Source organism: Marinobacter similis, assembly GCF_000830985.1.
GTDB classification, from domain to species: Bacteria; Pseudomonadota; Gammaproteobacteria; order Pseudomonadales; family Oleiphilaceae; genus Marinobacter; species Marinobacter similis.
Map to the genome: position 1 here is coordinate 1,603,890 of NZ_CP007151.1, position 57,671 is coordinate 1,661,560.

Consider the following 57,671-nt stretch of genomic DNA (forward strand, 5'->3'; position numbering starts at 1 on the left):
GGATTGCCGGGGTCGTACATCACCGGTTGCCGGTTGCTGATGCGAATCAGCAGGTACAGGTGGCGGCCATCCGAGGCAGCCTGCCAGGTTAGGGCAGGCTGGCTGGTTTCCCCTTCGCCGCTGATTGGCGCTGAAACCGGACCTTTTTCATTTGCCGCACCTTCCTCGTAGCCGGGCCAGTCGTCCGGGTAGCCATCCAGATTCAGCGAGCGGTTCAGGGTGTCGACGTAAATGGCGGGTTCATCGGAGGTTACCGGCGATTGACCAATAAGCGCGTCGCCGGCAGTTTCAGCCAGCCGTTTGGCCTGTAGCCGAAGCTGCTCGCCGGCCTGCTGGCGCAGGGCGTCGTCCAGTTCCAGCACAAACTGCAGACCCGCCCATGGAATGAACAGCATGAGCAGGCTGGCAACGAGGAGTTGCCGTTTCAAGTTCAAGGCTCAGACCTCATGGGCGTTCCAGCGATAACCCATGCCATAGGCGGTCTGGATGCCGTTGAACCGGTCGTCCACCTGGATAAACTTGCGGCGAATTCGCTTGATGTGGGAGGTCACGGTGTTGTCGTCGAGCACGGTGCTGGCTGCTTCCATCAGCTGATCTCGGCTGCGGACATGGCCGGGATGCCGCACCAGCGAGTGCAGCATCCAGAACTCGGTTACGGTCAGGTCCAGGGGCTGGTCGTCCCAGGCCACGGTCATCCGGTCCAGGTTCAGGGTCAGGCGCCCCCGCTCCAGCACTTCATCCGGCTTCTGGAGGGCTTCAGCCCAGGCCTCGGCTCGCCGTAACAGCGCGGTCACCCGGGCCAGCAGATGCTCCATGCTCATGTCTTTGGTGACGTAATCGTCGGCGCCCAGGCGCAGGCCGTGCACCGAATCGATGTCACTGTCCCGGGCGGTCAGGAAAATAATGGGCAGGGTCTTGGAGTGTGCGCGAAGGTCCTGGCACAGGGCGAAGCCCCCTTCCGGTTCCTCGCCCAGGCCGACATCAATAATGGCGATATCGGGCAGTTCCTGGCGCAGCACCTGCCAGGCGGATGGCCGGTCGCCGAAGGCCGACACCTGGTAACCACGGCGCTCGAACGCGACCCGGTAATTGTCGCGAATGGCAGGTTCGTCTTCGATCAGAACAATGTGTTTCTTCATGGTCACGACAGTCTGGTTACGGTCTGATTAATAGGGGAACTGTTATTTAAACATCTGCAGGCATCGGTACAAGACTGTTAGCGATGGTTGCCACAATTGATCACTATTTGCGGCCGGAATGCCCGGTTCTGCCATCTCTTGAACCCTCGGGATTGCTGAAATGCTGACAACTCGACCAAGCATGCAGCGAAAAGGATCCCGACATGATGCTCTCTACCGGATTGCTCAAATTAACACCCACGCGAACCGACAGCCAGCGGCGCCGGGCCCGGCGCTTTGCCGAAGGCCGTCAGCCTGTGGCTGGCGGTCCTGCTGATGCTGTTTGTCCACCCGCTGTATGCCGAGGCGGATCAGCGCCAATCGGACAGTGCCGGGGTGCTGCATTTTGTCGATGCCGCCGGCCGGTGGCAGGAGCCGGCCATCGTTCTGGACAGCGAGTTCGATATTGAGGTCAGTGGCCTGCTGGCGGAAACCAGGCTGTCGCGGCGGTTTCGCAATACCAGCGAAGACTGGCGCGAGGGCGTGTTTGTGTTTCCGTTACCGGAGAAAGCCAGTGTCTATGGGCTGACCATGACAGTGGGTGAGCGCATCATTGTTGGCGAGGTGCAGCCCAAAGCCGAAGCCGTAAGACCTATGAGAAGGCCCGGTCGGCCGGGCAGAGTGCCGCCAACGTCGAACAGCAGCGGCCAAACCTTTTTACCGCCCGGGTAGCCAACATCCCCCCGGGCGAGACCATCCGTGTCGAGCTTCAATACCAGCAACCGGTAAGCTACCGGGCGGGACAGTTTGAGTTGCGAGTGCCCACCACCCTGATGCCGCGGTACATGCCCGGTGAGCCGCTGGCGGGACAGCCCCGGGAATGGCACGACGGCTGGGCGCTGCCCTCGACCCAGGTGCCGGATGCCGATGCCATCAGCCCGTTTACGGTTCAGGCGGATGAGGTTGCGGCTACCAGTCATCGGGCTGACATCCGGATGACCATTGATGCCGGATTGCCGCTGGCCCGGGTTATCAGTCCGTCCCATCCGTTGCAGACGCGCCTCGATGGTCAGACCGTTCAGGTGCAGTCTGAGCAGATACTGATGGACCGGGATTTCGTGATGCGCTGGCAGCCATTGGCCGGGCGGGAGCCGACGGCGGCGGTGTTCCATCAGCGCTGGCAGGACGAGGATTATCTGTTAACCATGGTGGTGCCGGGCGTCAACGAGGCCCAGGTGCTGCCCCGGGATCTGGTGTTCGTGATCGACACCTCCGGCTCCATGGCCGGGGAGTCCATTCGCCAGGCCCGGTCGGCACTCCAGCAGGGGCTCGCGACCCTGACCCCGGACGACCGCTTTAATGTCATCCGCTTCAACAACCAGACCCATGCTCTGTTCATGCAACCGGAGGCGGCCACGGGCAACAACCTGGCGCGGGCCCGACGCTACGTGGCCAATTTGCAGGCCGATGGCGGCACCGAGATGGCCCCGGCGCTGGAGCGAGCCCTAACCACATCGGCCAGTGCGGGCGAAAACGCCGGCGAGCGGGTGCGCCAGGTGGTGTTTATTACCGACGGTGCGGTGGGCAATGAGGCCGCCCTGTTTGCCCAGATTCGCCAGCAGCTTGGCAGTCAGCGCCTGTTTACCGTCGGCATTGGCTCGGCGCCCAACATGCACTTCATGCGTGAAGCGGCACGTTGGGGCCGCGGCCTGTACACCGCCATTCAGGACTCGGCTGATGTCAGTGGGCCCTTACAGCGACTCTTTGCGGCCATGGAAGCGCCGGTGTTGACCGATGTCCGGGTGCAGTGGCCTGAGCAAAACGGCAAGGCAGAAAGTTTCCCCGCCCGCACCGGCGATCTGTTCCGGGGTGAGCCCCTGGTACAAGTTGTTCGTGGCACCGCACCGGGGGGTGTGGTGAAGGTGTCCGGCCAGTTGCCCGGTGGACGGCGCTGGGCGCAATCGCTGGATTTGCAGCAAGCGGCGCCGGGACGTGGTTTGAACCGCCAGTGGGCCCGGCAGAAAATCGATCACCTGCTGGATAGCGCGCGTGTGGAAGGCAGCGAGCCAAACAAGGCGCGGGTGACCGAGTTGGCGGTGGAACACAGGCTGATGTCGCCCTACACCAGCTTTGTTGCGGTGGATGAGGTGCCGGCCCGGCCCAACGGGGTGCCGCCTGAAACCGAGCATCTACCCACCCTGTTGCCCGCGGGCAGTCAGGCCGGCATGTTGCGTTACCCCCAGACCGCAACCACGGCCCCGCTGTTTACCGCCTTGGGCCTGATTGGACTGATGTTTACCCTGGCCTTCGGGTTGTTGCAGCGGAGGGCCACGCCATGAGCCGTCTGTTGCTGTTGCTGCTGACCTCCTCAGCCACGTTGCTGGTGTTCGGCCTGTGGATTCCCCTCAAGGCAGTGGTTGCCCAGGAATTGCTGGAGCTGGCCTGGGCCGAGAGCCAGGCCCGGCAGGCCGAAACCCGGCCCTGGCCCTGGGCCGACACCTGGCCGGTGGCTCGGTTAACCGTGCCGGAACTGGGCGACTCGATGATTGTGCTGGCGGGTGGTCATGGTGAAAGTCTGGCATTTGGGCCGGGACAACTGCTGGGCGCGGAGGGCCATCGGGGCCCGGTAATCATCGCCGGTCACCGCGATACCCATTTTGATCAGCTACAGTATCTGGAGACTGGCAGCGAACTTCGGTTGCAGGACCGGGCAGGTGGCTGGCGCCATTACCGGGTTCAGGCCACGCGGATTGTCGACAGCCGATCGGAGCGGATTGATACCAGGGCACTGGCCGACGACGCTTGATCCTGGTGACCTGTTATCCGTTTGACGGCATGGACGCCCGTGGTCCCCTGCGGTATGTGGTGGAGGCCCGTGCGAGATGGCACCAAGCCGTAACCAACTGGAACCAATGGATACTGTTGCCGGAATTTGAGGTTAGCGTACACTTGTGCGCCAAAGTTTGGCGATAGAGTTGGATGTCATGGGAGCTTTAAGAAAATTTCTGGCCTGGGTCAGCGTACCGGTTATCTGCCTGTTCGCACTGGTGCTGTATCTGGCCCGGCCGTTTAACCCGGACAACAACCGGTTTTTGGGCACGGCAGTGGCCCGGGTCGGCCGTGCTTTTCTGGGTATGAAGCGCCCACTGGAGGGTTGGGAAAATGTGCCCACCGACCGTCCGACCGTGGTGCTTGCCAATCATCAACACAACGACGACCTGTTCGTGATGGGCGACCTGCTGCCACCACGCACGGTCACCGTTGGTAAATCGGCGCTGATGTGGATTCCGTTCTTTGGCCAGGTGTTCTGGCTTGGTGGCAATGTGATTCTCAATCGCGCCCGGTCCCACAAGGCCATTGCGGTGATGCAGGCCACCAGCGAAGCCATTGCCCGCGACCGTAAGAGCCTGTGGGTTTTTCCCGAAGGCACCCGCAGTCAGGGCCGCGGCCTGCAAAAATTCAAGAAAGGCGCCTTCCACGCCGCCGTTGGCTCCGGCGCGCCCATCACTCTCGTGTGTGCCCGCCAGTATCAGGATAAGACCCTGGGTTGGAGTGGTCAGCGTGAGCCGGTGCCAGTTCGTATCCTGCCGCCCATAGAGACGGCCGGGATGACCACCGCAGACATCCCCGAGCTGATGGCCCGATGCCATAAGTTGATGGCCGAGACTATCGCCGATCTTTAGCCATTCTGTAATTGTCCCCCACTGACCTGTGGAAGTTCTTGAAGCGCCTGGGGAAACAGGGCAGGCTTTGCGGGTCTGAAAAATTGTTGAACGAACTTCACGGAGAGGCAAACCATGAATCTGATTCTGTTTTTGATAATCGGCGGTGTTGCTGGCTGGCTGGCCGGGCTGATCATGAAAGGCCGTGGTTTTGGAGTGCTGGCCAATGTCGGTATTGGTATCGTCGGCTCCGTGATCGGCGGCTTCGTGTTCCGTCTGCTCGGTCTGGCGGCTCAGGGCGCGGTTGGCGAGCTGGTAACGGCAACGGTGGGGGCAGTACTGTTGCTGGCGATTGTTAGCCAGATCAAGAAGGGCTGACCATGATCGTACCCGTAACTGGAGTTTTTGCCGCAGTCATTGGCATTCTTTTGCTGGTGCTGTCGGTTCAGGTGGTGAAATTCCGCCTCAAGTTCAAGAAGGGTATTGGCGTAACCGACGACCGCGATTTTCAGGCGGCGGTCCGGGCCCACGGAAACCTGGTGGAATACGCACCCATTGCTCTGATCATGCTGGGTATTGCCGAGCTGAACGGCGTTGCCACTGGCCTGGTCTACTGGACCGGCATGGTATTGGTGGTTGGCCGTATCCTGCATGCCTGGGGCATGTTGAATGGCCGGGGCGGCACCCACTGGGCGCGCTTTCTGGGCATTATCATGACCTGGTTGGCCATTCTGTTTACGGCCGTGCTGCTGTTGTGGAACGTCTGGAAGGTTTATGGCTGAGTTGCTCAGACCGGCATCAAAAAAAGGGGGCTTGCGAGCCCCCTTTTTTTGCGCCGATTTTAGCCCTGTAATGCTTGGGCCATGTCCTGGGTCAGATATTCCAGCTCCACCCGGCGATTGGCCGCGTGGTCTTCCAGGGTTGCCAGTGGCCGGGTTGAGCCCCAGCCGGTCAGTAGAATCTGGCTCTCGGCTACCCCTTCCTGCATCAGTAGCCGGGCTACGGCGTTGGCCCGAAGTCGAGACAGAAACTGGTTATAATCTTCAGCGCCGAAATTGTCGGAGTGACCGTGAATGCGCACCCGGACACCCGGGTATTGCCGCAGATAGGTGGCATGCTGCTGCAGAATGGCGACATCAGTGCCGTCCAGCGCGTGCTTGTTGAAGCCGTAATGAAACTTCATCCGGTGCGGACGCCTGGCATCGGAGGCGAGGGCAGCGGCTGTGAAACCGGACGCCACGGCGGCTTGGCGATCAGCTCTGGGTTATCCAAAACGAGTACGGTCATTGGCAATTTCCTTGATTCCAGTATCCGGTTGTTCTTGTTAGTCCGGCTCACTATTCGTTGGCGCGGGACTAACGGCAATTGGCGAAAGGTCGATAAGCGTTTGCACGGCAACCCTGATAGCCCGATTAAATGGCATTTCTGTGACCCTTGCATGACAGGGCACCATGTAATCTATGGCATCGGTCATCGTTGCTGGTGTGCATTCGTGACGCCTTACCGCTTAAAAGACATTACAACGCGAAAAGAAGGCCTTACTGTGGTAAAAAACAGGTTTTCAGGGACAGATTGTGATGAATTGTGACCGCCCATGCTGATAATCCCCGCCGAGAACACCGTTAACTGGAAGCGACCGCCCTGGATCACCCTTGGCCTGATGCTGACGTGCCTGCTGGTCTTCCTGTTTTATCAGGGTGGCGACAGCCGGAAAATAGAGCAGGCGGTGGGTCAGTACCTGAATTCCGACCTGCGATCGCTTGAGGCCCCGGCCTATGAGGATTACCTCCAGCGCCAGATCCGCTTCGAGGGCGCCGAGGACAGGATCCATGAGCTGCAGCAATTCCAGGAGCTACGGGAGGCCGACGAGCCCTTCTGGCTGGCGGTGAGCCTGCTGATGGACCGCGATTTCTACCGCTACCTGCAGAACAACCAGCAAGTGATCTGGGCGCCGGCCGACAGGGCTCGCTGGGCCGAGCAGCGGCGTTCCATCGAAGAAAACTTCATCCAGAAACTCAGTTCCTTCCAGCTTGGCCTGGTGCCGGCGGAATTGTCTCTCTACAACTTGATTACCTACCAGTTCCTGCACGGCGGCTGGGGTCACATCATCGGCAACCTGGTGTTTCTGTTCCTGCTGGGTTTCACCGTGGAAAAAGCCCTCGGGGCCGGTCGTTTCCTGGTGGCTTACCTGATCTGTGGTGCCCTGTCCGGTCTGGTGTTCACCGCGTTTTCGGCTGGCAGCTACATGCCCCTGGTCGGCGCGTCTGGCTCCATCTCTGGTCTGATGGGGATGTACGTGGCCATCTATGGCCTGCAGAAAATCCGGTTTTTCTACTTTCTCGGGGTGTATTTCAATTATTTCCGGGCCCCGGCTCTGGCCATGCTGCCGGTCTGGCTGGGCAAGGAGATCTACGATTACTGGTTTGCCGGTGCTACCGGTATTGCTACATGGCGCACGCGGGCGGTCTGGTCGCCGGCGCGGGCCTGGTGTGGATGCTTGGTCGCAGCTGGCTGCAGGTGCGAGAAGAGTTTTTCGAGCCCGAGGAAGACGAGCAGGATGCCCGTTTTACCTCTGGCTACGCCCAGGCCATGGCCAGTTTGGGGCGCATGGAGTTTGAGTTGGCCCGCCATCAGTTCGAAGCCTTGCGGGAGCACTACCCGGACCGGCCCATTCTGCTTGAGCACCTGTATCAGCTGGCCAAGTTACGCCCGGATTTGCCCGAGTACCGGGACCGGACCCGGGAGCTGATGAACGACGCCCTGGCCCGGCGTCAGCCGGAGCAGGTGATCGAGATCTGGAAGGAATTCCTGGGCAAGGGCGAGAGTCACCAGCCCTGGATGCTGAAGACCACAACCGGGTGCTGTTCACCAGCCTGAAGCAGCATGATATGAAGGCCGCCGAAAAAGCGTTTGAACGGCTGCGCGGCACCGGTGATCAGCTGCTTGCGTCAGAGGCCTGCCGGTTGCTGGTGGAGGAATTCGAGAAGCTTCAGATGGAGCCGAAGGCACGGCACTACCGGCAGTTGTTGAGCGCGAACTGAATGATTGCTGGGTAGTCGGGCGGGCTGCTTCCGAAACCGTGCGGAGCCATGGATGGCGGAGCCGAGCGTACATGGACGTATTCACAGCGTGTTTTGGAAGCAGTCCGCCCGGCTAACCTACTCCTGAATTGCGAAGTTCGCCTTCGGCCCTTTAAGCGGCTCCCGCTTCTCGGCCTGCTCCAGGTAGGTGCCAATCTGCTTGTGCAGCGGATCGTTGCCGCAGCGTTTCTGGATGAACGTCAGGAACGCCGTCGCTTTTTCCCACTGATTCAGACCATTCGCCAGAGACTGGGCGACCAGCAGGTAGGCCTGCGCCAACTGATCGCTGTCCGGGAAGCGTTTGTGAAAGTCCTGGAGCAAGCGCAGCGCGGGTTTGTATTGGCCGCGGTGGTACAGTGCTCGGGCGCAGCGTACCGCCAGTTCAGGGTCGTCGAGCCGGAACTGGGGTTCGGCGGTTTGCAGGGTGTCCAGCAATGCCGCCATGCTGTCGCCGTCGTTGTGATCGGCCAGCCAGGCCAGCAATCGGGGGTGATAGCGGTAGAGCTCCGAGACGTTGTTGCGGGCGGTCAGCAACTGATGCAGCTGGCCGAGGCGCTGGCTGTTATCCCGGTCCCGTTTCAGAGCCTCTTTCAGCATCGATTGAACCCGATCGTAATTGCCGTCTTTCAGATTCATGTCGATGTCCGCGTCGAAGCGGGTGCTGCGGTCACGGTGCTGGCTGTCCTGCTGTTCCGCGCCGTCCTGCAGGTCTGAGGCAAAGCCCAGCTCCTCCTGATACTGGAACAGGAGGTAACCGAGCATGTGGAACAGGATCAGGGTGAAGGTACTGTTCAGGAAGCCGGCCAGTGGCTGGGACACCCAGAACGGGAAATGATTAACGGCGAAATCCTGGGCTGCCCCCGAGGCCAGAGTCAGCAGGATCAGGTAACCGTAAAGCAGGAAATAGGGGCTGCCGATCCGGGATATCAGCATGGCCAGGTTCATCGGGTTGACCGCAGCACCCACCGAGCGCTCCATGGCCAGCACCATGATGCTGGCTGGCAGCGCCAGCACCACGAACGCCAGCGCCAGCATCATCAATAGCGGCCCGCCCAGCATGCCGGCAGAGGCTACCAGGCCGCCCATCAACAGGAACACCAAAAACTGTAGCAGTACGATGCTGAAGCCACTACCGCTGAACGCCACGGAAACAGGCGGCGGTTTGAGGTGGCCCTCGGCGGTGTGGTTAATCACCGCATAGGTGTACTTGAACAGGGCCAGGGCCAGCAACACCCAGATCACGATGCCTATGAGATTGGCGGGGGCGACAATCGGAACCAGGGTGCAGATGGCAATCACCACCAGCGGATCGCTGTGGAACGGGTACCGGAAAAATGCGCCGATGCGGTTCCAGAAGGGCACCACCTCGGTGGCGGCGCCCAGGTAGCGCATGGCCTTGCTGCATTGGGGGCAGAGTGCCCGGCGCTGGCGGGTGTCGGCATCGGGCATACAACGAGTGCAGTAATGCATCTGGCACTCAGAGCAGTGCCACTTGGCAGGGTCGCCGGGGTGGTAATGGCAGTCGTGTTTCACAGCGGGTTTTGTTCCTGGTCCGTCAGAAAAAGCGTCGGTCAATCATGACAGAACTGATCGGCAATCGCAGCAATCCCGTGACACGGTAGACTGATGCTAGTCGCCATCGTATCGACCTTGGTAGGCACTCAATCCGGAGGATTTTTGAACCAGTATCATCACCCCAGCCAGACCGCGGATCAGGACGCCGGCCAGCGCAAATACCAGTGGCGCGATGTCTTTCAGCTGGCGCTGAAGCACAAGCCGCGCCTGGTCAAGGCTAATGGCCTGGCGATCATGCGACACTTATGAGTGTGCCGGTGCCCCTGCTGTTGCCGGTGCTGGTGGATGAGGTGTTGCTTGAGGAGAGCGGGCCGGTGCTGCCGGTGATGGACCAGGTCTTGCCGGAGGCCTGGCAGCAGCCGTTGGTGTATATCGGGGTGATGGTGCTGGTGGCCTTTGGCCTGAGGCTGGCGGCGTTATCGTTTAATGTTCTGCAATCCCGGGAATTTTCCAAGGTCTCCAAGGACGTGGTTTTCCGGATCCGGTCGCGACTGCTCGGTCGTCTGCAGCGGGTGGCCATGTCCGAGTACGAGACCCGGGGCGCGGGCGGCATTAGCAGTCACTTCATCACCGACCTGGACACCATCGACCAGTTCCTGGGCACCACCATCAGCCGTTTTCTGGTGGCCAGTCTGACCGTGACCGGCACCGCCATGGTATTGCTGTGGGTGCACTGGCAATTGGCCCTGCTGATTCTGCTGTTTAACCCTCTGGTGATTTTTTCCACCATCCTGATCGGAAAGCGGGTCAAGGATCTGAAACGCCGGGAAAATGAGGCCTACGAGGAATTTCAGGGCGATCTCACCGAAACCCTCGATGCCATTCATCAGCTCCGGGCCGCCAACCGTGAAAAACACTACCTGCGCCACTTGATTGATCGGGCACGGACGGTCCGGGATCACGCCATCCAGTTTGAATGGCGCAGCGATGCCGCCACCCGGGCCAGCTTTGCGTTGTTCCAGTTCGGCGTCGACGTGTTTCGCGGCGCAGCATGGTCACGGTGCTGTTTAGCGATCTGAGCATCGGCATGATGTTCGCTATTTTTGGCTATCTCTGGTTCATGCTGACCCCGGTGCAGGAAATGCTCAACATGCAGTACGCCTGGTTTGCTGCCAATGCCGCCCTGGGCCGGATCAACCGGTTGCTGGAGCTGAAGGAGGAGCCCCGTTATCCGGCCCTGGAAAACCCCTTCCGGGAACGGCATACCGTCAGCCTGACCCTCAGGGATGTGCACTTCAGTTACGACGACGAGGCGGTGCTACGCGGCATCAACCTGCACCTGAAGCCTGGTGAAAAAGTCGCCGTGGTCGGCACCAGTGGCGGTGGCAAGTCGACCCTGGTGCAGGTCATCCTGGGCATGTACACACCCCAGCGCGGGGAGATCCTGATTGATGACGTACCGGTGCAGAGAATCGGGTTGCCGTGCCTGCGGGAACACGTGGCTACGGTGCTGCAGCATCCGGCCTTGTTCAATGACACCGTGCGCCAGAATCTAACCCTGGGCCGGGAAAAATCCGATACCGAGCTCTGGCAGGCGTTGCAGATTGCCCAGCTGGATAAAACCGTGATGGACATGCCCCAGCAGCTCAACACCATGGTTGGGCGCCAGGGTGTGCGGTTGTCCGGGGGGCAGCGCCAGCGCCTGGCCATCGCCCGAATGATTCTGTCGGATCCTTCGGTGGTTATTCTCGACGAAGCAACCTCGGCGCTGGATGCCGAGACTGAGTACCAGCTGCACCGGGATCTGGAAGCCTTCCTGAGCCAGCGCACTACCCTGATCATTGCGCACCGGCTCAGCGCCGTAAAACAGGCGGACCGGGCCTATGTCTTTGAGGACGGACGGATTATCGAAGAAGGCCATCACGATGAGCTGATCCGGCAAGATGGACTTTATGCGCAGCTGTACGGTGAGCGGCAATTGTAGGTATCTTGGAGCAATGCAAAGACATTGCTCTAACGGCACTACTGCAAGGGCACTATTCAGAAGGGCACTATTCAGCGGGCGAATGTCGAACATTCAGGAGTCCGCGGTTGAACTCTGTTTAATCGGTGCAATAGTTATCGCATCAGTCGGAATACGACGCAAAGGAGGCAGACCATGTCGAACGATAGCCTGAACACCTTGTCCAGCCTGGAAGCGGGAGGCAAGACCTACCACTATTACAGCCTGCCGAAGGCGGCCGAGACCCTAGGGGATCTCAACCGCCTGCCATTCTCACTGAAAGTTCTGTTGGAGAACCTGCTCCGCAACGAGGATGGCACCACGGTCGATCGTAGCCACATTGATGCCATGGTGCAGTGGCTGAAGGACCGGGGCTCCGACACCGAAATACAATTCCGTCCGGCCCGGGTGCTGATGCAGGACTTCACCGGCGTGCCCGGCGTGGTGGATCTGGCTGCCATGCGCGAAGCGGTCAAGAAGGCGGGCAAAGATCCCGCGATGATCAACCCGCTATCGCCGGTGGACCTGGTGATCGACCACTCGGTGATGGTGGACAAGTTTGGCGACGCCTCGTCATTCAAGGACAACGTGGCCATCGAGATGGAGCGTAACCAGGAACGTTACGAGTTCCTGCGCTGGGGACAGCAGGCGTTCGACAATTTCCGGGTGGTCCCGCCGGGCACCGGGATCTGTCACCAGGTCAATCTGGAGTATCTGGGTAAGACTGTGTGGTCAAAAGACCAGGACGGCAAAACCTTTGCCTACCCGGACACCCTGGTCGGTACCGACTCCCACACCACCATGATCAACGGCCTGGGCATCCTCGGGTGGGGTGTTGGTGGTATCGAGGCGGAAGCGGCCATGCTTGGTCAGCCGGTATCGATGCTGATTCCGGAAGTGGTGGGCTTCAAGGTCAGTGGCAAGCTGCGTGAAGGCATCACCGCCACCGACCTGGTGCTGACTGTTACCGAAATGCTGCGCAAGAAAGGCGTGGTTGGTAAGTTCGTCGAGTTTTATGGCGACGGCCTGAAAGACATGCCCGTGGCCGATCGGGCCACCATCGCCAACATGGCGCCGGAGTACGGTGCTACCTGCGGCTTCTTCCCGGTGGACGACCAGACCCTGACCTACCTGCGCCTGACCGGACGCGAGGACGACCAGATTGCGCTGGTGGAAGCCTACGCCAAGGCCCAGGGCCTGTGGCGCGAACCGGGCCATGAGCCGGTATACACCGATACCCTGGAACTGGACATGGGCGAAGTTGAGGCAAGTCTGGCCGGGCCCAAGCGGCCTCAGGACCGGGTCGCCCTGAAAAATATGAAAGCCTCGTTCGAACTGCTGATGGAAACCGCTGAGGGCCCTGCAGAAGTTCGGGAGGGTAAGCTTGAGTCCGAAGGTGGTCAGACCGCCGTGGGCGTCGACGACAGCTACCGGCATGCCTCCAGTCAGCCCCTGGAGCTGGACGGTGAGCAATGCCGTCTTGATCCGGGCGCCGTGGTGATCGCCGCTATTACTTCCTGTACCAACACCTCCAACCCGAGTGTCATGATGGCCGCTGGCCTGATTGCTCGCAAAGCGGTGGAAAAGGGCCTGAAAACCAAGCCCTGGGTGAAGACCTCCCTGGCCCCGGGTTCGAAGGTAGTCACCGACTACCTGAAAGTGGCTGAACTGGACGACGACCTCGACAAGCTCGGCTTCAACCTGGTGGGTTATGGCTGTACCACCTGCATCGGTAACTCCGGACCACTGCCAGACCCGGTAGAAAAAGCCATTAACGATGGCAATCTCACGGTCGCGTCAGTGTTGTCGGGTAACCGTAACTTCGAAGGTCGGGTTCATCCCCAGGTGAAAACCAACTGGCTGGCGTCGCCGCCCCTGGTGGTGGCTTATGCTTTGGCCGGTAACGTCCGCCTGGATCTGAGCAAGGATCCGTTGGGGAACGACACCGAAGGCAATCCGGTATACCTGAAGGATCTGTGGCCGAGCCAGCAGGAAATCGCCGAGGCGGTAGAGAAAGTGAAAACCGGCATGTTCCGCAAGGAATACGCCGAAGTCTTTGACGGCGATGCAATCTGGAAAGCCATCAAGGTGCCCGAGAGCAAGGTGTATGAGTGGTCTGACAAATCCACCTACATCCAGCACCCGCCGTTCTTTGAAGGTCTGGGCGAGCAGCCGGACGCCATCGAGGATATCAAGGACGCCAACATCCTGGCGCTGCTAGGCGATTCGGTGACTACCGATCACATCTCCCCGGCAGGCTCGTTCAAGCCCGACACGCCGGCGGGCAAGTACCTGCAGGAGCATGGTGTGGCACCCAAGGACTTCAACTCCTATGGCTCCCGCCGGGGCAACCACGAGGTCATGATGCGGGGCACCTTTGCTAACGTGCGCATCCGCAACGAGATGCTGGATGGCGTTGAGGGCGGTTTCACCCGCCACGTGCCTAGCGGTGACGAAATGCCGATCTACGATGCGGCCATGAAGTACCAGGAAACCGACACGCCACTGGTCGTCATTGCCGGCAAGGAATACGGCACCGGCTCAAGCCGGGACTGGGCCGCCAAAGGCACGCGCCTGCTGGGTGTTAAAGCGGTGGTGGCGGAATCCTACGAGCGGATTCACCGGTCCAACCTGATTGGTATGGGGGTCATGCCGCTGCAGTTCCCTGAGGGCACGGATCGCAAGAGCCTGAAGCTCACCGGGGAAGAGACCATCAGCATTGAGGGCTTGTCGGGTGACATCCAGCCCGGCCAGACTCTGACCATGACGGTGACCTACAAGGACGGCTCAACGACAAGCTGTGACCTGAAGTCGCGTATCGATACTGCCAACGAGGCGGTGTACTTCAAGCATGGCGGCATCCTGCACTACGTGGTGCGTGAGATGCTCAAGTCAGCTTAAGCCCGCAGCCCGGCAGGTGAGGCCTGCCGGGCTCTTTTAGCTCAATAGCCCTACCCGGTACTCAATCCAGCGCCTGCTCGACGGCGCGATGAGCAATGGGAAGTTCCAGCCAGAACACCGCGCCTTCGCCTGGCGTCGAGGCGTAATCCACAGTGCCTTTCATGTTCAGCATCAGCTCGCGGGTAATGGCCAGGCCCAGTCCGGTGCCTCCGTTTGCCCGCCGATCCGAGGCATCCGCCTGGGAGAATTTCTGGAAAATCCGCTCCCGGAATTCCGGAGCAATGCCCTCGCCATGATCGCGAATGCATAGCCTGACGCAGCCTTCGTGAGATTCCGTGAAGATATCGACTCGGGAATTCTTCGTGGAGAACTTTATGGCGTTGGACAAGAGGTTGGTGACCGCCTGATGGAAGCGATGCTGATCCACCTGCACCTGAACATCCGCCATGTGGCCGATGTTGATCCTGACATCGCGATCCCGGGCATAGGGCTCAATGTTTTCCACGCATTCCCGGATTAATTGGGGCAGGGGGTATTCGTCGAGCACGAAGGGCATCTTGCCGGCGGCCAGCTTTTCAATATCCAGCAGGTCATTGATCAACAGGGCCAGCTGGCGACTGTTGCGATAGGCGATGTTCGCCAGTTTGGAGGCCTTCTCCGGCAGCTGGCCTACAGCGTTGTTGGCAAGCAAACCCAGAGAGCCGGAAATGGAGGTCAGGGGGGTGCGCAGTTCGTGACTCACCGTGGAGACAAACTCGTTTTTCAGGCGGTCCGCTTGTTTCTGCTCCGAGATGTCCTCGGTAATCATCCAGACAACCGACTCGCTGTTGAGCGTCTCCAGCCGCAGACCCTGAAGCATCATGGGTTTTAGAGTCTGGTCGGGCCCCGGCAAGTACCCTTCCACACCACTGAAACTGACGTCGTTTTCCAGGCGCCGCTGAATGCCCAGGCCTCCTGGTATCGGCTGACCGTGCTGATCGAATCCGCGTTCGAAATATTGCAGCGAACTCGCCAGATTGCCAAAGCTTTGGTCGAACGCCCGGTTCGATCGCAGTAATGCCTTGCGATGCCTGCTGTAGAGTGCAATGCCGATGGGCGCCTGTTCGAACAGACCCAGAACCGGCGCTGCATTTCCCGGTCTTTCAGCATCAGGCTGGTAAGCCAGAAGGTGATCCCAGTTACCAGTAACACCATGGCGAAGAGCAGGCTCCGGGTCAGCAGGGCCGATTCCGGGTGGTCGGGCCACCCTTGTGCCGGCTCGGCGAACAGGGTCCAGCGGGTGCCGGGCATGTTCATGGTGGCGGCAACAGGGTCTTGCCAATCGGTCTTGGCATTGCCCAGGAATATGTCGGCCTGGTTTTTTGGGTTATCCGATCTGGACAAGACAAACCTCATGCCGTCCTTCATCGGCAAGATGCCGGCGGCCTGATAGATTCGCTCCAGATCCAGTATCACGGAAATAACGCCCCAGAAATCGCCGGAATCCCGTTCAAAAATGGGGATGCGCCCGGCCAGGCCCTGGCCGCCCTGAACCAGATCGATGGGTCCGGAATAAACGGCCTGTCGGATCTCGAATAATTGCTCAATTTGCGCAGGGGGCAGGCTTCCGTTGCTCAGGTCCAAACCCAGGGCCGCCTCGTTGCCTTCCAGAGGATAAATGTGGCGGATGACAAAATCAGGCGCCAGACCAATGTTCCGGAGTTGCGGCGCTAACTGAAAAATAACCGAGGCCAGATCCCGGAATCGCTCATCTTTAATGTCGGGCTCGACAGCAACGTTGGCTGCCAGGCCCCAGACCGTCTGAATGTTCTGGATGATAGTGCTTTGCAGATTCAGGCTGACTTCATCCAGTTCGTTTTGCCACTGCTGCCTGACATCGGTTCGGTGGTTAGACGTCCCTGCCGCATCCAGCAGCAAAGACACCGCGACCATTAATATCAGAATGGCCAGCCGGGATGCCCAGATCAGAGTAAGGAATCGCGAGTCGCGATTAGTCGCCTTCATAATTCGCATCCGACCGGGTGTCACTGGCTGAGGCTTGCAGCCAGAACGTGGCACCGTCGCCCTCAATGGATTCGAAGCCGACTGAACCGCCCATCTGAGTCATGATCTCACGGGTGATGGCCAGGCCCAGGCCGGTGCCGCCACGGCCCCGGGTATCGGAGCTGTCGGCCTGGGCGAACTTCTGGAAAATCCGGGATCGGAAATTTGCTGGAATGCCTGGACCATTATCCGAAACCTGAATGCGGAAATTCTGACCATCGAAGAGAGTCTCAACCACCACCTCGGAATGTTCGGGCGAGAATTTGATGGCATTGGACAACAGGTTCGCCAGGGCCTGATCGAGCCGGTTGCGGTCAACCAGGATGCGCTGTTGTGGATGATGATCCCTGAACCGGATGGAAACGCCTCGATCCACCGCGTAGGTGTGCAACCGTTCAATACAGTCCTTGATTACGGGGCTGACGGTCTCTGATTGCATCCGGATCGACATCCGCCCGGAAATCAGTTTTTCCATATCGAGCAGATCGTCGATCAGACGTTTCAGTTGGTCGCTGTTGCGGGCAGCAATAGAAACCATGCGCTCGGCCTTTTCCGGCAGCTGGCCCAGTGCGCCTCCGGCCACCAGCCCGAGGGACCCGGCAATGGAGGTCAGCGGCGTGCGCAATTCATGGCTTACAGTGGAGATGAATTCGTTCTTCATCCGCTCGACCTTCTTGCGCTCCGAGATATCCTCAATCAGCGACCAGACCAGCGCCCGGCCAGAGGCGTTGGTAATGCGCATGCCCTGAATCACAGCCGGATACACTGAGCCATTGCGGCGCACAATCTCCTGTTCGAAAGGGCCGAAACGCCCGGTGTTTTCAAGTTCGATCATGGCCCGATCACGGACCATTTCGATCCCCCCCGCGACCAAGTCACTCAGGTTGAGCGCCATCAGGTCTTCCCGTTTGTAGCCTGTGGGCGTAAGTAAGGCCTGATTAACGTCGAGGAACGCTGTGGAGTGGTAGTCGTTCAGGGCGATACCGATGGGCGACAGCTCAAACAGGCGGCGCAGCTGGTCCTCGCTTTCCTGGAGCGCGAGCTGGATCTTCTTCTTTTCGTCGATGTCGGTAATGTAGCCGTGCCACATGGTGCTGTTGTCAGCCAGGTTCTCAGGCGTTGCCCGGCCTTCGATCCAGCGCCAATGGTCGCCGTTCCGGACTCTGTACTGCTGATGCCAGACCTCCAGGTTACGGGCCGAGTTGGTAATGCTGTCGCGAACCGATGGAAAGTCTTCGGGGTGAACCTGGCCGAAACAGGGGGTGGCGTCCTCGGCTACGTCTTCACTGGAAACGCCGAAAATGTCGCGAATCCCGGGGCTGGCGAACGGGATGGCTGATGAACCATCGGGCCAGAGTCGGTACTGGTACAGCATTCCGGGGGTCTGTTTTACCAGTTTGGTCAGCATCTGTACGCTCATCTGGCGCTCAATCACGCCGGCAATCCAGCGGGCCAGCAAGGTCACGAAGGTAACTTCGGTGTCGGAAAAGCCTGGAAGCGTGGGGTTGGGGACGAGAAGTTCAGGGTGCCAAACAGTTTGTTCTGCAAATAGATGGGGGCGGCGACGTAACTCTCCAGACCAAACTGGTTGTAGCAGCGATGACTTCGGTATGGGGACCGGGCCATGTGCTCAATAGACAGGCTCTCGTCGCAATCGACGGTGATGGAGCAGTAAGTGTCGCCCAGGGCAAAGCTTTGCCCCGCGCTGAGTCCGGCATCCTCTGGGGCATCGAACCATCGAACGGTATACACAGTGCCGGTGATTTCGCTGACAATGGCCAGTGGCAGGTCCAGGTAATCTGCGCCTAGTTTGAGCGCCTTGCGGATACGGGTGTCATCGTCGGTCTCGGGGTCCAGAGCGAGGTCGTTCAGGATGCTCAGTGCGGTGTTTTGCTGCTGCATCTTTTCAAGGTTCGCCATTTCCGCGGAGATATCGGCATGGGTTCCGTACATGCGCAGCGGTTGACCCTCGGAGGTCCATTCGAAGACCTGGCCACGGTCGTGTACCCATACCCAGTGGCCGTCTTTGTGGCGCATGCGGCACCGGTAGTCGTATTCATCCATTGCGCCGTCAAACAGGGCAGTGAGCAAGCGCTCTGATTCCGCCAGATCTTCCGGGTGCGCCAGATTTCGCCAGGTCTGTATGCTGACGGGTTCCAGTTCCTCAAGGCGATAACCGCAGATCTCGGCCCAGCGTTTGTTAAAGACCGTTTCCCCGGTTTGAACGTTCCATTCCCAAGTGCCAACCTTGGTGCCGTCGATTACTGCTCGCGCCCGGCGCTCGCTTCGCTTGAGGTCGATATAAAATTCCGAGGCTGCCTGAATATTGATTTCGCGCTCGATGCAGTCTGCCAACTCTCTTAGCAAGGCTTGATCCTCGCCGTCGAACCGGCGCGGTTTCCGATCAATCAGGCACATGGTGCCGAGTCGATATCCTTCGCTGTTGTGCAGGGGCGCGCCGGCGTAAAAGCGAATAAAGGGGGCGTCCCTTACCAGCGGGTTGTCGTTGAAGCGGTCGTCTTGGAGTGTGTCTTCGATGATGAACAGGTCGGAATGAAGGATGGCGTGACCACAGAATGAAATATCCCGGGGGGTTTCCGGGACGGCCAGCCCCTGGCAAGACTTGAACCACTGCCGGTTCCTATCGATCAGGCTGACCAGGGCAATGGGTACATCGAACATCTTGCAGGCCATACGGGTGAAGCGATCGAAGCGTTCCTCCGGATTTGAATCCAGCAATCCCGATTGGTCGAGGGCGAACTGGCGCTCCAGTTCATTCGACGGTATTTCCGGTGCTTTCATGGTCGACTCAGGCCTTATTTCCGACAGACGGCAGCTCAACCCAGAAATGGGCGCTTGATCATAGTAGTAGCCCAAGCGTCCATTCATAAGGGCAGCAAGCTCGCGGCAAATTGCCAGTCCGAGCCCGGTTCCGGCGGTCGTTTTTGTATTTCCTGTATCCGCTTGCGAAAAACGATCAAACAGGTGCTCGACAAAGGTTTCTGGCACACCGTCACCATGGTCTTGAACGACAATTCGTGTAGAGCCTGCCGTTCCTGGCTCGACGAAAATCCTGACGTTTCCATTGGCCGGTGAGAACTTAATAGCATTGCTGACGAAATTGTCGAGTATTTGCCGTAATCGATGTGGATCGGTGATCACTTTCTGTCGGAGGTTGCCCTGTGCGGTCAGTACAACCTTGTTCTCATCGGCCATGGTTTGGTTGTCCAAAACCGTTGACTCGATAATCGGCTGCAGTAGCTCTGGCGCTAATGTGACCGACATCTGTCCTGCAGACAGTTTGCCGAAGTCCAGCAGGTCTGAGATCAAAAGTTGCAATCGCTGGCCGTTACGCAACGCGAGACTGTTCATGGCCTGGGCTCGCGCTGGCAGATTACCGGTGGCGCCTGAATCAATCAGACGAAGCGCACCATTGATGGAGGTCAGTGGCGTGCGCAGCTCATGACTGACGTTAGAGACGAACTGATCCTTCATTGTGCTGATGGCATCCCGTTCATCCATAAGGTGATTAAAGGCGATGGCCAGATTGCGAACCTCACTGGCCCCGCCCGGGTCCAGTCGATCTGTCTTGGATGGCGTCTGGACCATGCTGTTTATTTTCCGAGTCATTTGGTCCAGAGGACTGAGAGTAGAACGAGTCAAGAAATAACTGACGAGGGAAATCACCAGTGCGATGCCGAGACTGATCAAGACAAAATGGCTAAATGACTCCTTGGCCGGCGCGGTTGCCCATTTATAGGGTACCGCTCGAACAAATTGCCAGCCCAGGCGTTGCAGGTGCTGGTGGCGTATATGAGCTCCTGTCCTTCGGGGCCAACAGCGTGCCCCGACGTGATGCCCGAAAGCGCAGCATCGATCAGATCGTTCTCGCCAGGGGCGGGCAAGGGGGTAATGCCATTTTTGGCAATAACGCCGCCCTCGATATACAGGAAGTTTTCACTGTCGATGATCGTGAAGGTCGCCTCGTCGTTGGCGATTTCCTCCAACATGTCGACCGGGACAATGCTGGTTCTGCCCAAATTGATGGTGCCGCCCAGTAAGCCTAATAAATCTCCTTCGTCGGACTCTATCGGTGCCAGAAGCGAAAGCAGTGGAACACCGGTCGTCCGACCAATAACAGGCCGGCTGATAACCGGCTTTCGGCTTTCTATGGCCCGACGGAAATGCTTTCGGTCGGCGTAGTTGGTACCAATCCGCCCGGGCGTGTACAAATTTTCGAAGATGGCGGTGGCATTGCTATCGAAAACCAGTATTCCGTCGGGTAACAGGGATCTGAGGAGTTCTTGTCGTTCCAGTTGGGTGGCCATTTCATTCTGGCTGACCAGTTGATTGCCGTCGCTGAGCAGGCTCGCAGATTCGGCCAATACATCCAGTTTCAACTGCAACCGTTGATTGACTTCGCTGGCTATGCGACGGGTCTCATAAAGCTGTTGCTCGGTCAGAATGTCCTCGAAATCTTCTACCAGGGCGCCATAGGCCACGAACAGCACAGAACCAACGGTCGCGATGGTTCCCAGCAGAATGATCAGGGCGAGGCGTGTTCCGAGCGAAAGTGACGGCAAATCAAATTCCTTGTGGCACTTTGGGGTAATTGTTGCTTTGATGTCTATAGTAGTCTGTCGTGAGTAATAGATGGAGTAGATTACATTGAAGAGCCATGTCTGAAGAGAGTCTCTCTGAAGTAGCACGGAAGCTGGAACTTCTCAAGTTGCGTTTCAAGGACAAAGCGACAAAGGATATTGGTCTGTTGCAACAGGCGATAGATCAGTTTCGGGTCGGACGTTTTGGGCCCAATGATGTCGCTGCTGCCTATCATTCCCTGCACAGACTGGCGGGGTCGGCGGGTAGTTTTGGCTATTTGGCCCTGGGTGAGGAAGCCCGAGCACTGGAGGTCATGCTGAAGCCGCTGGCAGAAGCCAGTAATGAGGTTGCACCGGAGCAAGTTCAGAGTGTAATTGATGAGGCGTTCGCCTGGCGAGTGGCGCACCTGATTGATTTTTTGTCGCTGGATCAGGCCGTTGGTCAGAGAGCCGCAGCGGCATCTCTGCCGGTCAATGGGGAGATGGCAACAGAGTCGTGTGTTCTGATCGTACATTCGGACCCGGACAGAGCCCAGGAGCTGGTTCAGGGCCTCGAGCTGCATGGTTTTGCCCCGCTCGCTCTGCCAACTCTCCAGAAAGCCGCAGAATACGGCTTGTCAGACGTTACTGCCCTGATCGCACAAGATACGCAGATTCTCCGTGATGGTTGGCAACTGGAGAGCATTTCCGACACGCCACCGGTTATTAGCCTGGGCGCTGGCGATTCGTTCGATGAGCGCTACGCTCTGGCCGAGTGCGGGGTGGATGGTTTCCTCGGTGAGCCCGTCGATATTCCGGTACTTGCCGATTATATGGAACGGCTGATTACGGAGCGTGAAGAGAGCGGTTCTGGTCGAGTCATGATCGTGGATGACGACCCTGAACTGTTGGAGCACTACGGCCTGGTGCTGGAAGCAGGCGGGCTTGAAGTCTGGCGGGTGAATGATCCTGCCGATATCCTGACTGCGCTCTCGGAATTCCGGCCAGACATCGTCCTTATGGATGTGCAGATGGGCAAGTACCGTGGCCCCAATCTCGCTCAGATGCTGCGTTTTGAACCCGGTTGGCTGGGTTTGCCGATTATTTACCTATCTTCAGAAGACGATCGGGAGTTCCAGGTCGAAGCCATGGCCAAGGGCGGCGATGACTTCCTCACCAAGCCAGTCTCTGATGACTTTCTGTTGCGGGCTGTCACTGTGCGCTGTTACCGGGCCCGGCAGCTGGACAAGCTGGCGTCGCGCGACAGTCTGACTGGTCTGCTCAAGCATTCACTGGCCAAATCTGAAATCCAGAACGAACATGCCCGCTGCCGGCGCCGGGGTGAACAGGCCGTGGTTGCCATGCTGGATCTGGATCATTTCAAACAGGTGAACGACCGCTTTGGCCATCGAGCCGGCGATTTGGTGATCAAGGGACTGGCCAACCTGCTGCGACACCAGCTTCGTAAATCGGATGTGATCGGTCGCTATGGCGGTGAAGAATTTGTGGTCGCGCTCCCGGACTGCTCGGTCGAGAATGCCCAAAGGATCATGCAGTCAGTGTGCAAGCATATGGCCGGGATAGAATTTCACAGCGACGATCAAGAGTTCACGGTCACGTTGAGCGTTGGCATGGTGCCGTTACAGGATTTCCTCACCAGTGACGATGCCATCGATGCTGCCGACCAGGCGCTTTACCAGCAAAAGCAGGCGGGGCGCAACGGTGTTTGGGTTGGTGGAGACAAATCAGAACGGGTGAGGACACTTGGCTAACGCATGGATGCATTGATTGTAGACGATGACGATTTAATGGCGGACCTGCTGGAGACGGTAGTGGCCGGCCTTCATTCCGCCGTCACGGTGTTTAAGGCGGCAGGTTTTCATGAGGCCCTAACCCTGTGGCAAAAACGGAAGCCAGATCTGCTGATTGTCGATTGGGACCTTCCAGACGGTTCCGGGTTGGATTTCTTGCGCCAGGTCCGTGCCAGCGACAAGGATGTTGCCATCGTTATGATAACCGGTCGTGCCGATCGGGAGTCAATTCTGAAAGCAGCGCATTACCGTATTAACGGCTACATCAGCAAGCCGTTCCAGGTAGACGTATTGCATCAACGGTTGCTAGAGATGATTGGCAAGTTACTTCCCGAGGAGTTGGCCCCGGCTGCTTCGTTGGAGGTCCTTCTGTCGGAGGGTGTGAAGACAGTCATCCAGCTGCCAGTAAGCGCTGACGTTGCCAGCATGCTGGAGTTGGTGGGGCGCAGCGACGATATATCGGCGGCCCAGCTCTCCGAGCGCTGGCAGAGTGATCCCTCCTTATGCTCGCGCCTGCTGGACGTTGCTAACCGCTCGTCATACCGACGCACTGGACAGCCGGTGGTCACCCTGCGGGACGCGATAGCCTCCATTGGCGTGCCCATGGCGCTGAATCAGGGGCTGGCGTTGGCTCTGGATGTCAACGCCGCTCTGTCTTCTGAGGCACTGGTTTCCTGCGCCTCAGAAGCCCAGAAGCAGGCGAAGGCCGTGGCCCATGAGGCCCAGCGTGTCGCGCTATCACTGGGAAAACGGTCGTCACAGTTTTTCACGGCCGGGCTGTTGAGCCGCATCGGTGAACTTGCGGTACTCAAAGTCATGGACCAGTTCCAGCGGCAGGGTGGCGAGTTGAGTGATGAGCAGGTGTCGCAGGCGCTTAGGGACTGGGCTCAGCCTTATGGTAATAAGTTGAAAATACAGTGGTTTATCCCTGTTGAATTGAGGAATCTCATTGGTGCAGTGCATTACCTGCCGCGGGAAAATGTCACTCAGGAACGGTTGATAATGAGAGCCGGCGCGCTGATTGCGGGAGGCGCTGCGCCGGAGGCGGAACTGGGGAAGGTCTTACGACAGCTAGGATTGGAAGGTTGGCAGCAGCAATCCAGTGAACACGAGCAGAAGGATGAGGATGATGGGAATGACGGAGACGGAAACCACGCTTGAGCGCATCATGCTGGTGGAAGACGAAGAAGATATTCGGGCCGTAGCAGAGCTTGCGCTGGAAGCTGTGGGTGGATTCACCCTGACTACCTGCGCGTCGGGCCAGAAGGCGCTGGAAACCCTGGCCGATTTCAAGCCTCAACTGATTGTGTTGGATGTGATGATGCCGGGTATGGATGGGCCAACCACCCTGAAAGCCATCCGCGAGCATCCCGCATTTGTCGATACGCCAGCCATCTTTATGACCGCGAAGGTGCAGCCAGAAGAGGTCAATGGCTATCTGTCACAAGGCGCCGTCGCAGTGATTCCCAAACCGTTTGATCCCATGGCACTGTCAGACAAGATTCGAGACATCTGGAGCAATCTTGAGCCTGAACAGCGTTCAGCATAGGCTTCTGAACCGGTCTGCTCTGGTGTCCCGGCTGTCCATTCGGGTAACCTGTAGGATTGATCCAGCTGGCAATCTTGAGGCTCCGAATAATGACGTCAGAATCTTCCAGAGATGAACTGAAAGCAAAACTGAATCTGGAAACTTCCCGCATTCACTGGCACGACTTGCAAACCTACTTTGCCCGAGGCCATGTGGTCCGGGTTGCTCCGGACCTCGATCTGCTGGAGGTTGCCACGGAGCTAACCGCCGATAACAAGACCCGGTTCGAGCAGTGGATGGCAGACGGCAAGGTGGGTGAAGTTCCACTAGACCTGGCCCAATCCTGGTATGACAACAACACAGAACTCTGGGCCGTGGTCATCGCGCCTGGGTACTGGTACAGGATCGATCCGATCATGCCTTGCATTGACGCCTCGGATTCGCTGTGAAGCTGCATTATTTCCATGGCCGTGAGCCCATCCGGGTGCTTGTTATGGTGCGTCAGCAGCAGCGCCTCGAGCTGTTTATCAAACCCTTGGGCGAACAGGCCTGGGGTTTGGTGGTTCTGGCCGGACCCGACCAGGGGCGGCCGGAACGCCAGCAGTGCCAGGGGCCCTGGAAGACTCTGGCGCAAGCCGAGTCGGCACTGCGAAGAACGGCTGGCGCCCTGATGGGTAATGGCTACGAAGCTCGTCCCTCCGATTACGTAGTCTGGTCGGTAACCGCTCAGCGGCTGTCACGGACCATACAAACCGATCAGAGAATCCGGGTGACCACCGAATCAGTGGACCCAGACCAGTTCGAACCTCTCGTCTAAAAACGCACTCCCTTAATGCCTTCTCGAGGATTTTATGCTGACCGGCGCATTGTTAATTCTTGCCCCGTTGTTTCTGGGCTTTGCTTTGCCATTAAAGAATCGCCAGGCGATGACGGTGATCCATTACTCGGTGGAGGCACTGGTGTATTTCATTCTGGGCTTGCTTGGTCTTGGCCTGGGTCAGATGGAAGGCCTGGCGGACCAGCTGAGCGGTATGGCCGTGCAAGTACTGGTGCTGGTGGCCGCCCTGTTCGTGGCCAACATGGCTGGGTTGTGGCTGTTTCATCGCTGGCAGCCCATGGCGCCGGCTGAGGGCGAGGCCGTTGGCAACCCGAGTTACCGGCGGCTGTTCCTGGCGGGTCTGAAGCCTATGCTGGCGGTCCTGACGGGCCTGCTGGCGGGTTATTACCTGCTGCCGCCCCTGCCTATGGCCGAATCCATAGCCACGGGCGCATTGATGTTGCTGCTGTTTTTAATCGGCCTTCAGCTCCGGAATGCAGGATTGTCCTTGCGCAAATTGCTGATGAACCGGCAGGGATTGGGTATTGCACTGGCACTGACGCTCAGCTCATTGCTTGCCGGGGTTCTGCTGATCCCGATACTGGCATTGCCCTGGCACGATGTGCTGGCGCTGGCGTCCGGATTTGGCTGGTACTCGTTGTCGGGTATCGTCATCGGTGACGCCTTGGGGCCGGCCTGGGGTGGTGTCGCCTTCCTGAACGATGTCATCCGCGAGATCATCGCCCTGGCCATCATTCCCCTGCTGATCAGTGCCCGGCCGGCCATGGCGATCGGCTATGGCGGCGCTACCGCCATGGATTTCACGCTGCCAGTCATTCGTAGCAGCGGTGGCTTGGCATGCGTGCCTGTGGCGATTGCCTCTGGCTTCTTGCTGTCGTTCCTGTCACCGGTATTGATGGGGGTGTTTCTATCCCTCGGCTAACACCGCCGGGGTGGCGCTTGCCGATGCTTCGGTCGTGGGGAACCAGTTCAGGGCTTTGTACCATTGATCGGATAACCGTCGCACCGCACTGAGATCATCCAATGACCGTTCGCCGTTTTCGATGGGTAAGGACTGCTGGACAACTAATCTGAGCATGGAAGATTTCAGGCGATGGTAAGCATGTTCCGCCTCGGCGAATTGCTCCGGTGTAGCAACATCCGCTGAAATCAGCTGGCGAAGCTCGGTCAGATAGTCCGTTAGTTCCTGTCTAAGTGTTGCCCCTTCAGGCAAATCGACGGCTGCCCTTATGCGCAGGAGTGCTGGGGCTGAATAGATGGCTTCTGTTAGATAACGGCAGGTCACGAAACCACGGGCAAGCGCTTCGACAGTGCTGGCCTGCATTCTCTCGGAACGCAGCCTGGAAATGTAATCGGTGATTGCAGTGGTTAGATTCAGCGCAGCCTCGGACTTTGGCTGGATCTGGTGGACCTTCAAAGCTTCCCGGTCAATGCAGACCCTCAGTAGTCCGCGGGTGAGATCGATCAGGCGTTTCATTTCCTGGTCGACCGCGGCTATGGCCAGTTCCGGTGTTTTTACCAGTGTCTTGTCCAGATAACGGGGTTCGGCGTTGTCTTCTTCCTGGCCCCGAAACATGCGGCTCAGCAGGTGGGCAAATCGGGGAACGAACGGCAACATGATCATTGCGCCGAGCACATTGAACAGGGTGTGAAACAGCGCCAAGGATATTGCCGGGTGGGCGCCCAGCTCAAACCAGTTGGCCAGGGTGGCTACCAGCCACAACATTAAGGGTAATATCGCCAGGGCAATGAGGCCGGTGACCAGGTTAAAGATGACATGCCCGAGCGCCAACCTTCTGGCATTGGCCGTTGCGCCCAGCACCGCAAGGGCCGCGGTGGAGGTGGTGCCCAGATTGGCTCCGATGACGGCGGCAGCGGCGTTATCCAGAGTTAACAGGTTGCTGGCGGCGGCACTGAGAATGATGGCGAGGGCTGCGCTGGAGGACTGGGTCAGCATTGTCGCCAGCAAGCCGAAGAGGACATAAAGCGGTAATCCATAAGCTTGCCCCACTATCCCTTCACCGTTGAATTCGTCCGTCAGCCCGCCGAGCGAGTCTTTCAGCAGTGATAGCGCGAGGAAAAACAGGGCGAAACCAGCTAGCGCATCGCCTAAAGACTTACTGCGATGGCCTGGACCAAGCAGCTTGAGCGCCATCCGGTGGCGAGCAAGGGCATGGCGAAAGCCTCAATCTTTATGCCGAAACCAACCAGACTGACCAGCCAGCCGGTCATCGTAGTGCCGACGTTGGCACCAAAGACGACCCCCAGTGATTGGCTGATGTTCAGCAGGCCTGCATTGACAAAGCCGATGGTGGCAACGGTCACGGCACTGGAAGATTGCACAATGCCGGTGATGAGTACGCCGGTACCAAATCCTTTCAGTGGCGTCTTGGTCCAGACCCCAAGAATGTGGCGCAGTTGATGTCCCGCCGAATTTTTCAGTCCGTCGGTCATCATTCCCATGGCTAATAGAAACAAGGCCAAACCGCCGAGAATCTGGAAGAGAGTGTTAATCACTGGGATTCCGCCGCAGAGGTTTTATGACAGCTTAGCAGGCTGGTGTCAGGGGGCGTGACTGTGGGGAATGGCGGTGAGCAGGAGTGGAGTGCGCTTAGACCATGAATTTGCGGACGTCGATCCGGTAATCGGCCGGGTCGACTGCACGCAAAATACGGTCCTGAGTGCCGGGTTTGGCCAAATCCAGGGTCTCGACCGGAATCGCCATGCGAAACTTGGTGTGGTACATCACCCGGACGACCGGCAGGCGCTGGTCTTTCTCGTTGGCTTCCACTACAGCGGCCAGGCGGCCACTTTCGAGCAGAACCAGGCTGCCCACCGGATAAAGGCCGATGCAGCGAATGAACTGTTTGACCATGGTGGGGTCCAGGTGGTCGCCGCTCCACTCTACCAGTTTCTTCAGGCCCTGGGTGGGTGTGAGTCCCTTGTGGTAGACCCGGTCCGCGGTGATGGCGTCGTAGACGTCGGTGATGGCAACCATGCGTCCGTATTCGGAGATCTCATCGCCTTTCAGCCCCTCCGGATAGCCGGAGCCGTCCAGGCGTTCATGGTGCTGGGCAGCGGTGATTACGCTCAGTTCCCCGATGCCTTCGGTGCTGGCCAGGATATCCCGAGAGTGTCGGGCGTGCAGTTTCATGACTTCGAATTCCTCGGCGCTCAAACGCCCCGGCTTGTGCAGGATTTCATCCGGGGTCATTATTTTTCCGAGGTCGTGCAGCAAGGCACCCACGATTGTCTGGTGCAAAATGTCGGCGGGTAGGGATCGATAATTGCCGAACAGCGACATCAGCACACTAAGGTTGACCGAGTGTTCGAGCAGGTAGTTGTCTTTTTCCCGAATCCGGCCCAGGCAACCGAGCGCATTGGCGTTGCGCAGAACCGAGTTCTGAAGCTCGTCTGCAAGCTGATGAATAGGCGCGACTTCAACGGCGCCGCCAATCTTCACGTTATTCAGGAAACTGCCCACCAGTCCCTGAGCCTGGTTGTGGATGCGTTGCGCCACCACCAGCTCTTCTTCCATGGGAACGTGTGCTCTCAGACCTTGTGTTTGCTCGCCGGCCTGCTGCAAGGCGGCTTCGTTGCGGCGGTCTACTTCAGCGGCAGTTTCTGAATCCTGGGTGTCGAGCCCCCTGGACGCATCGATATAAACGAACGTGACCCCCATACGCCGGATCTTCTCGATGGTTTCCTCTTTTTTGATCACACCCTGCTTACGCTGGCTGTTGTGAGGAATCCAGTCGTTGTTGAGGTCGGTGATGTACATACCGACTCTCAGGGCAGATATGGGGATGCGCTTGATCATTGTTCCGGGAAGAACGTCCTCAAACTGTTGTGATAGGTCGTGGCTACCACCTCATCCAGCGGCAACTCCTTGACCTCGGCGATCTTCTCGGCCACGAACGGCAGATAGAACGGGGCGTTTTCGCGCCCGCGGTAAGGGACCGGTGTCAGGAAGGGTGCGTCCGTTTCCAGCAGAATCTGCTCGATGGGCGACATGCGCACGATGTCACGCACATTCTCCGCCTTGTTGAAGGTGGTGATGCCGTTAAAGCCCAGGCACCAGCCCTGATCCAGGGCGTACTGCGCCAAGCCTGGGCCGGAGGTGAAGCTGTGAATCACGCCCCGGCGGGTCAGCGACTGCTCGAATTCCTTGAGAATTTCGATGGTATCGTCATCCGCCTCACGGCTGTGGATAACCACGGGGCGATTGGTGTCACAGGCGATCTGCAGCTGACGCCGAAACACGTCCCGCTGTACGCTCCGGTCAGCGTTGTCGTAAAAGTAGTCCAGACCGATTTCACCGACCGCGACAATCTTGCTGTCACCGGCATGGGTGCGGATTTCCGCTTCTGTGGCGTCGGAGTACTGCTCAGCCTCATGGGGGTGAATACCTGGGTGCCATACAGCCACGGGGTCATGTTGCTCAGTTCCCGAACTCGGGCAAGGTTGTCCGGGGAGACCGCAATGGTGATCACTTTTTCAATATTGACCCGCTGACTTTGCTCCAGGGTTTCCTCTAGAGGGCGATCCTTGAGGTAATCCAGATGACAGTGGGTTTCAATGATTGGGTGATCGAAGACGGGAATCTCACGTCGTTTTTTACTCATTGCAGTACGGTCTACTCCATCGCAGTCACAGGAGACTGCTACGCTGAAAAATGAATGTGTAGATACTAACAGTTTGTACGACTGTTGGCCTCTATATAGACCATAGGAAATTTCCAGCATGTATATATCGGTTTTTGCAAAGCGTTGGCGTTTCAATACCGGCCTGGCCCGACTGGATGGTTACCCGACTGTGCTGGAAGAGGACGAGAATCTGCCGGCACTGGAGGCCAGTCTTGAAGAGATTGGGGAATACCAGCGACGGCTCTGGGCCAATCGGGCTCGGGCGTTGCTTCTGGTGATCCATGGCCCGGACACCAGCGGCAAGGACAGCCTGATCCGGACTCTGGCGACTTACACCGATCCTGCTGGCTTCCATGCCTGGTCGTTCAGTCGGCCCCGGGGCGCCGCCACCTGCCACGACTTCCTGTGGCGGGTGACGCCCCTGCTGCCAGGCTTCGGCGAAATGGTGGCGTTCAATCGCAGTCATCACGAGGCGGTTATGGCGGAGCGGGTCTGGCCGGTACACCCACCGGAGACCTACAATTGGCGCAGCCGCTACCGGTCCATCCGTAACTTTGAGCGCCACCTCGTGGAGGAGGGCACAACGGTGGTAAAAATCTGGCTGAACCTGTCGGAGGATGAGCATCGCCGCCGCTTGTTAACGCGTCTGGACAAACCCCGCAAGCGCTGGAAGTTCGAACAATCCGATATCGACGGCTGGGTAAAGCGGAGTCAGTATCAGACTTATGCGGAAGAGGCGCTTGCGCAGACTCATACCGCGGAAGCACCTTGGTTCATTGTACCTGGCGACCGAAAACCCCAGGCCCGGGCGATTGTGGCGGCGATTCTGGCCGAGCAGCTGCAACACCTTGCGCCGGATTATCCAAAAGAGGACCAGACGGTGCTTGATGAATACCGCAAGTTATTAGCCCGGAATGGGGTTAAATAGGGCTAAATGGGGGTAAGTTGGCCTAAGTTCCCCGAAATTCTGTTAAATGGCGGGACGTCACCAGTAAAGGGAGTTTTGCATGCGCATTGTTGTCGTCGGTGGTGGGGTCGTTGGTGTCACCACGGCGTACGAATTGAATCGCCGCGGTCACGAGGTGACAGTGCTGGAGCGACACTCAATCGCCGGTAATGAAACCAGCAAGGGTAACGCCGCCCAGCGTTCCTACGGAGTGGTTTACCCCTGGGCCGATCCGAAGATGGTGCTGAAAGCAGTGCCCTGGCTGCTGAAGCAAGACGGCCCACTGAAGTGGCGAATGCCGCCCTCCCTGGAAGCCATTCGCTTCATGATGTCCACCTTGCGTTACGCCTGGGCGCCTGGATTATTTGGGCTGAACCGCCGCGCCATGCTGCGATTGGGCGTGCACAGCCGGGAACGGTTCGAGGCTCTGGAAAACGAACTTGATCTGGCCTTCGATGGTGATCACCGTGGTTTGCTGCACCTGGCCAGCACCCCGGAGGCGCTGGATGGCTATCGCCAGACCCAAGGGCTGCTGGCGGAACTGGTATAGCGTCCCGATTGCTGACACCGGAGCAGGTACGCGCCGCCGAGCCGGGCATGGTTGGCAGTGGGCCCCTATACGGAGCCCTGAGTTATGACACCGATGGCACGGGCGACTGCCACCAGTTTTCCCAGGCGCTGGCCGGTGAATGCGAGGCCCGGGGTGTCCATTTTCGCTATCAGGTGGAAGCCCAGAGTCTGGTGGCCAATGACCATGCCGTTGAGGCTATTAACATCACCACCGAGGACGGTGACCGGGAGCTGATAGAGGCCGATGCCTTTGTTATTAGTGCCGGGTGCTGGTCCGATCATCTGGTTCGGCCATTGGGGTTGGGGTTGCCGATCTATCCGGTCAAAGGCTACAGCCTGACCGTGCCACTGAGTAACTCCGACCATGCGCCGGTTTCAACGGTTCATGATGACAACTACAAGGTGGTATCGACGGTTGGGGAATCGCCTGCGGGCCACTGGGTTTGTCGAGCTGGCGGACTTCAATCGGGACATTCCGGAGGCCCGGCTAGACACCATCCGGAAATCCGTGAACTCTCGGTTTCCCGGCTGTGCCGATCTGGAGGCCGCTGAAACCTGGACCGGTTTTCGCCCGATGACACCGGACGGCCCCGCCATCATTGGCCGTGGCCCGCGGGATAACCTGTTCCTCAATACCGGTCACGGCACCTTCGGCTGGACCTTGTCGGCCGGCAGTGCCGATCTGATTGCCCAGGTGATCGATGGCGAGGCGCCGTCAGTGTGCCTGGATGCCTTCCGCCCCGGTCGTTTCAGCGAGTAGCCGGTCAACGGCAGGAACTATTGGTTCAACGAGAGCAAAGGCCAATTGCATGACAGTACTTCCGGCCGCGAGTTTAAACGACCCTGCCGAATCGTTTTATAGCCACTGGATGGCGCTTAACGACTGGCTGCGTGAGCATCGTGGGTTTTGGCAGCCGGCGCCGTTCAAGGAGCCGGAACCGCCATGGGCCAGACAGTATCCGGACCTGGCCCGGCTCATCGCTAAGGTGAGTGACGAGCAATGTCAGATTTTGGAAGATGCACCAGCAAGGTTGGCGGCCATGGTCGGAGTGCAGGTGCCCTCGCTGGCACGATACGAGCACCTGACCGCAGTGGCCGATCTGCGACCGGCTGCGTCTGAGGTCAGTCAGGCCACCTTGCCGGAGGTTCGGGCGGCGGACATGCCGGGGCGCAAGCGCGGTCAGTCCGGTGCGTTTGCGGCGGCCATTCGGCCCCTGGAACAGTCGGTGCTGGACTGGTGCTGTGGCAAGGGCCATCTTGCTCGCACGCTGGCGGCGGTGTGCGAGGAGCCTGTTCAAGGACTGGAATGGAATGCCGAACTAGTGCGTGAAGGCAATCGGCTGGCGGTCAAATACGGCGATGCCGTATCGCTGCAGTGTCAGGATGTCCTGGCGGAAGATCTGGTCTTGCCGCCCGGATTCCACGGTGTCGCCCTGCACGCCTGTGGCGACCTGCACCGAGGCCTGATGCGCCGGGGCAGCGAGGCGGGTCTGCCCCGGTTGAGTGTCTCGCCTTGTTGTTATCATCTGACCGATGCGGATACTTATCGGCCAATGTCGCGTCGGGCGGTCAGCCATAATGGAATCCTGCTCTGTCCAAAAGTGACTTGCGCCTTGCGGTGCGGGAAACGGTGACCGCGCCGGCCCGGGTACGAGAGCAGACCCGGCTGGTGAGCCAGTGGCGATTGGGCTTTGATAGCCTGCAGCGGGAGTTACGGGGCGTGGATGAGTATCTGGCCGTGCCTTCGCATCCCTCCAAAGTGATCCATGAGGGCTTTGCTGGCTTCTGTCGCTGGGCCGCCAACAAGAAGGCAATAGCCTTGTCGCCGGATATCGACTTCGACGCCTGGGAAGCGGAGGGTGTTCGGCGTTGGCAGCAAGTGCGCCGCCACGAACTGGTTCGCCACCTGTTCCGCCGTCCGTTGGAGCTGTGGATGGTGCTGGACTACGCGCTCTACCTTGAGGAGCAGGGCTATCGGGTGCGGCTTGGGGAATTCTGTGACCGGTCCCTGACCCCTAGGAATCTTTTACTGGATGCGGTTAGGACTTCCCAAGCGGACAATTAAAAAAGGCGCCCATGAGGGCGCCTTTTTTGTTACTGCAGCAGTATTCGGCGTATCACTGCTTAACTTTGATACGAGCCTCAACCCGGCGATTAGTCGCGCGGCCTTCGGCCGTGTCGTTGGAGGCGATGGGCTGTGTTTCGCCATAGCCTGTGGCGCTGACGCGTGCCGGGTTTACCCCAAGGGCATCAGTCAGGCGTGCGGCGACGGCTTCGGCGCGCAGCTGCGACAGGTTCTGGTTGTAGTCCGCGGCGCCTGTGCTGTCGGAATGGCCGGCAATCTCAACGATGGTTTCAGGGTTGGCCTTCAGGAAGTCCGCAACCCGGCGAATTTCGTCATCGTACGAATCACCGATTTCGGCGCTGTTGAGCGGGAACTGTACTTCGATTTCGAAGGTCTCGATGGTCTTGGTGATGCCTTCGCAGCCTTTGGCATCTACCTTGGCGCCAGCAGCGGTGTTCGGGCATTCGTCGATGCTGTTTACAACGCCGTCGTTGTCGCTGTCGAGTTCACAGCCGCGACCATCCACTTTGGCACCGCGTGGGGTGTTGGGGCAGGCGTCACGGGCATCGACAACGCCATCCTGGTCGCCATCAAGCTGGCAACCGGTGCGGTCGACTTTGGCGCCGGCAGGCGTGTTGGGGCACTGGTCTGCGCTGTCGATAACGCCGTCGTTGTCAGCGTCGGGCGGTGGAGGTGTGGCGTGCACGAACGCCAGGCTCAGGCCCAGGGAAACCTGTGCGTCGAAGGTGCTGTCTTCAACGCCGTGGAATTTCCGAAGGTCGGCGCGCAGGGACACGATGTCGGTGATGTTGTAACGCACACCGGCGCCTACATTGAATCGGGTTTCATCGTGGTTGCTGCCTGCGGTTCGTGGCGCTGCTGCGTCAGTGCCGAAATCGGCATGACCGGCACCGGCTGACAGGTACGGGTTCCAGGCTTCTTCAGGCCCGGCGAAGTAGTAGATGGCGTCCATGCGGATTTCTTCGAAATCGGAAGAACCCAGCGCACCTTCGCGATCGGCATCGGCCCGGGAGAACAGGGCTTCCACAGCCCAATTTGGAGTGAAGCGGTATTCAGCACCCACACCAAACGTACCGGTCTCGCTGAGCTCACGCTCATTGTCGAAGAACTGGTAGGCGGTAAACGGATTGATGTAGGTGGTAGCCTGGCGGTCTTCAGCCATTGCCGGTGATGCCAAGGTAGCCGTGACGGCAGCCATGACACATGATCGCATGATGCTCATGCAGAGCCTCCTGTCGAGTGGGTAGTAAAGAGCCGCAGATGCGGTAACGTCGGGTAATCCGAGAATTGGGTCAGTACAGCTGAAAAAGGTAACTGGCACTGAGGGTTATATCTGTACTAGCACGCAACGGGAGGTCATTTGGTTCCAGTCGTTTTGGGCCTTTGGCGTAAAGCTGGAGATAAGCTGAAAGGGAAGCTGAGAAATCAAAGAACGGTCGTGGTGAGCAAAAAAAGCGCCCAGGGTAGTGAGCGCTTTTTAGTTGCTGAGATGTTAGCGCATTAACGCTGTACCTGGATGCGCGCCTCCACCCTGCGATTGGCTGCGCGGCCTTCGGCGGTGGTGTTGCTCGCTACGGGTTCTGTTTCACCGTAGCCCACTGCGGTAACGCGCTCGGGATCAATGCCGAGCGCGTCGGTAAGACGATCAGCAACGGCTTGGGCGCGGCGTTTGGACAGCGTCTGGTTGTAGTCCGCATCACCACGGTCGTCACTATGGCCACCAATTTCTACCACTGTCTCGGGGTGGGCCTTCACGAAATCGGCTACGCGACGAATTTCATTATCGTATTTGTTGCCAATAACGGAGCTGTTGGTCGGAAACTGTACCTCTACCTCGAAAGTTTCAATGGTTTCAGTCACACCTTCGCAACCGGTCGCATCGACATCCGCTCCGGCAGTGGTGTTCGGGCACTGGTCGGCACTGTTGACGACACCATCGTTGTCAGCGTCCAGCTCACATCCGGCAGTGTTCACGCTATGCCAGCCTTGGTGCCGGGGCACTGGTCACGGCTATCGATCACGCCATCGTTATCGCTATCTGCAGGCTTCGCGGGAACCGGGGCAGGAGTCGGAGCAGGAGAGGGGGATGTTGTGGTTCGGGCAAACGCCAGGCTGAAGCCAAGCGAAACCTGAGTGTCGAATGTGCTTTCGTCGATACCGTGGAATTCACGGAGATCCCCGCGCAGCGAGAATTTGTCTGTGACGTTGTATCGCACGCCGGTACCCACGTTCACGCGTGTTTCATCGTGGTTACTGCCGGAGGTGCCCATGCGGGACGAGTCGTTACCGAAATCAGCATGCCCGGCACCGAGCGATACGTAAGGGTTCCATTTTTCTTCCGGACCGGCAAAGTAGTAGGTGCCGTCCACACGAACTTCTTCAAAATCGGAATCGCCGCTGCCGTATTTATGGTCGGCGTTGGCGCGAGAGTACACGCCCTCAATCGCCCAGTGCGGCAGGAAGCGGTATTCAACGCCAAAACCGTAAGTGGCGCTCTCGTCCAGGGACCGTTTGTCATCAAAGTACTGAAATCCCGCAAAGGGGTTGATGTAAATCGTGTCCCGGCGTTCTTCGGCTATAGCTGGCGTGACCAACGTGGCGGCAACCGCAGCCATGGCACATGATCGCATGATGCTCATGCAGAACCTCCTGTCCGACTTTTTGAGTTGAGTTCGCAGGTGCGAAGCGGGCGCAGTTTGGCATAAACCTGCCGCATATTTTAGTGCTTAACTGTGCGCGCGCATTCGAAACTCATTATTTTTACGTAATAAAAGTCGGATTGGTTTCAGTCGTTTTAGGCCAAAGGCGAAAAATAAAGGTGAGCACTCTTTTTGCTGAAGTTCAGGGTGTCGCCGTTGTCGAAGCGTACCTCGAAGGCGCTTTCGTCTTCGCTGACCACGCTGCCGGCACCGAAGATGGCGTGGCTCAGGCGTTGTCGGTGCCAGAGCACGCTTGTGGAGTCGGTCTGGGTTACTTCAGAGCCGTTCAGGGAGATGCCCTCCCGTTCGGCGTAACGCAGACTCACGGGCGTGATCGGAGCCGACAGTTCGATGGCGCTGTCCGTTTTGTGGTTGCCTTCATCAAGCAGGCGCCCGAGTTCGTGGGCCAGATCGAAGCAGAATTCCTCGACAAACCGGCTCGGGCCCTGATCGCCCTCCAGGTGGGGTTGGGCACTCACCGGTCGGCTAAGCAGGTGTAACTGCTGGCGGGAACGGGTCATGGCGACGTACAGCAGGCGCCGTTCGCTTTCGAGGATCGCCCGGGCGTCGTCTTCGGCCCTTGGACTGTAAGGCAGGTACTTTTCCTGCAGGCCGGGGATGATCACCCGTGGCCACTCCAGCCCCTTGGTGCGGTGAATGGTGGAGAGCAAAACACCGCCCTGCTGGTTCTCGCCCGCCTGCTGTTTCAATGTTTTCAGATGATCCAGGGCACCATTGGCATCCACATCCAGACTTTTCAGGTACTCGCGGAAACCATGCACGGTGTCGATGCGTTCCTCGGCGCTCTCGTGAGTCAACGCCAGGCTGCGAATGCCTTCGTACAGGTCGGTGTGCTCGGCATACCCGCTGATCAGTCCGGCCACCGGGCCCTTGTAATCGCGCAGCTGGGCCAGTACCTCGCCGAGTTTTCGAAGCTTGCGACCGGCCATGGGTGACAGAGCGTCGTAGTCCATGGCTAGCAGGCGTTCGTGCCAGTCGTTGGCGAAGCCGGACAGGAAACGGGCCAGCTGTTCCAGTTCCGGTTCTTTCAGGCCCACGTGCGGGAAACGCAGTAACTGTCGTGCTACCTCGAGCCGGTCGGTGTCAGGCAGGTTGCTCAATCGGCCGGTCACTACCATCAGCACGGAGATGATGGCCTGAACCTCCCGGCTGAACAGGGCGCCCTTGCCGGCGTCGATGCGGTAAGGAATCTGCCGGGCCAGCAGTTTCAGCTCGATCGGCACGCTCTGGCTCCAGACCCGGAACAGAATGGCGGTGTCGCTGAGGTTTGCCTCTGGTGTCTGCTGCAGAATCCGGACAACGGCGTCGCTGTCACTGTCGACCCGGTGCAGCTCCACTTCAGTGGCGGGTGTTGAGGGGTGAGAGTGGCACAGCACATCTTTGCGACCGGTGTTGTGGCAGATCAGATGATTGGCCAGCAGGGCTACTCGGTGACCGTAGCGAAAGGTGTAGCTGAGCGTCTGCTCCAGCGGGCTCTCAAATTCGTCGCTGAACCGTTTCAGGATGAATTCCGGCTTGGCGCCCCGGAATTCGTAGATGGTCTGGTCGGGATCGCCAACCACGGTGACCCGGGCCCGGTCACCGGCCACATAGCGCAGCAGCAGATGCTGGATTTCGTTGGTGTCCTGATACTCGTCGACCAGAATAAGGTCCATCTTGTTACCCACCAACCGCTGAAGTGGCGGATTCTGGTGAATTGCCATCACCGGCTCGTAGAGCATGTCGGCGTAGCTGATGCGGCTCTGGCTTTTGCGCCATTGTTCGAAGCTGTGGAACAGGTCGATCAGGTATCGGTGCTTGTCGGCGTACCCCAGCTCTTCGAACACGATTTCCGCTGGCGACAAGGTCGTTTTCACCAGATCAATGAAGCCGGTGGCGGTTTCCACGAAATCCTTCTTGTTGCGGCGAATCTCGTCGGCCAGGTCCTCGGGCGCCAGGCGGCGGGTCAGTTGCCAGGCCTGGAAGCTAATTTCCTGTTCGGTCAGGATCTTGTCTGAAAAGCCCGGCAGGTAGCCCTCGCGGACGAATCGTTTGTACAGCCGTAACCCCATGGCGTGATAGGTGCGGATCTCCGGCAGTGCCAGCCCGCTCTGGTGGCAGACCTCCTGGAGTTTGCGTCCGAAATCCACCCGCGCGCTGCGGTTGAACATCAGTACCAGCATGCGATCCGGATCGTGGCCTTGTTGCAGCAGGTAGCGAATGCGCCAGGCGAGAGTGGAGGTCTTGCCGCTACCAGCTACGGCGGTGATAACGGAGTGCTCGTAACCGGCGGTGATGATCGCCCGTTGCTCGTCGGTGAGAAAATCTGGCAGATCGAGGGCGGCGTGTTGGGGTTTGGTTGGCATAGGGCGTATTGTACTGGCCAACTGGTAGAGCGGGTACCCGTCCCGCATAATTGAAAAAACCTATTCAAAGTCATTTAACTACAACTCCGGGACCTGTCGCAGCCTTTTGGTTCGCTTTCCAAAACCCGCTCAAGCACGTCCATGTGACGCTTGAGCTCCGCCATCCATGGCTCCGCACAGTTTTGGAAAGCCGAACCAAAAGCCTGCTCACTTCTGGAGATAGAGGACAAACCCATGCAAATATCCGAATCCGTCAACGTACTTGGCGAAACCCTGGAAACCTGTGGCACCGATCCGAAAACCGGGTTCTACCGTGACGGCTGCTGCAACACCGGACCAGACGACCTGGGCTTTCACACCGTATGCGCGGTGGTTACCGATGCGTTTCTTGAATTCTCCAAAGCCAAGGGCAACGACCTGAGCACACCCCGGCCAGAATTCGGTTTCCCTGGCCTGCGGGAAGGTGACAGCTGGTGCCTGTGCGCGGCGCGCTGGCAGGAAGCCTTTGAAGCCGGCGCCGCCCCGCGGGTGCGGTTGAGGGCGACTCATCAGGCTACTCTGGAAATGTGCGAACTGAACGACCTGAAACGTCATTCGGTGGATCTCAGCTAATGACTCCGGGTGTGCTCACGGCTGAGGAACTCGGCGCCTGGCAGTTATTCCAGCGTGGGCTGGTGCGGCGTGGTGAGCGCCGTCTTGTGCTGATTGAGGGTGGGCGCGCCCAGGCTCTGAGCTGGCTGGCGACGCTGTTGCCAGCGCTGGCCAAGGAGACTGGTGTCTGGGTGGGGGCTGACGCGGATCGGCCCGATTCAGCATTAACACCCATCGCATCCAAGCAAATTCGGCAATGGCTGGGCCGTGAGACTTCGGTGGTGGTCTGGGATGGCTGGCACGGCAATCCGCCAGATGCCTTTGCCGCTCTGTCGGGCACGCTGAAGGCGGGAGGCCTGCTGTTCTGGCTGATGCCGCCCCTGGATGAGTGGTCGAATTTCCCCGATCCGGATTACGCCCGAACCGGTCTGGATGACCTTCCTGAGCATCCCTTTGCCGCGCGAATGGCGGATTTGCTGGCGGCTGACTCAGAGGTAACTCGGGTAAAACCTGGCCAGTCGGCGTCAGTTGCTCTGCCCGTGCTGGCGGAACCGGATCAGCCATTTTCCGTGCAGACGACCGATGATCAGCGTGATCTGATTGATCGATTGGTGCGGTTTGGTCTGGGGCGGCGCCGCCGGCCAGTGGTTGTCACGGCGGACCGGGGCCGTGGTAAATCCGCAGCCCTGGGGATGGCCGCGGCCGAATTGCTGCGCCAGGGCCGGCGCCAGATTCTGGTAACTGCGCCGTCTCGGGACAATGTGGCGACACTGTTTCGCCACGCCCAGCACAGCCTTGGCGACGATATCCTCACAGTAACAGCGTCGACACTCGAAACCCGTGCGGGTGGCGGCGTGCGGTTCCTGGCTGCTCGGGATCTGCTGGCGGAGAAGCCGGAAGCCGAGGTGGTGCTGGTGGATGAGGCGGCAGCCCTGCCAGCGCCGCTGTTGAAGCAGATTTTGTTGGGTTGGCCACGGGTGGCTTTTGCGTCCACCGTGCATGGCTATGAGGGTGCCGGCCGTGGTTTCGCCATTCGTTTCCGGCAGGTTCTGGATCGGGAAACACCGCACTGGCAAGCGATGACTCTTAGCGCTCCGATTCGCTGGTCCGCCACCGATGCCCTGGAACCGTTAATCTCCCGCCTGTTCCTGCTGGCGGCTGAAAGTCCTGAGTTGGCGCCCGAGACCTTGGACGCAGCCGACGTCATTATCGAACCCATTGAGCCCCGGCACTTGGACGATCAACAATTGTCGGAGGCGTTCGGGTTGTTGGTGGACGCGCACTACCGCACTACGCCAGCGGATCTCCGGCAATGGCTGGATGCGACAGCTGTGCGCAGTTGGCGCGCCCGGGTTGGTAATACTACCGTGGGAATTCTCTGGGGTGTAATTGAGGGTGGCCTCAGCCTGAACTGGCGGAACAGGTAACCCTGGGTCAACGACGGCTTCGTGGTCACCTGTTGCCGCAATCGCTGGCCAGTCACAGCGGGTTCCCGGAAGCAGCCAGTCAGCAATGCTTGCGAATTACCCGGATTGCTGTGGCTGACCAGGCTCGTCGGCTGGGTGTTGGCCGCCGGTTGGTGGCTGCGGCAAGGCAGGCCGTCATGCAGGAAGGTCTGGATACGCTTGGCACCAGCTTTGGTGGCAGTGAGGAATTGCTGCAGTTCTGGCGTGCCTGCGATTTGGTCCCGGTGCGCCTGGGCCTGAATCAGGAAGCTAGCAGCGGCGAGTATCCGCTGCAGATGCTGGACGGCCTCAGTGCTGTCGGCCAGGAGCTGGTTGCGCGCCTGCAGCAACGCCTGGCCGAACACTGGCCAACCTTGCTGCCGTTGCCTGGCCGGCGCTGAATGCCCGGCTGGCGGCAGCCCTGAGTGCTCAGTTGCCTGCCACCAGTCGTCTCTGTGACGATGACCGGCGAGACTTGCACAGTTTTGCCCATGGCCATCGTGGCTTTCTGCTCTCGTTGCCTGTCCTGCGTAAGACCTGTGCCGTGTCGGGCGTGGCCTCCTGGCTGGAAGCCCAGGACGAATTGCCGCTGTGGATTGCTGCCGTCCAGCAACAACAGAGCTGGCCGACGCTGCAGGGGCAGGGCCTGTGTCTGGGGCAGCGCGATGGAGAAGATCGACTGCGGGCATTGGTTCGTCAACTTCTGCAAAACGGCCCGGAGTTGTGACCCGCTCGATTTAATTCTGCCGCGCCGCTGCCCAGAATAGGCTCACTCCAAACCGATTGAGACCGTTTGTTATGGCCAAGGGAACCGGCTACTCCCGCTGTCTGTTGTTGTCCTGTGTTGTGATCTTCGCTTGGCTGTCCGGCTGCGCCACCTCCGTTGAACCCACCAATCTGACCCAGGAAACCTCTACCATTGCCGCCACGCCGTTGATGGCGGCAGCCGCCTCTGGAAACCTGGATCGGGTCGCGGCACTGACTGAAGCGGGTGAATCACTCAATACTCTGACCGAAAACGGCTCGCCACTGATGGCTGCGGTTGCGGCCAAACAAGATCGGATTGTCTGGTATCTGCTGTCGGAGGGGGCGGCGCCGGATTTGGCTGCAGTGGGTGCCCAAACGCCGTTGATGGTGGCGTCGGCGCAGGGGAGTCGGCGTCTGGTGCAATTACTGTTATCGGCCGGGGCCCAGGTTAATGCCAGCAACGCTGATGGCTATAGCCCGGTCATGCGTGCCGCTGAGCAGGGCCATTTGTCCGTGGTGAAGGTACTGCTGGCGGCGGGGGCGAACGTTAATGTCAGTCAGGGCGGTGAGTCGTTGCTGATGAAGATTGTTGGCAGTGGCGACCTGCTGACCGCAGAAATGCTGTTGGCCGCAGGCGCTGATGTGAACTATCGGTCGCCGCAAGGCCGCACGGCGCTGGATGTGGCCCGGGCCAACAACAGTCAGGATCTTGATATGTTGCTGGTCCAGGCGGGCGCCAGGCACTAAGCCTCAGCCGAGCTGCATGGGGTCGGTCTGGTCGTCCCATTCCGGTTGAAAGTGTGCCTCCACTACCTCGGCGGGAACGTCGCTAACCGAGTTGTACGACCAGATTGGTCGTTGATCCTTGTCCACCAATCGCGCCCGAATGCCTTCCGGCAGATCCGGGCGCCGAGTGCATTCCATCGCCATCGCCAATTCCATGCGCAGCACATCCTTGAAGGACATTTGCTGGGCTTTTTGGAGTTGGCTCCAAACCAGCCAGGCCGTAACCGGGCAGCCGCTCCGCAGGTTGCTCATGCAGGCATTCCACCATTCGCTGTCGATTTCCGCTGACAGCAGTTGGTCGACAATTTCCGGCAGTTCATCACCTGCGCTCAGCCGGGCAATGTGCTGTTCGTGCTGCTCCAGATTGCTGCGCTGAAGGCTGCGATAGTCCGGAGCATGCATCTGGCTCAACAGCCGGAACAGACGGTTGTCATCTGCGGCTGCCTGGCCGGTCCAGCGTTGGTCCTGCAAGGTGCGGAGCATGAGGTCGCGGTCTTCCGGCTGCAACACCATGTCGGCGAGGCCAATTCGAATACTGTCGGTAATGTTCAGCCGCGCCCCGGTCAGGCCCATGAAAAGACCGATCCGGCCCGGCAGGCGGTTCAGAAACCAGCTGGCGCCGACGTCGGGAAACAGTCCAATCGAGATTTCGGGCATGGCCATGGTCACGTCCGGCGTTGCCAGCCGGTAGCGGCAGGCCGACAACAGTCCGAGACCACCACCCATGACCGCACCGTGGGCTACGCCCACCACTGGTTTCGGAAACCGGTGCAAGCTGTCGATCAGTCGGTACTCATTGGTGAAAAAGCGTGCCGGTGCATCGGGTTCGCCAGCGCCACGGATAGCGCTGTACAGCTTGCGGATATTGCCACCGGCGCAAAACGCTCGCTCCCCTTCGCCCTGCAGCACCACCAGGCAGATCTGGTCGTCCTCCGCCCAGCCGTCGAGGGCGCATTGGAGGTCATTGACCATGGCCTCTGTGAGCGAGTTGAGTGAGGCGGGGGCATTCAGTGTCAGCAGGCCAATTCGGCCTTCCAGGCATTCAAGTTCCTGAACTGCTATGGACATTGAGGGAGTCTCCGGTGTTCGAGAATCATCTGGGCGCAAAAGCTATTGTTTTAACGCGTTTGGCTGGGCCGTGCTCTGTGTTATAAGAACACAGCAGGTTATAAAACCAGTATCCACTACCGGTGGGCAAAAACCAAAAACGAAGAAGAGAGGGTAAAGACAATGGAACTGAAACACTACGCCGTTGCGGGAATTTTTGCGCTCAGTGCCGCCATTCCGGGCTTCGCCACTGCGGCTGACGCTGCCGCAGGTAAGGCCAAGGCCGCCGTATGTGCTGCCTGCCATGGCCAGAATGGCATTGCCAGATTCCGACTTACCCGAATTTGGCGGGCCAGAACGAACAATACCTGGTCGCTGCTATCAAAGCCTATAAGAACAAGCAGCGCACCGGTGGTCAGGCCGCCATCATGCAGGGCCAAGCCGCGGCTTTGAGCGACACGGACATTGCCAATCTGGCGGCCTATTTCGCCAGCCTGCCGGCGGATGGCGGTAAGTAAGGCCGCTCCACCGAGGGCTGTTTAACGGTCAGTGTGGCGGTTCAATCCGCCTCACTGACGATGCGATAGCTGGGGTGGTACGCCGAAGAGCCGGGCAGCTTCATCCGGTTCTGCGCCACAAACTGAGCCAGCATGGCTTCCAGGGGTTTGATCAGCGTGGGGTCGCCGGCGATTTCGAACGGTCCCCGGGCCTGAACCTGACGAATACCATCCTCTTTGACGTTACCCGCAACAATGCCGCTGAAGGCTTTGCGCAGATTCGCTGCAATCAGGTGTACCGGCTGGTCGCGGTGCAATTCCAGGTCACGCATGTTTTCGTGATTGGGGTGGAAGGGTAGCTGGAACACCGGATCGATTTTCAGCATCCAATTGAAGTAGTACGCGTCCTGCATGGCACGCCGGAAGGTTTCCACATCCTTCATACCTTTCTTCATGGTCTGGGCTACCCGCACCGGATCATCAATGATGATTTCGTACTTCTTGGCCGCTTCGTCGCCCAGGGCGTTACGAATGAACTTGTCGATCATTTCGAAGTATTCCGCGTTTTCCTGCTTGCCGGTAAAGACCACCGGGAAGGGCAGGTCGGCGTTGTCCGGGTGCAGAAGAATACCGAGGAGGTACAGGATTTCTTCAGCGGTGCCCACGCCGCCGGGGAACACGATCACCCCGTGGCCACAACGAATAAAGGCTTCAAGCCGTTTTTCGATGTCCGGCATGATCACCAGCTCGTTGACGATCGGGTTCGGCGCCTCGGCACCGATGATGCCGGGTTCGGTGATGCCGATGTAGCGTCCGTTCTTCACTCGTTGCTTGGCGTGGGCGATGGTGGCGCCTTTCATCGGGCCTTTCATGGCGCCGGGGCCACAGCCGGTGATGATGCTCAGTCCACGCAGGCCCAGTTGGTGTCCCACTTCCTTGCTGTACTGGTACTCATCGTGGCTGATGGAGTGACCACCCCAGCACACCACCAGATCCGGCTGACGACCGGCTTCCAGAACCCGGGCATTGCGCAGCACGTGGAACACCAGGTTGGTCAGGTCCTCGGGATCGTCGCGGCGGAAACCGCTGGCAGACTGGGGAATCGAGTGGGAATAGATGATGTCCCGAAGCACCGAGAACAGGTGCTCGCGGATGGCTCTCAGCATTTCTCCGTCGACAAAGGCGTGGGCCGGCGCATTGACCAGCTCCAGCTTCAGTCCGCGCGGCTGCGGCACCAGGTGCACGTCAAAGTCTGCGTGGGCTTCCATCAGGGCCTTACAGTCGTCGGTTTCTACGCCGGTGTTGAGGACCGCCAGGGCGCATTGGCGGAATAATCTGTACAGGCCGCCCTCGCTTCGGTCCTTAAGGCGATTCACCTCATGGTTGGAGAGAATTTCAAGGCTGCCTTCTGGTGATACCAAAGCATTGATGGTGGGTTCTTGCATGAACGAAACAACTCCTGAATGTTGCCGGCCGGGCGGGGAAGGTTGCCAAACGGGCCGGTGTCTCGGCTATGCCTGATTTTGAGGCATGGTATTTAAAAGGTAGACTAAGTGCTTTAAACCTTATACGCCACTCGACAATATTCCGATTATGAAATTACTTATTCGTCCCGCCCCAGAAGTCGCTATCAAGAGCAAGCCGGTGCGCCGACAGCAGATGCGGCACCTGCGGCAGAATATCCGAAAGCTACTGGCTCGGCTGGATAGTGCCATCGTAGTTGAGGGCACCTGGGACCGGGTAACGGTTGAGTTTCCCGATGATCGCGGTTTGTCCGGGATGGTGTTGGACGCCCTGCTGCGCATTCCCGGGATTTCCACCATTCAGGAAATTGGCGTGTTCCCGTTTGTGGATCTTGATGACATCGCGGACAAGGCGGTGGAAGCGTTTGCCGAGCGGCTGAAAGGGCAGACCTTTGGAGTTCGGGTCCGTCGGCACGGCGACCACAAATTCCGCTCCAGTGAATTGGAGCGGATTGTCGGCTCGGCTCTGATGCAGGCCTCCGAGGCCGCAGGCGTGAACCTGAAATCGCCCGATGTGGAAGTGCGGATCGAGGTGCAGGATGACCACTTTCACATCGCCCACCGCAAACACCGCGGGCTCGGCGGCTATCCCCTGGGCAGCGTCGAAACCGTGATGACGTTGATTTCCGGCGGTTACGACTCATCGGTGGCCGCTTACCTGATGATGCGTCGAGGTCTGCGCAGTCACTTCCTGTTCTTCAACCTCGGCGGTACTGCCCACGAGGTGGGGGTGCGCCAAGTGGTGCATTACCTGTGGGAGCAGTATGGCGCGTCCCACAGTGCCAAGTTTATTTCAGTGCCGTTTGATGGCGTGATTGCGGAAATCATGCGTTCGGTCAATCACCGCCATTGGGGCGTGGTACTGAAGCGCCAGATGCTGAAGCGGCCGCCGAGATCGCAAAAAAGAACAACGCCATTGGCCTGGTGACCGGCGATGCGGTGGCCCAGGTTTCGAGTCAGACCCTGAGTAACCTCAACGTGGTGGATCGCGCCAGTGACGAGGTTGTTCTGCGCCCGCTGGTGTCCATGGACAAGGAAACCATCATCAACATTGCCCGTGAGATTGGTACCGAGTCATTCGCTCGCAACATGCCGGAGTACTGCGGGGTCATCTCCCAGAAGCCGGCGACCCGCGCCAAGTTGCACAAAGTCGAAGCGGATGAGGAAGAGATGGACGCAGCGGTTCTGGCCAGCGCGGTCGAGGCTCGTGAAGAAACGGCCATCAGCCGCCTGCTGGATACCACCACCACGCCAGAAGATGTCGAGCTGGTGGAAACGCCGGGAGTGGAGGACGTGATTATCGACGTCCGTCACCCGTTCGAGGGCGAACAATCACCGCTGAAGCTGACCAATAACGAGGTGATGAAAATTCCGTTTTATAAGCTGAATCAGAGAGTTGCGGAATTGCCCGGCGACCGCCAGTACCTGTTGTACTGCGACCGCGGAGCCATGAGCCGGATGCACGCCGGCCATCTGAAGTCTGAAGGGCACGCCAACATCAAGGTTTACGCGCCCGCCTCCTGAGCCTTTAGCCGGCAAGACCCTTGAAGAACTGCTGGACGTTTTCGCTCAGCGTTTCCAGATCATAGCCGCCCTCCTGCACCACCAGCGTTGGTAATCCCAGCTGGCGGATGTGGGAGCTGAGCCGGCAAAAGCCTTCCGACGTGACCGAAACCTTAGCTTGCGGGTCGTTCTGGTAGATATCGAAGCCCAGTGCGAGCACCAGCACGTCGGGCTGGTACAGCTTGAGCGCCGCCAGTGACTCGTCCAGCTTGTCGAAGAAATCGTCTTCCGATGCGCCGTGGGGCATCGGCATATTGATGTTGTAACCGAAGCCGTCGCCTTCTCCGCGCTCGTTTTCAAAGCCGGTCACCACCGGGTAGAAATTGGTCGGGTCGCCGTGGATCGAGATGTACAGCACGTCACTGCGATCGTAGAAAATCTCCTGAATCCCCTGGCCGTGGTGCATGTCGGTATCGAGGATGGCGATGCGCGGGAACCGGGTCTTCAGGTGCTCGGCGGCAATGGCGGCGTTGTTCAGGTAGCAGAAACCGCCGGCGGCGTCCTTACGGGCGTGGTGGCCTGGCGGGCGACACACGGCGTAGGCGGTACGATCACCAGCAATCAGGGCGTCGGCGGCTCCGAGTGCGGTTTGTGCAGACCAGTAGGCGGCATTCCAGGTATTGGCGCCAATGGGGCAGCTGCCGTCGGCCTGGTAGCGGGCGGCTTCCGCCAGGATGCCGGTCAGGTGGTTCGGTGACCGAACAAAGATGTTGGAAATCACCTCCTCGCCCCAGTCGTCCATCTTCATCCAACGCCGATGCGCCGATTCCAGGAAGCGCAGGTAGCCGAGGTCGTGCACCTTGGAGATCGGCGCGGCGCCCTGGTCGGCCGGCTGCAGAACCGGAATCCCCATCTCCTTCAGGCCTTCCAGCATCTGACCGGTGCGATCGGGTACCTCCTGCGGCTGGCGCATCTGCCCGCGAGTGAAGTAGGTCTGCGGAATATGCTGATCCTGGGCAGGATGGAAAAACGCTTTCATTAGCTGACCTCCTAGGTTCTACAAGCCCCTGAGTGTGGGTGCCTCAGAGGGCGATTAAAAGCCCGGCCATCGACTTTACAGCCAGTGATTCAGCATCCACTATGGAAGACATATTCAACCTACGCAACTGTGTCCCGCAGGATATGGCTACTGACAGAAAGAGGAGCCAAGATGATCGAGTCACCACTGCTGGAAAAGCTCAATGGCTATATCGGCGGTCGCTGGACGGATAATGCACAGGGCAACACCTTTGATGTGTTCAATCCGGCGACGGGCGATGTGATCGCAAAAGTCGCTTCCATGTCGGAATCCGAGGTGGAAGATGCCGTTGCTGCTGGCAAGTCGGCTTTGCGCCTGACCAGCCCCTACTCCATCGAAACCCGCCGCAAGTGGCTGGAAGACATCCGGGATGCGCTGAAGGCGAACAAGGAAGAGGTCGGCCGGATTCTGTGCATGGAACACGGCAAGCCGTTGCACGAAGCCCAGGGTGAGGTGGATTACGCAGCGGGATTCTTCGATTACTGCTCCAAGCACATTCAGGCGCTGGACGCCCACACCATTCCGGAAAAGCCGAAAGACTGCACCTGGACGGTTCACTACCGCCCGGTGGGCGTAACCGGATTGATCACGCCCTGGAACTTCCCGATCGGTATGATCGCCAAGAAGCTGTCAGCCGCGCTGGCGGCGGGCTGCCCGTCGGTGATCAAACCGGCCAGTGAGACACCGCTGACCATGATTGCCCTGTTCACGCTTATGGACCAGCACACCGACATGCCTGATGGCATGGTTAACCTGGTGATGGGCAAGGCCAGCGTGATCGGCAAGGTGCTGTGCGAGAGCCCGGACGTGCCGATGCTGAGCTTTACCGGGTCCACTGAAGTGGGCCGGAAACTGATCGTCGACACCGCCGATCAGGTCAAGAAGCTGGCGTTGGAACTGGGCGGGAACGCACCGTTCATCGTCTTCGACGACGCCGACCTGGACGCCGCCGCCGATAACCTGATCGCCAATAAGTTCCGCGGTGGTGGCCAGACCTGCGTCTGTGCCAACCGTATCTTCGTGCATGAAAAGGTGGCCGACGCCTTCGGTGAAAAACTCGCCGAGCGCGTGAACAAGATGACCGTGGGCGATGGCATCAACGGTGATGTCGATCTTGGCCCGCTGATCAACAAGGCCGGTTTCGACAAGGTGAAGCGGCACCTGGAAGACGCGCTCGAGCAGGGCGCCAGCCTGGTGGCCGGCAAGCAGCCGGGCGATCTGGGTGATGGTCTGTTCTTCCCGCCGACGGTTATTACCGACGTCACCCGGGATATGTGCTGCTACCGCGAGGAAACCTTCGGGCCGCTGGTTCCGATGGCGCTGTTCCGCACCGAAGAGGAAGTTATCGAAGCCGGTAACGATACCGAGTTCGGTCTGGCCTCTTACGTGTTCACCGGTGACGCCGAGCGCGCCCAGCGCGTGGCTGCCGGCCTGCGCTTTGGCCACTGCGGCTGGAATACCGGTACCGGTCCCACGCCGGAAGCGCCATTTGGCGGCATGAAGGCCTCAGGCACTGGTCGCGAAGGCGGCCTGGAAGGTCTGTTCGAGTTTGTCGAAGCGCAGACGGTGCCGCGCGGTTTTTAACCTAAAAGCAGAAGCTGGCAGCCCTTAAGTATTGAGCTGTCGCACGGGGGAACGTCCCCTTCAGGACACGCTACGAGCACATCCATGTGCGCTTGGGTGTGGCCATCCCTGGCCACACACAGTCCTGAAGGAGACGTTCCCCCGCGCTTTTTCTGACACTCGGTGATGGCTTATCGGAACTTTCGCCCCTCGCGGAAATCCCCTTTTTCTCCTGTTATACTTCCACTCCTGTTTATTTAACCAGTAGCGAACGTTTTCCTATGGATGTCTCTCACATAATCGACCCTCTCAATGATGCCCAGCGCGAGGCCGTCACCGCCCAGAACGATCACCTGCTGGTGCTGGCAGGGGCCGGCAGTGGCAAGACCCGGGTACTGGTGCATCGAATTGCGTGGTTGATGACGGTGGACCGGGTGCCGCCGACTGGCATCCTGGCGGTGACCTTTACCAACAAGGCCTCCAAGGAAATGCGTTACCGCATCGAACAGATGATGGACATCCCGGCTCGTGGCCTCTGGTTCGGCACCTTCCACGGCATTGCTCACCGATTGCTGCGCTCACATTGGCAGGACGCAGGGTTACCGGAGAACTTCCAGGTGTTGGACAGCGACGACCAGCTGAGGATGGTCAAGCGGGTAATGCGGGAAAACCAGATTGATGAGAGCAAGTGGCCGCCCAAGCAGGCGCAATGGTTTATCAACAGCCAGAAAGATGAAGGCTTGCGGGCGGACCACATTCAGGATAATCCGGGCGATCACTTCACCTCAACAATGCTGAAGATCTATCGCCAGTACGAAACCCTGTGCCAGCAGGGCGGCCTGGTGGATTTCGGGGAGCTGCTGCTGCGCTCCCACGAACTCTGGCTGCACCGACCGGAACTACTCGCCCATTACCAGAAGCGGTTCCAGCATATTCTGGTGGACGAGTTCCAGGATACCAACACCATTCAGTACGCTTGGCTGCAGGTGCTGGCTAGCCAGCAGGTGCCGCTGACGGTCGTTGGTGATGATGACCAGTCCATCTATGGCTGGCGCGGCGCCAAGGTTGAGAATATCCAGCAGTACCAGCGCGATTTCCCCAATGCCCGTTTGGTGCGGCTGGAGCAGAATTACCGATCCACACAGATGATCCTGAAGGCGGCCAACGCGGTGATCGCCAATAACCAGGGCCGGCTGGGCAAAGAGTTGTGGACCGACGGACCTGACGGCGAGCCCATCAGCCTGTATGCCGCTTTTAACGAGCAGGACGAAGCTAACTACATTGCCGATAGCATCTCCGCCTGGGTTCAGGACGGCAACCTGCGTAGTGAGTCGGCCATTCTCTATCGCTCTAATGCCCAGTCACGAGTGCTGGAAGAAGCGTTGATGCGCCAGGGTATTCCGTACCGGGTCTACGGCGGCCTTCGGTTCTATGATCGCCAGGAAATCCGTAACGCGCTGGCCTACCTGCGCCTGGTCCAGTATCGCCGCGACGATGCCGCATTCGAACGGGTGGTAAACCTCCCGCCCCGGGGCATAGGCGCCAAGAGCCTGGCTGAGCTGCGGGAATATGCGACTGAACAGAGCATTTCGCTCTGGGAGTCGGCGGAACGGCTACTGGAAGCCGGTCAGGTTAAAGGCCGGGCCAAGACCGGATTGCAGTCCTTTATCTCGATCATTGAGGGTCTGTCCGGCATGGTGGGCGATGCCAGCCTGCATGGCTTGATGAAGCAGACCATCGAAGACAGCGGCCTGAAGAACTACCACGCCAGTGAAAAGGGCGAGAAAGGTCAGGCCCGGGTGGAGAACCTGGAAGAATTGGTTAACGCGCTGTCGGATTACGAGGTAGAAGACGGTGTCGACCCGATGGCCGAGTTCATTGCCCAAGCCGCCCTGGATGCGGGCGAGGCTCAGGCGGAGGCCCATGAGGACAGTGTTCAGCTGATGACGCTGCACTCCGCCAAGGGCCTGGAATTCCCGATGGTGTTCCTGGCTGGCGTTGAGGAGGGCTTGTTCCCCCATGCATGTCGCTGGAAGAGCCGGGACGCATGGAAGAAGAGCGCCGCTTGGCCTATGTCGGTATTACCCGTGCCATGCAAAAGCTGGTGCTCACTTACGCTGAATCCCGCCGCTTATACGGCCAGGAAAAGTTCAACGCGCTGTCCCGGTTCGTGCGTGAAATTCCTGCCGACTGTCTACAGGAAGTCCGGCTGCGCAATACCGTCACGCGCCCGGCGATGCTGGAACGCCCCAATGAGAGCATGTTCAGCCAGGATTCCGCCCAACAGTCCGGGTTTAGCCTGGGTCAGCGGGTACGGCATCCGAAGTTTGGCGAGGGTGTGGTGATGAATTCGGAAGGAAGCGGGCATCATACCCGGGTGCAGGTGAACTTTGACGACGGTGCCAAGTGGTTGGTGCTGGCGTATGCGCCTTTGGAAGCCTGCTAGTTTCGGGCTATTCGGAGATCGCGCAGGCGTCGGGTAAAGCTTCCCAAAACTGTGCGGAGCCATGGATGGCGGAGCTCAAGCGTCACATGGACGTGCTTGAGCGGGTTTTGGGGAGCTTTACCCGATGCCTGCTTCCCCAAGGCCGAGCTTAAGACCTCACATTAAGACTGCGTAAATCACACCCGCCAGAACGATTCGATAGATCACATACGGCCACATGCCAACGGTGTTCAGCCATTTCAGGAAGAAGTGGATGGCGGTGATGGCCATGATAAAGGACGTCACGCCGCCGAGCAGGAAGCCGCTCCAGTCGACGATGATATCCGAGGTGGCCACTTCCAGCAGTTTAACTGCCGACGCCAGCACGATAATGGGAATGGCCAGCAGGAAGGAGAACCGTGAGGCGGTGTGACGGGTCATGCCCAGGAACAGGCCGGCGGTGATGGTGACGCCGGAGCGGGAGGTGCCGGGTACCAGAGCCATGGCCTGGGCGATGCCGACCACAATGGCGTCTTTCCAGTTCAGCTGGTCCAGGGTGCGCTGGCGCTTGGGCAGCCAGTCGGCGATGCCCAGCAGCAGGCCGAACACCAGGGTGGTGGTAAAGATCACTTCCACGGCCCGCAGTTCATTGTCGATCATGTCCAGCAACGCCAGACCCGCCAAACCGGCCGGGATGGTGCCTATCACCAGATAAAGTGCCAGCGCGCCCTGGCCGACCAGCTTGCGCCGGGTGACCGACAGCAATCCGTCCCGGGCAATGCCGAACACGTCGTGTCGGAAGTAGAGCACCACTGCCAGCAGAGTCCCCAGGTGTACCGACAGATCAAATCCCACGCCCTGATCGGTCCAGCCAAAAAATGCTGGTGTCAGAATCAGGTGAGCGGAGCTGGAGATCGGCAGGAATTCGGTCAGTCCCTGTAAAAGGCCGAGAAAGAGGGCCTGAAAAGCATCCATATGGCAAATCCGTTGTCTGACTGGGGCAGTGTTACAAGCAGGCACGGATAGTAGCAGGGCACCCGGGGGCTGAACAGTCCGGCCCGGCGAGCCTGGAGGAGCCAGGCGCGAGCACTCAGCACACAAAGTAGGGTATGGTCGGGTTTTTAAGGACCATAGGCTGGCGCTCGCCGGCCAACATTAAAGATCGGACTCTATGATTGCACTGCTTCGTCGTTACCCTTTGGCCGTGATCGTGCTTGCCCAGTTGTTCGGAACCTCGCTCTGGTTCAGCGTGAATGGTGTCTGGTTGTCGCTCTCACAGGAGCTGGGGCTCAGTGAGACCGATCTCGGGTTGCTGACCCTGGCGGTGCAGGCCGGCTTTATTGCCGGCACCCTGACGCTTGCGGTTACCGGCCTGGCCGACCGGTTCGGCGCCAGCCATATTTTTGCGTTGTCCAGTCTGCTCGGGGCACTGGTGAACGGCGGCTTTATTCTGGTGGCTTCGTACCCGCCACTCGATCTGTTATTGCGATTCGCCACCGGGCTTTGTTTGGCGGGCATCTACCCCCTGGGCATGAAAATGGTCATTGCATGGACGCCAAAGCATGCCGGCGTGGCACTGGCGTGGCTGGTAGGCATGCTCACGCTTGGCACCGCGCTGCCGCATCTGATGCGCGGAGCCACTCTGGGGCTGCCCTGGCAGTGGCCGTTATTTGGGGCCTCCGGGTTGGCGCTGGTCGGCGGTGCCCTGGTATTTCTGCTGGGTGAAGGGCCTCACTTGCCCAAGAGCGCTGGCCGCGTGCCCCTCAGGCAGGGACTGGCTGCTCTGCGAGCGCCCAAGTTTCGGGCGGCTGTGGGCGGGTATGTCGGTCATATGTGGGAGCTCTATGCCTTCTGGGTACTGGTGCCCCTGTTGGCCGGGCGTGAATTGGCGCGCTTGGGTATGGGAGATGATTTCCTGCCCTGGTTCGCCTTCGCCATCATCGCCTCGGGCGCGGCCGGTTGTATTGGCGGTGGCTGGCTGAGTCGGCGACGGGGTAGTGAGTGGGTGGCACGGATGGCATTGGCGACATCGGGGCTGGTTTGTCTGATTTACCCGTTTTTATCCGGATTTTCCCCAGTCCTGCTGGCACTGTTATTGATGGTGTGGGGTGTTGCGGTGGTGGCCGATTCGCCCCAGTTCTCAGCGTTGGCAGCGGCTCGGGCGCCACAAGCCTTCGTGGGGTCATCGCTGGCGGTCATGAACGCCATTGGCTTTGGCGTGACTCTGCCTGCGATCTGGCTGACCAGTTGGCTGTGGGAATTCCAGGGCGTTTGGGTGGTGTGCCTACTGCTGCCCGGGCCAGTTTTCGGGTTGCTCGCACTGACGGCGCCAGAGCGCCGCGCCCGGAAACTGGCCGGCTGAGACTGAGTAGCGACTAAGCTCGGGTCAGAGGTTTTGTTCAGGCACTTCCCGAATGCGGCCGTGCTCGTCAATCGCCACGTAAACGAACATGCCCTCGGTAACCTTGCGCGGGTGCTTGGCAGTGCGGTCCCGAGTCCATACTTCCACCCGGAGCTTCATGGAGCTCCGACCAATCTCCACCACCTCACAGTAGCAGCCTACCTGTGAACCCACGCGCAACGGTGACAGAAATTCCATGCGATCCATCGCCACAGTCGCGTTCCGACCCTGGGAAATGCGGCCGGCCATGGTGGCGGCAGCGATATCCATCTGTTTGACCAGCCAGCCCGCGAACACGTCGCCGTTGGGGTTGGTGTCAGAGGGAAGGGGCACAATCTGGAGGGTCAACTCACCGCGAGGGGTGGGTTTGTCATCGTCTAAAGCCGTCATGGAAGTCTGCCTTGGTGTTAAGTCTCGAATTGTTATATCCCGCATGTTAGCGGCGTTAGCTAGGGCTGCAAGCAGATTTGCACTTTTCCGACTATATTTCCGTATCTGTAACAAAGTTGTCATAGAGCTTCATTATTCTTCACTCATCGGCAAAGTTCATTCATACAAATTGTCCAACCGATCTTGGAGACTCAACGTGATTAAACTGAACAAAACACTCGCAACTTTCGCACTGGCTGGCTCTGTAGCCGCGATGTCCGCACCTGCCATGGCTCGTGACACCATCAGCATCGTCGGTTCTTCTACCGTTTACCCATTTGCGACGGTTGTTGCTGAGCGCTTTGGCACCAAGACTGATTTTAAAACCCCGAAGCTTGAATCAACCGGTTCCGGTGGTGGCATGAAGCTGTTTTGTCAGGGTATCGGTACCCAGCACCCGGACATCACCAACGCTTCACGTCGGATGAAGACGTCAGAGTATGAGCTGTGCCAGAAGAACGGCGTAACTGACATCACCGAATTCCGTATTGGTTCTGACGGTATTGTTATCGCCAGCTCCAAAGATGCCGAGAATTTGGACATCACCCTGAAACAGCTGTTCCTGGCCCTGGGTTCCAAGGTGCCGGTCGATGGTAAGTGGGTTGCCAACCCGAACAAGAACTGGAGCGATGTTGATTCCAGCCTGCCAAACAAGCCGATCCGTGTAATGGGTCCGCCGCCGACCTCTGGTACTCGTGACTCTTTTAACGAGCTGGCACTGGCCGCGGGTTGCGACGAACTGCCTGAAGCGGCAAACCTGGGCAAAGATGAGCACGGCGCTATCTGTGAAAGCGTCCGTGAAGACGGCGCCTTCATTGAAGCTGGTGAGAACGACAACCTGATCGTGCAAAAACTGATCGGCGATACGGACATGTACGGTGTGTTTGGTTACAGCTTCCTGGAAGAAAATGCAGATCGTCTGCAGGCTGCTACCTTGAACGGCATGGTTCCGACCGCCGAAGATATCGCTGCTGACAAGTATCCGGTAGCTCGTTCCCTGTTCTTCTATGTGAAGAAGGCGCACGTTGGCGTGGTTCCGGGTATCCAGGAATACGTTAGTGAGTTCACCAGCAACGCCGCCATGGGCCAGAACGGCTACCTGAAGGACGTTGGTCTGATCGTCCCGCCGCGGGACCAGCTGATGAATCTGATGGACAAGTCAGAGAACATGCCTAACTTGGCCATGGAAGAACTGAAGTAACCCGAAGGAATCGGGATTAAGCAAGGGTGCGGGTCCTCAAAGGGCCCGCACCCTTTCGCACGTTCAGGAAGACCATCTGGTGTCACGAGCTGTTCCAATCTGTAAACTAGGCGCCTAATTGAGGTCGTAGACAGGATTTTTCATGCAACCGGCTAACTTGTTATTGCTCACCCTTGTGTTCGCCGTTGTGGCTTATGGTCTGGGGTATGCCCGGTCACGGTCATTGGCGGCGCCACTGGGCGGCATTCGTCATCTGAAATCCCTGCCGTTCTACTATGGCGCGCGTGCTGCGCTGTGGAGCGGTATCCCCGCGCTGATCGTGCTCGGCTGCTGGGCCGCTTTTCAGGGTAAGGTGATTCAGCTCATCATTGTTGGCGGATTGCCGCCGGAACTGATTCCCGAGACCGAAGGCCAGGCCAGCCTGCTGCTCAGCAAAATCAGCAACGTCGCCAGCGGCGCCCTGCCGGCCGGCTTCGTAGAAGCGCCAATCGCTGAAGCGGCGGAACGCCTGGAGCATTGCGGGCGCAAAGCCGGTTGCTGATGTCGACTCTCGTGGTTTCAGTCTCGGTACTTGCCGGGTTCTTGGGCTGGTTGCGGATTCGGCCACGGCTTAATGCCCGGTCCCAGGTCGAGTCCATCCTGAAGTGGCTGTTCTTTGCTTGTGCCGCCCTGGCTATCCTGACCACGGTTGGCATCATCTTCTCAGTGGCTTTTGAAACCTTCCGGTTCTTCGGCAAGGTTCCGTTTACCGAATTTATCTTTGGTTCCCAGTGGAGCCCTCAGACCGCCCTGCGAGCGGATCAGGTGGCCGCCGAGGGCGCCTTTGGCATGATTCCGCTGTTCACCGGCACCCTGCTGATCTCAGCCATTGCCATGGTGGTGGCGGTACCGGTTGGTCTGCTGTCGGCGATCTACCTGTCGGAATACGCCAACAAGAGAGTCCGGGGTGTGGTGAAGCCGCTGCTGGAAATGCTGGCCGGTATTCCTACCGTGGTTTATGGCTTCTTCGCCGCGCTCACCGTGGCTCCGTTCATCAGCGACCTTGCCGCCTCCCTTGGCATTGAAGCGTCTTCCCAGAGTGCGCTGGCTGCAGGCGGTGTCATGGGCATCATGATCATCCCGTTTGTGTCTTCGCTGTCGGACGACGTGATCAACGCGGTGCCGCAAACACTTCGTGATGGGTCGCTGGCCCTGGGTGCTACCCAGTCCGAGACCATGAAAAAGGTCATCTTCCCGGCTGCCTTGCCGGGCATCATGGGCGGCGTTTTGCTGGCGGTGTCCCGGGCGATTGGCGAAACCATGATCGTGGTGATGGCCGCTGGCCTGGCTGCAAACCTGACCGCAAACCCGCTCGAAACCGTCACCACCGTGACCGTGCAGATTGTGACCCTGCTGACCGGGGATCAGGAATTCGACAGCGCCAAGACTTTGGCTGCCTTTGCACTGGGCGCCATGCTCTTCCTGTCTACCCTGCTGCTCAACGTAATAGCCCTGAAAATCGTGCGCAAATATCGGGAACAGTATGACTGACCAACGTTCACAGGCGGAGATTGTCCGCCAGTCGCTCAAACGCCGGTATCGCAAGGAGCGTCGATTCCGCGCCTACGGCATCCTCGCCATTGGTATCGCCCTGTCGGCGCTGGTGATCCTGTTTACCGATATCATCGGTAAGGGCTACACCGGCTTCATGAAAACCACCATCACCATGGAGGTGAACTTGGATGGGGACATGATGTATCTGGACGATCCGACCGACAGTCGCCAGCTCAAGATGGCAGACTTTGTCGAGCCGCTGGTGCAGGCGCTGATCAAGGAAATTCCAGGTGCCACAGAAGAGGATCGTGAGGATGTTCGGGGGCTGATCAACCCCTATGCTTCGGTGACCCTGCGTGACGCCTTGAAGGAAAATCCGGACTGGCTGAACACCACCCGGACCTTGACCTTCCTGTCCCACACCGACGTCGACGTGTATGTAAAACACGCCGGTGATGCCGCCTATTCAATCAAGCTCAACGACCGGCAGAAAACCTGGGTTGAGACCTTG

43 protein-coding genes and 10 pseudogenes (2 of these 53 cut by a window edge) are annotated in these 57,671 nt (G+C 59.0%); 32 read left to right on the forward strand and 21 right to left on the reverse strand.

Annotated features, from left to right (window positions below):
* Together AU14_RS07405 and pdsR are read right to left on the reverse strand one after the other, a co-directional pair.
* Positions 1-428: the beginning of a DOMON domain-containing protein gene (locus AU14_RS07405; RefSeq protein ID WP_236744525.1), read on the reverse strand. The gene continues 997 nt to the left of window position 1, outside the view; only the first 428 of its 1,425 coding nucleotides appear in the window; it begins with the start codon at positions 426-428; its stop codon lies beyond the left edge, outside the window.
* Positions 429-437: 9 nt separating this feature from the next.
* Positions 438-1,139 (reverse strand): proteobacterial dedicated sortase system response regulator, encoded by a 702-nt coding sequence (pdsR, locus tag AU14_RS07410; RefSeq protein WP_041339974.1) that lies wholly within the window; start codon positions 1,137-1,139, stop codon positions 438-440.
* A gap of 489 nt (positions 1,140-1,628) precedes the next feature.
* On the opposite strand from pdsR, the pseudogene AU14_RS07415 reads away from it, so the two are divergent.
* The 5 genes and pseudogenes from AU14_RS07415 to AU14_RS07435 form a co-directional block, all read left to right on the forward strand.
* Positions 1,629-3,457: pseudogene (locus AU14_RS07415) on the forward strand (marine proteobacterial sortase target protein); the annotation flags it as partial.
* Positions 3,454-3,924, forward strand: a complete 471-nt coding sequence (locus AU14_RS07420) for a class GN sortase (RefSeq protein WP_236744526.1) — start codon at positions 3,454-3,456, stop codon at positions 3,922-3,924. The pseudogene AU14_RS07415 and the gene AU14_RS07420, both read left to right, overlap by 4 nt.
* Before the next feature lie 178 nt (positions 3,925-4,102).
* Positions 4,103-4,801 (forward strand): lysophospholipid acyltransferase family protein, encoded by a 699-nt coding sequence (locus AU14_RS07425; RefSeq protein WP_041339976.1) that lies wholly within the window; start codon positions 4,103-4,105, stop codon positions 4,799-4,801.
* Positions 4,802-4,915: 114 nt separating this feature from the next.
* Positions 4,916-5,158: a GlsB/YeaQ/YmgE family stress response membrane protein gene (locus AU14_RS07430; RefSeq protein WP_041339979.1), complete on the forward strand. Its 243-nt coding sequence runs from the start codon at positions 4,916-4,918 to the stop codon at positions 5,156-5,158.
* A 2-nt stretch (positions 5,159-5,160) separates the two neighbouring features.
* Positions 5,161-5,562 carry an MAPEG family protein gene (locus AU14_RS07435; RefSeq protein WP_041339981.1) on the forward strand — a complete coding sequence of 134 codons (402 nt, stop codon included), beginning with the start codon at positions 5,161-5,163 and terminating at the stop codon, positions 5,560-5,562.
* Between the two features lie 59 nt (positions 5,563-5,621).
* Here AU14_RS07435 and AU14_RS07440 read toward each other — a convergent pair whose 3' ends face one another.
* Positions 5,622-5,963, reverse strand: coding sequence for an OmpA family protein (locus tag AU14_RS07440; protein WP_236744527.1), 342 nt, complete (start codon positions 5,961-5,963; stop codon positions 5,622-5,624).
* A 411-nt stretch (positions 5,964-6,374) separates the two neighbouring features.
* On the opposite strand from AU14_RS07440, the pseudogene AU14_RS07445 reads away from it, so the two are divergent.
* A pseudogene (locus AU14_RS07445) lies at positions 6,375-7,821 on the forward strand (rhomboid family intramembrane serine protease).
* Between the two features lie 117 nt (positions 7,822-7,938).
* Here the strand turns inward: AU14_RS07445 and AU14_RS07450 are convergent.
* Positions 7,939-9,393, reverse strand: coding sequence for a hypothetical protein (locus AU14_RS07450; RefSeq protein WP_041339984.1), 1,455 nt, complete (start codon positions 9,391-9,393; stop codon positions 7,939-7,941).
* A 144-nt stretch (positions 9,394-9,537) separates the two neighbouring features.
* On the opposite strand from AU14_RS07450, the pseudogene AU14_RS07455 reads away from it, so the two are divergent.
* A pseudogene (locus AU14_RS07455) lies at positions 9,538-11,359 on the forward strand (ABC transporter ATP-binding protein).
* A 174-nt stretch (positions 11,360-11,533) separates the two neighbouring features.
* Entirely contained in the window at positions 11,534-14,278 is a 2,745-nt protein-coding gene (gene acnA / locus AU14_RS07460; protein WP_041339994.1) for an aconitate hydratase AcnA, read from the forward strand.
* 61 nt (positions 14,279-14,339) lie between these two features.
* On the opposite strand, the gene AU14_RS21070 is transcribed toward acnA, so the two are convergent.
* The 5 genes from AU14_RS21070 to AU14_RS21090 all read right to left on the reverse strand — a co-directional run bounded on the left by AU14_RS21070 (position 14,340) and on the right by AU14_RS21090 (position 20,904).
* Positions 14,340-15,170 (reverse strand): sensor histidine kinase, encoded by an 831-nt coding sequence (locus AU14_RS21070; RefSeq protein WP_236744528.1) that lies wholly within the window; start codon positions 15,168-15,170, stop codon positions 14,340-14,342.
* Positions 15,146-16,282, reverse strand: coding sequence for a CHASE domain-containing protein (locus tag AU14_RS21075; RefSeq protein ID WP_236744529.1), 1,137 nt, complete (start codon positions 16,280-16,282; stop codon positions 15,146-15,148). The genes AU14_RS21070 and AU14_RS21075 overlap by 25 nt, the downstream gene beginning before the upstream one ends.
* Positions 16,269-17,786: an ATP-binding protein gene (locus AU14_RS23755; protein ID WP_148312726.1), complete on the reverse strand. Its 1,518-nt coding sequence runs from the start codon at positions 17,784-17,786 to the stop codon at positions 16,269-16,271. Before AU14_RS23755 ends, AU14_RS21075 begins: the two co-directional genes overlap by 14 nt.
* Complete coding sequence (locus tag AU14_RS23760) at positions 17,783-19,930, reverse strand: GAF domain-containing protein (RefSeq protein ID WP_407942826.1); 2,148 nt, start codon at positions 19,928-19,930, stop codon at positions 17,783-17,785. Before AU14_RS23760 ends, AU14_RS23755 begins: the two co-directional genes overlap by 4 nt.
* Positions 19,931-20,028: 98 nt before the next feature.
* Positions 20,029-20,904, reverse strand: a complete 876-nt coding sequence (locus AU14_RS21090; RefSeq protein WP_052471994.1) for a PDC sensor domain-containing protein — start codon at positions 20,902-20,904, stop codon at positions 20,029-20,031.
* A gap of 95 nt (positions 20,905-20,999) precedes the next feature.
* Here AU14_RS21090 and AU14_RS07480 point away from each other — a divergent pair, with 95 nt between their 5' ends.
* The 6 genes and pseudogenes from AU14_RS07480 (at position 21,000) to AU14_RS07505 (ending at position 26,000) form a co-directional block, all read left to right on the forward strand.
* Positions 21,000-22,673 carry a diguanylate cyclase gene (locus AU14_RS07480; protein WP_041339997.1) on the forward strand — a complete coding sequence of 558 codons (1,674 nt, stop codon included), beginning with the start codon at positions 21,000-21,002 and terminating at the stop codon, positions 22,671-22,673.
* Positions 22,674-22,676: 3 nt separating this feature from the next.
* Positions 22,677-23,873 (forward strand): response regulator, encoded by a 1,197-nt coding sequence (locus tag AU14_RS07485; RefSeq protein ID WP_041340000.1) that lies wholly within the window; start codon positions 22,677-22,679, stop codon positions 23,871-23,873.
* Positions 23,848-24,261: a response regulator gene (locus AU14_RS07490; protein WP_041340002.1), complete on the forward strand. Its 414-nt coding sequence runs from the start codon at positions 23,848-23,850 to the stop codon at positions 24,259-24,261. The genes AU14_RS07485 and AU14_RS07490 overlap by 26 nt, the downstream gene beginning before the upstream one ends.
* Before the next feature lie 89 nt (positions 24,262-24,350).
* Positions 24,351-24,670: pseudogene (locus tag AU14_RS07495) on the forward strand (DUF2288 domain-containing protein).
* 15 nt (positions 24,671-24,685) lie between these two features.
* The gene (locus AU14_RS07500) at positions 24,686-25,057 is read left to right on the forward strand and encodes a PA4575 family protein (protein ID WP_041340004.1); all 372 of its coding nucleotides are present in this window, start codon (positions 24,686-24,688) and stop codon (positions 25,055-25,057) included.
* A 34-nt stretch (positions 25,058-25,091) separates the two neighbouring features.
* A complete protein-coding gene (locus AU14_RS07505; RefSeq protein WP_041340006.1) occupies positions 25,092-26,000 on the forward strand; it encodes a lysine exporter LysO family protein in 909 nt (302 codons plus the stop codon).
* Here AU14_RS07505 and AU14_RS07510 read toward each other — a convergent pair.
* From AU14_RS07510 to AU14_RS07520, 4 genes and pseudogenes are all read right to left on the reverse strand, one after another.
* Entirely contained in the window at positions 25,986-27,233 is a 1,248-nt protein-coding gene (locus AU14_RS07510; protein WP_236744530.1) for a Na/Pi symporter, read from the reverse strand. The genes AU14_RS07505 and AU14_RS07510 overlap by 15 nt on opposite strands.
* Positions 27,188-27,595, reverse strand: a complete 408-nt coding sequence (locus AU14_RS21095) for a Na/Pi symporter (protein WP_236744531.1) — start codon at positions 27,593-27,595, stop codon at positions 27,188-27,190. Before AU14_RS21095 ends, AU14_RS07510 begins: the two co-directional genes overlap by 46 nt.
* Positions 27,596-27,689: 94 nt before the next feature.
* On the reverse strand, positions 27,690-28,898 hold the full coding sequence (locus AU14_RS07515; protein WP_041340007.1) for an HD-GYP domain-containing protein: 1,209 nt from the start codon (positions 28,896-28,898) through the stop codon (positions 27,690-27,692).
* A pseudogene (locus tag AU14_RS07520) lies at positions 28,895-29,703 on the reverse strand (TatD family hydrolase). Before AU14_RS07520 ends, AU14_RS07515 begins: the two are co-directional and overlap by 4 nt.
* 118 nt (positions 29,704-29,821) lie before the next feature.
* On the opposite strand from AU14_RS07520, the gene AU14_RS07525 reads away from it, so the two are divergent.
* The 4 genes and pseudogenes from AU14_RS07525 to AU14_RS21100 all read left to right on the forward strand — a co-directional run bounded on the left by AU14_RS07525 (position 29,822) and on the right by AU14_RS21100 (position 33,305).
* Positions 29,822-30,652 (forward strand): polyphosphate kinase 2 family protein, encoded by an 831-nt coding sequence (locus AU14_RS07525; RefSeq protein ID WP_041340009.1) that lies wholly within the window; start codon positions 29,822-29,824, stop codon positions 30,650-30,652.
* A 79-nt stretch (positions 30,653-30,731) separates the two neighbouring features.
* Positions 30,732-32,000 (forward strand): annotated as a pseudogene (locus AU14_RS07530) (D-amino acid dehydrogenase).
* A gap of 49 nt (positions 32,001-32,049) precedes the next feature.
* Positions 32,050-32,874, forward strand: coding sequence for a methyltransferase (locus AU14_RS07535; RefSeq protein ID WP_236744533.1), 825 nt, complete (start codon positions 32,050-32,052; stop codon positions 32,872-32,874).
* A complete protein-coding gene (locus tag AU14_RS21100; RefSeq protein ID WP_236744534.1) occupies positions 32,871-33,305 on the forward strand; it encodes a hypothetical protein in 435 nt (144 codons plus the stop codon). The genes AU14_RS07535 and AU14_RS21100 overlap by 4 nt, the downstream gene beginning before the upstream one ends.
* A gap of 52 nt (positions 33,306-33,357) precedes the next feature.
* On the opposite strand, the gene AU14_RS07540 is transcribed toward AU14_RS21100, so the two are convergent.
* The 3 genes and pseudogenes from AU14_RS07540 to AU14_RS07550 all read right to left on the reverse strand — a co-directional run bounded on the left by AU14_RS07540 (position 33,358) and on the right by AU14_RS07550 (position 38,439).
* The gene (locus tag AU14_RS07540) at positions 33,358-34,548 is read right to left on the reverse strand and encodes an outer membrane beta-barrel domain-containing protein (RefSeq protein WP_041340010.1); all 1,191 of its coding nucleotides are present in this window, start codon (positions 34,546-34,548) and stop codon (positions 33,358-33,360) included.
* Positions 34,549-34,826: 278 nt separating this feature from the next.
* Positions 34,827-35,965 (reverse strand): annotated as a pseudogene (locus AU14_RS07545) (OmpA family protein).
* Between the two features lie 155 nt (positions 35,966-36,120).
* A complete protein-coding gene (locus AU14_RS07550; RefSeq protein WP_041340013.1) occupies positions 36,121-38,439 on the reverse strand; it encodes an ATP-dependent helicase in 2,319 nt (772 codons plus the stop codon).
* 186 nt (positions 38,440-38,625) lie between these two features.
* Between AU14_RS07550 and AU14_RS07555 the strand changes: the two genes are divergently transcribed.
* From AU14_RS07555 to AU14_RS07565, 5 genes are all read left to right on the forward strand, one after another.
* Positions 38,626-39,003 (forward strand): DUF2237 family protein, encoded by a 378-nt coding sequence (locus tag AU14_RS07555; protein WP_041340016.1) that lies wholly within the window; start codon positions 38,626-38,628, stop codon positions 39,001-39,003.
* Positions 39,003-40,409 (forward strand): tRNA(Met) cytidine acetyltransferase TmcA domain-containing protein, encoded by a 1,407-nt coding sequence (locus AU14_RS07560; protein WP_236744536.1) that lies wholly within the window; start codon positions 39,003-39,005, stop codon positions 40,407-40,409. The genes AU14_RS07555 and AU14_RS07560 overlap by 1 nt, the downstream gene beginning before the upstream one ends.
* Before the next feature lie 32 nt (positions 40,410-40,441).
* Entirely contained in the window at positions 40,442-40,828 is a 387-nt protein-coding gene (locus AU14_RS21105) for a GNAT family N-acetyltransferase (RefSeq protein WP_236744537.1), read from the forward strand.
* A 32-nt stretch (positions 40,829-40,860) separates the two neighbouring features.
* Positions 40,861-41,154 carry a tRNA-binding protein gene (locus AU14_RS21110; protein WP_236744538.1) on the forward strand — a complete coding sequence of 98 codons (294 nt, stop codon included), beginning with the start codon at positions 40,861-40,863 and terminating at the stop codon, positions 41,152-41,154.
* A gap of 71 nt (positions 41,155-41,225) precedes the next feature.
* Positions 41,226-41,921 (forward strand): ankyrin repeat domain-containing protein, encoded by a 696-nt coding sequence (locus AU14_RS07565; protein WP_041340018.1) that lies wholly within the window; start codon positions 41,226-41,228, stop codon positions 41,919-41,921.
* Positions 41,922-41,924: 3 nt separating this feature from the next.
* Here AU14_RS07565 and AU14_RS07570 read toward each other — a convergent pair whose 3' ends face one another.
* Positions 41,925-43,028, reverse strand: a complete 1,104-nt coding sequence (locus AU14_RS07570) for an enoyl-CoA hydratase/isomerase family protein (RefSeq protein WP_041340021.1) — start codon at positions 43,026-43,028, stop codon at positions 41,925-41,927.
* Between the two features lie 162 nt (positions 43,029-43,190).
* Here AU14_RS07570 and AU14_RS07575 point away from each other — a divergent pair.
* A pseudogene (locus tag AU14_RS07575) lies at positions 43,191-43,525 on the forward strand (c-type cytochrome).
* Between the two features lie 41 nt (positions 43,526-43,566).
* Here the strand turns inward: AU14_RS07575 and ppnN are convergent.
* Positions 43,567-44,949, reverse strand: a complete 1,383-nt coding sequence (ppnN, locus tag AU14_RS07580) for a nucleotide 5'-monophosphate nucleosidase PpnN (protein WP_041340024.1) — start codon at positions 44,947-44,949, stop codon at positions 43,567-43,569.
* A gap of 148 nt (positions 44,950-45,097) precedes the next feature.
* Here ppnN and thiI point away from each other — a divergent pair.
* Positions 45,098-46,551, forward strand: a pseudogene (gene thiI, locus AU14_RS07585) (tRNA uracil 4-sulfurtransferase ThiI).
* Positions 46,552-46,555: 4 nt separating this feature from the next.
* On the opposite strand, the gene AU14_RS07590 reads toward thiI, so the two are convergent.
* Positions 46,556-47,569: a histone deacetylase family protein gene (locus AU14_RS07590; protein WP_041340027.1), complete on the reverse strand. Its 1,014-nt coding sequence runs from the start codon at positions 47,567-47,569 to the stop codon at positions 46,556-46,558.
* 171 nt (positions 47,570-47,740) lie between these two features.
* Here AU14_RS07590 and AU14_RS07595 point away from each other — a divergent pair, with 171 nt between their 5' ends.
* Positions 47,741-49,192 (forward strand): NAD-dependent succinate-semialdehyde dehydrogenase, encoded by a 1,452-nt coding sequence (locus tag AU14_RS07595; protein WP_041340029.1) that lies wholly within the window; start codon positions 47,741-47,743, stop codon positions 49,190-49,192.
* 260 nt (positions 49,193-49,452) lie between these two features.
* Positions 49,453-51,617: pseudogene (gene uvrD, locus AU14_RS07600) on the forward strand (DNA helicase II).
* 156 nt (positions 51,618-51,773) lie between these two features.
* On the opposite strand, the gene AU14_RS07605 reads toward uvrD, so the two are convergent.
* A complete protein-coding gene (locus tag AU14_RS07605) occupies positions 51,774-52,571 on the reverse strand; it encodes an undecaprenyl-diphosphate phosphatase (protein WP_041340031.1) in 798 nt (265 codons plus the stop codon).
* Between the two features lie 196 nt (positions 52,572-52,767).
* Here AU14_RS07605 and AU14_RS07610 point away from each other — a divergent pair, with 196 nt between their 5' ends.
* The gene (locus AU14_RS07610) at positions 52,768-53,958 is read left to right on the forward strand and encodes an MFS transporter (protein WP_041340034.1); all 1,191 of its coding nucleotides are present in this window, start codon (positions 52,768-52,770) and stop codon (positions 53,956-53,958) included.
* 24 nt (positions 53,959-53,982) lie between these two features.
* On the opposite strand, the gene AU14_RS07615 is transcribed toward AU14_RS07610, so the two are convergent.
* Positions 53,983-54,387: an acyl-CoA thioesterase gene (locus AU14_RS07615; RefSeq protein ID WP_041340036.1), complete on the reverse strand. Its 405-nt coding sequence runs from the start codon at positions 54,385-54,387 to the stop codon at positions 53,983-53,985.
* Positions 54,388-54,583: 196 nt separating this feature from the next.
* Here AU14_RS07615 and AU14_RS07620 point away from each other — a divergent pair, with 196 nt between their 5' ends.
* The 4 genes from AU14_RS07620 to AU14_RS07630 all read left to right on the forward strand — a co-directional run.
* Positions 54,584-55,627 carry a substrate-binding domain-containing protein gene (locus AU14_RS07620; protein WP_041340038.1) on the forward strand — a complete coding sequence of 348 codons (1,044 nt, stop codon included), beginning with the start codon at positions 54,584-54,586 and terminating at the stop codon, positions 55,625-55,627.
* A 142-nt stretch (positions 55,628-55,769) separates the two neighbouring features.
* Positions 55,770-56,168 (forward strand): phosphate ABC transporter permease family protein, encoded by a 399-nt coding sequence (locus AU14_RS21115; RefSeq protein WP_236744540.1) that lies wholly within the window; start codon positions 55,770-55,772, stop codon positions 56,166-56,168.
* Positions 56,168-57,157, forward strand: coding sequence for a phosphate ABC transporter permease subunit PstC (gene pstC / locus AU14_RS07625; RefSeq protein WP_236744541.1), 990 nt, complete (start codon positions 56,168-56,170; stop codon positions 57,155-57,157). The genes AU14_RS21115 and pstC overlap by 1 nt, the downstream gene beginning before the upstream one ends.
* Positions 57,150-57,671, forward strand: partial view of a PstA family ABC transporter permease gene (locus AU14_RS07630; protein ID WP_236744542.1) — the start only. 639 nt of this gene lie beyond the right edge of the window; the window shows 522 of its 1,161 coding nt (coding positions 1-522); its start codon is at positions 57,150-57,152; its stop codon lies off the right edge, out of view. Before pstC ends, AU14_RS07630 begins: the two co-directional genes overlap by 8 nt.

Coding starts and splice junctions, on each gene's coding strand:
- AU14_RS07540 (WP_041340010.1), bottom strand. CDS start 34,548: ATGAGCATCATGCGATCATGTGTCATGGCTGCCGTCACGGCTACCTTG.
- AU14_RS07510 (WP_236744530.1), bottom strand. CDS start 27,233: ATGGCGCTCAAGCTGCTTGGTCCAGGCCATCGCAGTAAGTCTTTAGGC.
- AU14_RS07440 (WP_236744527.1), bottom strand. CDS start 5,963: ATGAAGTTTCATTACGGCTTCAACAAGCACGCGCTGGACGGCACTGAT.
- AU14_RS07535 (WP_236744533.1), top strand. CDS start 32,050: ATGACAGTACTTCCGGCCGCGAGTTTAAACGACCCTGCCGAATCGTTT.
- AU14_RS07490 (WP_041340002.1), top strand. CDS start 23,848: ATGACGGAGACGGAAACCACGCTTGAGCGCATCATGCTGGTGGAAGAC.
- AU14_RS07590 (WP_041340027.1), bottom strand. CDS start 47,569: ATGAAAGCGTTTTTCCATCCTGCCCAGGATCAGCATATTCCGCAGACC.
- pdsR (WP_041339974.1), bottom strand. CDS start 1,139: ATGAAGAAACACATTGTTCTGATCGAAGACGAACCTGCCATTCGCGAC.
- AU14_RS07610 (WP_041340034.1), top strand. CDS start 52,768: ATGATTGCACTGCTTCGTCGTTACCCTTTGGCCGTGATCGTGCTTGCC.
- AU14_RS21075 (WP_236744529.1), bottom strand. CDS start 16,282: ATGAAGGCGACTAATCGCGACTCGCGATTCCTTACTCTGATCTGGGCA.
- pstC (WP_236744541.1), top strand. CDS start 56,168: ATGTCGACTCTCGTGGTTTCAGTCTCGGTACTTGCCGGGTTCTTGGGC.
- acnA (WP_041339994.1), top strand. CDS start 11,534: ATGTCGAACGATAGCCTGAACACCTTGTCCAGCCTGGAAGCGGGAGGC.
- AU14_RS07525 (WP_041340009.1), top strand. CDS start 29,822: ATGTATATATCGGTTTTTGCAAAGCGTTGGCGTTTCAATACCGGCCTG.
- AU14_RS07480 (WP_041339997.1), top strand. CDS start 21,000: ATGTCTGAAGAGAGTCTCTCTGAAGTAGCACGGAAGCTGGAACTTCTC.
- AU14_RS07505 (WP_041340006.1), top strand. CDS start 25,092: ATGCTGACCGGCGCATTGTTAATTCTTGCCCCGTTGTTTCTGGGCTTT.
- AU14_RS23760 (WP_407942826.1), bottom strand. CDS start 19,930: ATGGTCCAGACGCCATCCAAGACAGATCGACTGGACCCGGGCGGGGCC.
- AU14_RS07565 (WP_041340018.1), top strand. CDS start 41,226: ATGGCCAAGGGAACCGGCTACTCCCGCTGTCTGTTGTTGTCCTGTGTT.
- AU14_RS07560 (WP_236744536.1), top strand. CDS start 39,003: ATGACTCCGGGTGTGCTCACGGCTGAGGAACTCGGCGCCTGGCAGTTA.
- AU14_RS07425 (WP_041339976.1), top strand. CDS start 4,103: ATGGGAGCTTTAAGAAAATTTCTGGCCTGGGTCAGCGTACCGGTTATC.
- ppnN (WP_041340024.1), bottom strand. CDS start 44,949: ATGCAAGAACCCACCATCAATGCTTTGGTATCACCAGAAGGCAGCCTT.
- AU14_RS21115 (WP_236744540.1), top strand. CDS start 55,770: ATGCAACCGGCTAACTTGTTATTGCTCACCCTTGTGTTCGCCGTTGTG.
- AU14_RS07570 (WP_041340021.1), bottom strand. CDS start 43,028: ATGTCCATAGCAGTTCAGGAACTTGAATGCCTGGAAGGCCGAATTGGC.
- AU14_RS07430 (WP_041339979.1), top strand. CDS start 4,916: ATGAATCTGATTCTGTTTTTGATAATCGGCGGTGTTGCTGGCTGGCTG.
- AU14_RS07605 (WP_041340031.1), bottom strand. CDS start 52,571: ATGGATGCTTTTCAGGCCCTCTTTCTCGGCCTTTTACAGGGACTGACC.
- AU14_RS07550 (WP_041340013.1), bottom strand. CDS start 38,439: ATGCGGGACGGGTACCCGCTCTACCAGTTGGCCAGTACAATACGCCCT.
- AU14_RS07485 (WP_041340000.1), top strand. CDS start 22,677: ATGGATGCATTGATTGTAGACGATGACGATTTAATGGCGGACCTGCTG.
- AU14_RS07515 (WP_041340007.1), bottom strand. CDS start 28,898: ATGATCAAGCGCATCCCCATATCTGCCCTGAGAGTCGGTATGTACATC.
- AU14_RS07595 (WP_041340029.1), top strand. CDS start 47,741: ATGATCGAGTCACCACTGCTGGAAAAGCTCAATGGCTATATCGGCGGT.
- AU14_RS07420 (WP_236744526.1), top strand. CDS start 3,454: ATGAGCCGTCTGTTGCTGTTGCTGCTGACCTCCTCAGCCACGTTGCTG.
- AU14_RS07615 (WP_041340036.1), bottom strand. CDS start 54,387: ATGACGGCTTTAGACGATGACAAACCCACCCCTCGCGGTGAGTTGACC.
- AU14_RS07435 (WP_041339981.1), top strand. CDS start 5,161: ATGATCGTACCCGTAACTGGAGTTTTTGCCGCAGTCATTGGCATTCTT.
- AU14_RS07555 (WP_041340016.1), top strand. CDS start 38,626: ATGCAAATATCCGAATCCGTCAACGTACTTGGCGAAACCCTGGAAACC.